The organism is Candidatus Palauibacter scopulicola (assembly GCF_947581915.1).
Taxonomy (GTDB): Bacteria; Gemmatimonadota; Gemmatimonadetes; order Palauibacterales; family Palauibacteraceae; genus Palauibacter; species Palauibacter scopulicola.
This window is the reverse complement of the sequence record NZ_CANPWG010000021.1, coordinates 1-57,671: the sequence shown is the minus strand read 5'-3', so window position 1 is coordinate 57,671 and position 57,671 is coordinate 1. Positions and strand designations below refer to the sequence as shown.

The following is a 57,671-nucleotide window of genomic DNA, read 5'->3' as shown; positions in this document are numbered from 1 at the left end:
ATCTCCTTCCGCTCCTTCGACGGCCTGTACATCCAGGGATTTCTCTACCTGCCGCCGGCGATCCGGGCCGCGCACTCCGCCGGCTCCGACCCGCCCGCTTGCCCCGCTCTCGTCCAGGTACACGGGGGAGGGACGAACTCCTACACCCAGGGGACGAACCTCGTGGAGCAGTACCTCGCGAACGAGGGCTTCGTCGTGCTCGCCATCAACTATCGCGGCGGGTCCGGCTTCGGGCGCGAGTTTCAGGACCTCTCGGTCGAGGACTGGCTGAACGACCAGTCGAAGGATCCGGGCGCCGCGGCGGACTGGCTGCGCCGCCAGCCGTACGTGAACGGGCGCGTGGGCATCTACGGCGGGAGCTACGGAGGCATGCAGTCCATGTCCGCGATCACGCGGACGCCCGACAAGTTCGATGCGGCCGTCCCCATGCGCGGCATCTACTCCGAGTCCCTGACCCTCCCGTACGCGGACCGCGTGGGGAAGATCTTCGCGATCACGGGGCACGGCGGGACGCCGGAGGAGCGGCCCGAGATCTACGCAAAGAGCGAGACGCTCGACCGGCTGGACCGCATCACGGCCCCCGTCCTCATCATGCACGGAGAATTCGACGTGAGGGCGCCGTTCGAGAACTTCGAACTCGCGGTCGAGCGGCTGGAGGCGCTGGGCAAGGAGTTCGAATCGAAGACGTACCCCGAAGGCCACGGCTTCCGGGACCCCGCCAATTCGATCGACATGTACAGTCGGCTCCAGGCCTTCTTCGACCAGCACCTCGGAGGATGCCAAGCCGGCGGCACATCTCTAGATTAGTGTAACCGCGGCCTTTCCCCCCAAAACGACGCAAGGCAAGCCCATGAGGAAGCACACCCGCACCACCCTCGACTCCGACGGTTCAGCTTTCTCTCGCGCCCGTGTCTGGCGTCCCGCGGCGCTCGGCTTTCTCGGTCTGGCCATCCTCTCCTGCGGTGGCGGCGACACTTCGGGACCGCCGCCCGGGCCTCCGCCTCCGCCTCCGACCGCGACCGTGCCGGCGAGAATCACGCTGGAGCCGGAGGAGGTCGCGGTCGTGGCGGGCGACACGGTTCGGGTGCGTGCGCGCGTCCTGAACGACCGGGCGCAGCCCATCTCCGATGCGGTGGTGACATGGACGAGCAGCGATCCGGCTACCGCCACGGTCGATGCCACCGGCCTCGTGACCGGCCTCAAGGAGGGGAACGCGAGCCTGACCGCCACGTCGGGCCCCGTCTCGAACTCCGCCCCGGTCGCCGTTCACAGCCAGGACCGCGCGACGCTCATGGACCTCTACATCGGCACGCGCGGGGGCGAGTGGACGAACAACGGCGGCTGGGGGACCGACGCGCCGGTCGGCAGCTGGTACGGCCTGACGGCGAACGAACAGTCCCGCGTGACGGCGATCGACCTGAGCGAGAACGGCCTCAACGGTCAGCTTCCCGAGGATCTCGGCAGCATGGCCTTCCTCACCGAAGTGGAGGTGGGCGGAAACGGCAACCTCTCCGGTCCCATCCCGTTCTCCCTGTCGGACCTGGGCATCCAGACGCTCAACTACGGCGGCACGATGCTGTGCACGGTGCGCGACGAGGACTTCCAGGCGTGGCTGAACGCGATTCCGACGCGCGCTGGCGAGTTCCTCGCCTGCAACGAGGAACGGTCCGACCTGATGGCGTTGTACGAGGCCATGGGCGGGGAGGCCTGGACGGAATCCGCCAACTGGGGAACCAGCGCCCCGTTGGAGAACTGGTACGGCATCGCCGTCGACGATTCCACGGGACGGGTCACGACGATCAACCTGAATCGAAACAACCTCTCCGGTGAGGTCCCCACCGAGATCCAGTACTTCCCGCACCTGCGCGTCCTGCGCCTGGATTACAACCGGCTCGAGGGCGAGATCCCGGCGGAGATCGGCCTCCTCACCGAACTGCGGCGCATGGACATCGACGGAAACCCGTTCAGGGGCGGCATCCCGCCGGAGCTCGGGAACCTCGCGAGGCTCGAAGTCCTCTGGTTGGGCGGCGGGGACGGCAACCAACTGTCCGGCCCCATCCCGCCCGAACTAGGCAACCTCGACAGCCTGCGGGTGCTCAATCTGTACGAATCGAAGTTCGACGGTTCGATCCCGGCGGAGTTCGGCAACCTGAGCGAGCTGGAGGTTCTCCGCATCACGGGGACGAACATCGGCGGGGGACTGTCCGAGAGCCTGGGAGCGCTCGGGAAGCTCCGCGCGATCCGCCTGTACGACAACGAGTTGTCGGACCCCCTCCCTTCCTGGATTGGGCAACTCGACAGCCTGTTCTCGCTCTGGGTCTCCGACAACGACATCGAGGGACCGCTTCCGGCCGGACTCGGCCAGGCCGACAGCCTGGTGTTCCTCTGGGCGGAGAACAACCGATTGTCCGGACCGCTGCCCGCCGACCTCGGCGACGCCAGCCGGCTCAACACCGTGCGGCTCAATGGCAACCCGGACCTGTCGGGACCGCTGCCGGAGAGCATGACCGCGCTCGAGGAGATCTTCGAACTGCAGGCGGCGGACACCGGGTTGTGCATGCCGCAGACTCCCGCCTTCCGCGCGTGGCTGGAATCCGCGCTCTCGAAGTACCGGATCCGGACCTGCGGGGCCGAAGCCCACGCCGAGGCCTACCTGACGCAGGCGGTACAGTCGCGGGACTATCCCGTTCCCCTGGTGGCCGGGGAAGAAGCGCTCCTGCGCGTCTTCGTGACATCCGAACAGGAGACCGGGGCGATGATGCCGCCCGTCCGGGCCACGTTCTTCGTGGATGGCGCGGAGGTGCACGTGGAGGATATCCCCGCCGGTTCGTCCGTGATTCCAACGGAAGTGCAGGAAGGCGAACTGGACCTCTCGCCCCACGCCATCATCCCCGCCGAGGTGATCCAGCCCGGACTGGAGATGGTGGTGGAGGTCGACCCGGATGGGACGCTCGATCCGAATCTGGGCGTGTCGAAGCGCGTCCCCGAGACTGGACGATCGGCCGTCGATGTGAAGGCCGTGCCTCCGATGTACCTGACCCTGATCCCCTTCGTCTCGACCGTCGACAACGACCAGGACGCGGTGACGCTCGTCAGCAACGCCGACCCGGATGACGAGATCTTCTGGCAGACGAACAACTATCTCCCCGTCGGAGAGCTGGAGATCATCCGCCACGCAAGCGTGAGGGTCGACACGAACGACATGCTCGAGATCCTGAGTCGCGTGGTGACCATCCGGACTGTGGAGAATGGGGTCGGACACTGGTTGGGTCTCCTCCCGAATCCTGCCGGCGGTACCAACGGCGTCGCGTGGCTGCCGTTCGGGCCCGACAGCCTCACGCACCTGGGGAAGACCGCGGCCTCGCGGCTGAGCGCGGAGACGATCGCGCACGAACTCGGACACAACATCAGCCTGTCGCACGCGACGTGCAGAGGAGACGAGGAAGGCCCGGACCTGACCTACCCGTACGAGAACGGAGGGATCGGTGTCTGGGGCTGGGATCCGCGCGACGGCGGCTCGCTCGTGGACCCCACATCCACGGTTCGGGACTTCATGACGTACTGCGACCCGTCGTGGGTGAGCGACTACTACTTCTCGAACGCGCTGCGCTTCCGTCTCCAGGACACGACCGACGTGCGGCGGGAAGCTCCGGCCGCCTCGCGGATGCTCGTGGTCTCCGGCGGCGTCACGGCGGACGGCGATCCCTGGCTCGATCCCGCCTTCGTCGTCGACACGCGACCGGCCGTGCCCACCGCGGGCGGACCGTGGCGGTTGACCGGGCGCCGGGCGGACGGCGGCGAACTGTTCTCTCTGGCTTTCACGATGGCGGGCCTGTGGGATGGCGACGGGCGGTCGGGATTCTCCTTCGCGCTGCCCGTCCAGCCGGCGTGGGCGACGGAGTTGACGAGCCTGGTGCTCTCCGGGCCGGACGGGAGCGTCGAGATGACGGAGGGAAGCGAGCCTCCGGTCGCGATCCTGCGCGACCCGGGAACGGGCCAGGTGCGGGCCATTCTCACCGACCTGCCGCCCGGTCCGCTGGCCCAGACCGCTGCGGAAGACCGCGCGCCGGAGCCGGGGCTCGAAGTGTTGGTGAGCAGCGGACTCCCCGGCGCGTCGGCCTGGCGGCGCTGATTCGAGGCTGAACCTGGCGGCCGGGCGACGGACAGCTCGGCCGCGGGTTCCCCCGTCTTGCGGTGTCGGCGAAACCCGCATTCCGAGGTCGGGATCGCGGGAAACAACGAACGGGAGGGCGCATGCGAACGCAATCGACTGCTCCGCCTTCGGCTTCGCCCCGCCGAGTTCCGTCGTACCTGCCTGTCGTCGCGGCCGTGTTCGGACTCGCTCTGTTGCCCCTTGGCGTGAACGCGCAGTGGACGAACCGGTATCCGAAGGTCGCGGGGTACGGGCACCACGTGTACCTCGAGGGCTACGAGCTTCCGCTGCTCACGGCGGGGCCCATCGACCCGGCCGTGTCGCCGGACGGCGAGCGGGTGGCGTTCGCGTCGCGCGGCTGGATCTGGGTCATGGACCTTGCGAGCGGCGTGACGCGGCGGCTGACCCGCGGCGGGGGGATCGACGCGCGGCCCGCCTGGTCTCCCGACGGGCAACTGGTCGCGTTCGTGCGCGACGACACGGAGGACACGGAGATCGTCTGGGTCGCCGCGGGCAGCGGAGCCGAACTCGGCCGCGTCGACAGCCCCGGACTGGAACTCGACCCCGCGTTTTCCGCTGACGGGACGAAGATCTTCTACTCGTCCGCCGAGTCGGAGGTGCGGGCGCTGGATCTGTGGGCCGTCGACATCGCGACCGGGGTTCGGCGGCCGGTGACCGACGCGCCCGGGCTCGAACTCAAGCCCCAACCCGGCGAACGCGCGCTCGTCTACCTGTGGAAGGGCGGCGGCCGCGACCGCGTCGTCGTGCGCTCCGACGATTCGCCGGAGCCACGGACGCTCATCGAGGGGAACATCGCGTCCATGGCGCGGCCGGCCCTGAGTCCCGACGGGTCCACCGTGGCCGTGAACTGGCCGACCCAGGACGGATGGGATCTGAGACTCCTGAACGTCGCCGACCCGGGGCCGTCGATCCTGCTGGCGTCGGGAGGCCTGCCGCTGACGCCCGCGTGGGGGCCGTCAGGCGAGTGGGTCTACTTCTCCGAAGCCGATGACCGGGAACGGCTGAAGCTCAAGCGCGTGCGGGCCGCGGGTGGCCCCGTCGAGGCCGTGAACGTGACGGCCCGGGATTGGGGAACCGCGACCGCGAGCCTTCGGATACGAACGGTGTTCGAGGGTGGCGGTGCTCCGGTTGCAGCCCGACTCTCCGTTGTGGATGGGGCGGGGCATCCGCTCGTCCCGGACGGTCCCGCGTCGCGGTTCGATGGACAGAGCGGCCGCGTCTTCTTCTATTCGCCCGGCGTCATCGAACTCACCGTACCCGTCGGCGAGGTCACCGTCGCGGCCGTTCAGGGGCTCGCGACGCCCGAATCATCGACGACGCTGCAGCTCGACGAGGCGTCCGGCGTTGCGGAGGTCGAAGTCGTGCTGTCTCCCGTCTGGGACGCGCGGGCCGGCGGCTGGAGTTCGGGCGAACATCACTTTCACCTCAACTACGGCGGCCCCTACGACCTCTCTCCCGACGACCTTCCGCCGATGATGCGGGGCGAGGCGCTCGACTTCGCCACGCCGCTCCTCGCGAACCTCCACAACCGCTTCGAGGACCAGGATCTGTGGACGTGGCGCCACTCGGGCGGCCCGCCCTTCGTCCGCTTCGGCCAGGAGGTCCGGTCCCACTTCCTGGGACACCTGGGCCTGATCGAGATCGACGACCTGTTCTGGCCCTGGGTGTGGGGGCCCGGCTACCAGGTCTACGGGTCGGACGACCGCGCGAACGCCGAGCCGCTGCGCCACGCACGCGCCCAGGGAGGCTTCCAGTACTACGTGCATCCCGTGAGCAACCGGGGCAGGCCGCGCGCGACGCCGTGGGCCGAAGCACCGATCGCCGACCTCCACGGCAGCGTGCCGATCGAACTCGTCACGGATGCCGTGCTGGGAGATCTGGACGCGCTCGAGATCGTCTGTCTCTGGAGCGACGAAGTCCTCACCTCCCAGATCTGGCACCTGCTCCTGAACGCCGGCATCCCGATCGTGCCCTCGGCCGGGACCGATGTGATGAACAACTTCTACCGCACGATGGCCATCGGCGTGTCGCGCGTGTACGCGCAGACGGGGCCGATGGCGAACTGGTCGACCTACATGGACGCGCTCCGGCGCGGCCAGACGTTCGTGACCAACGGACCGTTCCTCGAGTTCAGCGTCGGCGCGGCGGGTCCGGGCGGCGTCGTGCCCGCCGGAGAGGTCTCGTGGTCGCTTGACGTCGCGACCGCCACGGAAGTGGATCGGGTCGAGGTGCTGGTCAACGGCGACGTGGCGTGGAGCGGGGAGGGGCTCGACGGCCCCGGCTCGCGGCGCTTCGAAGGCGACCTGACGCTTCCGGAGGGGGGATGGGTCGCCGCGCGCGCCGTCGGCGGCCCCGCCCGCTGGCCGATGATGGCGAACTATCCGTTCGCGCACACGGCACCCGTCTGGATCGGGAGCGTCGGCAGTTCCGACCCCGAGGCCCGTCAGACGGCGGTCGCCGAACTCCTCGCGATTCTGGGCGTGGCGCGCCTCAGGCTGACCGCGGGCTACGGCGGCGCGGACATCCCCGAACTCCTCGGTCGTTTCGACGCCGCCCGTGAACGGCTGGAGGCGCTGGCCGCGCGGTGACGGGTGGCCGCGGCTCCGGGGCCCGCCCTTCGCGTACCGCGCTGGCCCTCGTGATCGAAGCTCCCGGGCCGGCCGGAGAGACGCGCCGCTGGCTGCTCGTGCGCCGCCCCGATGACGATCCCGATCTGCCCGGCGTGTGGGGCCTGCCCGCGGGCTCGCATGCCGGCGGCGAGACGGACGAGGCGCTCGTCCGGCGCATCGGCCGCGAGAAGCTCGGCGTGGAGGCCGAGGATCTGGGCCGCCTGAGCGAGGGCCACCTCGACCGGCCGGGCTATCGGCTCGAGATGCGCCTGCACGCGGCCCGGGTCGTGGCGGGCGAACCCCGCGTGCCCCAGTCCGTCCCCGGCGTCACCCAGTATTCCGAGTGGGACTGGAAGCTGCCGTCCGAACTCCGGGGCGGGGCGGACCGCGGGTCGCTGTGCTGCCGGCTCGCCCTCGACTTCGCGGCGGCGAGCGGAGCATAGAGCCCGGAGGCCTGCCACACAGGCCGGCTACCGGCTTAGAGCTTGATGTCGAGGCGCCTGGCCGCAGCCAGCGGCGGGGCCGCGAGGCCGCAGCCCACGTAGGCGGCGAGCGAAAGCGCCATCGCGGGGAACACCTCGTGCACGGCCTCGGAGAACGGGACCCAGCGCCAGCACAGCAGCACCGTGAAGCCGGTCAGGAGCGAAGCCACGGCCCCCGCCCCCGTGCCTCGCCGCCAGAGCAGGCCGAGCACCACGGCCGGGAAGAAGCAGGCCGCGTAGAGCCCGCCCGAGAACGCGGTCAGCGTGACGATGCTCCCCGGCGGATTGAGCGCGAGCCAGGCCGTGATGATCGCGAATAGCGCGACCCAGAACCGCGTATGCGCCACCGCGCGCCCCTCATCCGCCTGCGGCCGGAAGAGCGAGATCACATCCCGCTCCCAGGTCGAAGCCATCACGAGCAGTACGCTGTCCAGCGACGACATCGCCGCCGCGAGCATGGCCACGAGGATGAACGCCGCCGGGAGCGCCGGCAGGATCCCCGCGTCGCCGAGCAGCGTCGGCACGACGAGGTCCGATTCCGCGAGCCCGCTGCCGATCACCGCGTGGGCATAGAGCCCGATCGGGAGCAGAAGCGTGTACACGCCGAGGAACGCGATCGTCGACACGACGAGCCCGCGGCGCACCGCCTGCGGATCGGCGAGCGCATAGAAGCGCGAGAGCTGTCTCGGATCGACGATGAACTTGAGCGTCCCCGCCACGATGATCCCGATGAGGACGGGGAAGGGCATGGCCGCGTCCCAGCGGAAGAGGCCGGACGTATCCGGCGCCGCGCGGATCGCGTCGATGGCCCCAAGCCCTCCGGCGCTGTTCAGCGTCCCCCAGAAGAGGAGGATGGCGGCGATGGACATCACGATCCCCTGAACCGCATCCGTCTTCACGACCGAGATGAACCCGCCCACCGCCGTGTAGAGGACGACGACGATGAACACGAATCCGATCGCGCCCCGATAGGGGATGTCGAGGAAGATCTCGAGCAGGTTCCCGATCCCCTTGAACACCGCAATCATGTACAGGAAACTGGCAAAGATCACGATGACCGCCGCCAGGACGCGCGCCGCCCGGCTCTCGAAGCGGAACCCCACGTAGTCGGCGAGCGTGACCGAGTCCACCGCCCCCGTAAAGGCGCGCAGCCGCGGCGCGACCCAGATCCAGGCCGAGAGCGAGAAGACGACGACGGCGGGCGCGAGCAGGAGCCACGGCGCCCCGTACGTATACGCCTGTCCGGAGAAACCGACGAAGCTGTTCGTGCTCGAGTAGGTCGCGAAGAAGGAGAGGCCGAGCACGACCCCGCCCATCGACCGCCCTCCGACGTAGTAATCCGCCCGTCCCTTCGTGCCGCGGCGGCCCTCGATCGCGTGCCGCACGAGCAGGGCGCCGTAGACGGCGAGGAGCGCCACCGCGATCCAGTGTGTCTGCAGCCAGGCCATTCGCCTCTCGGGTCCGGGGTTCGGGGGGCGGTCTCCAGTCCGGTCGCGGGCCGCCGCGGGCGTTCGCCGGGCATTCGGCGGTTCGACCCCGGTATCTGATTGGACCTCGCGTCCTCGGACAAGCCCCGGCTCCAATCCCCCTGCCGGTCCTCGCCCTTTCCGTTGCCTCGCCAATCGCCTGACGCAAGGTTGGATTTCGACGACCGGCAGCGGTCGGTGACGCGGATCGATCCCGGGTCACGCTACCGTACGACGGAGGGCATCGAAGTGGCGCAGGCAACGAGTACCCTGAGTCCCGAAGTCCATACCCGCCAGCGACTTCCCGAGCGGGGAATCGACTGGGAGACGCTCAGGAGCGAACTGCTCGGCCGGAAGGCGGTCGACTACGACTGGAGGAACGGTCGCGTCCCGTACCTCGTCTACTACGTGAACGAGGCGCTGAAGCAGGTGCAGGACGCCTCGCACGCCATCTACTCGGTGGAGAACGCCCTCTCCGGGCAGGGTTCCTTCCCCAGCGTCGGGGCGATGGAGGACGAGGTCATCCAGATGGGCCTGGATCTCTTCAACGCGCCCGAGGGTGCGGGGGGGCAGTTCACCTCCGGGGGCACGGAGAGCATCTTCCAGGCCGTGAAGGTCGCGCGGGACATGAAGCGCGAGGCGCGCCCGGACCTGGGCCGGCTCAACATCGTCGCCGCCTACAGCCGCCACCCCTCCGTGGACAAGGCCGCCCAGATCCTCGACCTCGACATGAAGTACGTGGATTGCCGAGCCGACTTCCGGGCGGACGTGGACGCCATCCGCGAGGCCATCGATGAAGCCTCCGTCTTCATCTACGCCGGGGCTCCCACCATCTACTACGGGCTCATCGACCCGATGCGCGAACTCGGCGAACTCGCCCTCGAGACGGGCGTCCGCCTGCACTCGGATGCCTGCTACGGCGGCTTCATCGCGCCGTTCGCGCGGGAACTGGGCTATCCGGTCCCCGACTTCGATCTCTCCGTGCCGGGCGTGTCCAGCCTGTCCGCCGACCTCCACAAGTTCGGTTTCGCGCAGAAGAGCGCCTCGCTCGTCCTCTTCGCCGATGGCGACGACCTGCGCTACGCGCGGTACGTCATCCGCGACCTCGTTGGCGGCTCCTACGCCTCGGCCACGGCCCAGGGCTCCCGGCCGGGAGGCGCGGTGGCCTGCGCGTGGACCATGCTCCGGCACCTCGGCCGGGAGGGATACCGGGAGATCGTGCGCGGGATCATGGAGACGACGCGCGCGGCGATCGAGGGCGTGAGGGCGATCGACGGCCTCTACGTGTTCGAGCCCGAGGGGGACACGAACCTCTTCCGCTACGATGTCGAGCCCGGCGAACCGTTCAACATCTTCGCGGTCGCGAGGCTCATGAACGAGCGGGGCTGGATGATGGGACAGCACCGCAGGCCGCCCGCCATCCACCAGCCCATCACGTCCGTCCACACGCCCGTGCTCGGCGAGTACCTCTCGGACCTCGAGGCGTGCGTCGCCATCGCCCGGCGCGACCGCCTCGAAGACACCTTCCTCGACGGCACCTACTAACCGATGCCGGCCGGACTGTTATCGGGGCTGATCATCGCGCTCCTGACGCTGCTCGGGGTGGGCGCCCGCTACTACGTGCACGGCGATCTCAACGCCATCCACGGTCTGTTCAGCCTGTTCTTCTCGACGAACCTGCTGATCTGCTACTGGGAGGCGTGCCTCTACCTGCGGCGGGACTACATCGAGGAGCGCCGCGTGTACTGGCGCGACCGGCGGCGCGAGACCGGCCGGACCCCGGCCGTCGAGTTTCTGACCACGCGGGTGCCGCTGAGACGGATTCTGTCCCCGACGGTCTGGGCGGACGCCTGGGCGACCTATTCGATGGTGGATGAATCCTATGCGGATCGCCGCACGTTCGGGTTCACCGCCGATATCGCCAACGGATTCTTCACCCCGGTCCCGACGCTGGTCCTCTACGCGGCCTTCACCTTCGCTTTCCTGCCGGCCGTCGTGGCCGGCATTCTCGCCGCCATGCTGTTCTGGCAGTGGACGTACGTCTCGTCGCTCTACTGGGTCAGCTTCTTCGTTGCGCAGAGGCAGACGCTGATCACGAAAAGCGAGTTCCTCGTCTACGTCGGCGCCCCGACCGCGTTCTGGGTGCTGTGCCCCGCATTCGGACTGTACGTCTCAGTTCGCCTGATCCTCGACGGCCACTACGGCGTGCTGGGATTCTGACCGATGTCGAAGTTGTTTGTCCTGTCATACGAAGGAAGGGCCTGATGAAACGCTTCCCGATCCGGATGATCGCCCTGTTCGCCGCGTCTCTCCTCCTCCTGCCGCCGGAGGCCACGGCCCGTCAGGCGAGCTTCGGCGGGCGTGCCGACCGGCCGGCGCACCGTCCGGCGGTGCCGGGCCCGAACGGGCTGGTGACAGCGGGCCATCCTCTGGCGTCCATTGCGGGTCTCCGCACGCTCATGGCGGGCGGCAACGCCGCAGACGCCGCTGTCGCGACCCTGGCCACGCTTAACATCGTGCGGCCGCAGATGTCCGGGATGGCGGGGAATGGGTTCGTCACCCTCTACGACCGCGTCTCCGATCGCGTGTACTCGCTCGGGGCCACGGGGGCCGCTCCGCTGGCCATCGATCCCGCGAGCCGCACGGCCGACGAGTTGAACAAGGGGATTCACGCGGGCGTCGTCCCCGGCCTGTTCGGGGGATGGATCGCTCTCCTGGACCGCTTCGGCACCATGAGCCTGGCCCAGGTGCTCGCCCCGGCCATCGACTACGCCGAGAACGGCCACCCCATCGAGGCGTCCGTGGTGGCGGCGATCGAGTCTCACCGGGAGCTCTTCGAGAGCTTCCCGTCCAGCCGGCGGATGTTCCTCCCGCGCGGCAGGGTGCCGGAGCCCGGCGAAACGTTCCGCATGCCCGACCTGGCGAACACGCTCCGCAAGGTGGTCGAGGCCGAGCAGGCGGCTCTGGCGGCCGGCAGGACGCGCTCGGAGGCGCTCCAGGCCGCCTTCGACCGGTTCTACCGGGGCGACATCGCCGAGGAGATGGCTCAATTTTATGCGGAGAACGGAGGCGACTTCACCACGGAGGACTTCGCCCGTTACGAGCCCATCTGGGCGGAGCCGATCCACACGACGTACCGGGGATACGACATCTACACCAGCCCGCCGACGTCGCGCGGAGGGTTGGAGGTGACGATGCAGTTGAACCTCGTCGAGGGATTCGATCTGCGGGCCCTCGGCGCCGGGAGCGCGGAGACCATCCACCTGCTGTCGGAGGCGATCAAGGTCGCCAAGGCCGATGTCTATACCTATGCGGCCGACCCCGCCCTGGTCGACGTGCCCCTCGACGCGTTGCTGTCGAAGGAATACGCGGCGGTTCGCCGATCCCTCATCGACCCGTCCCGCGTGATGGCGTACCCGGGCGCCGGGAATCCGGTGCAGGTCGACGAATTCCAGTCGGCGGCAGCGTTGGAGTCGGACGCGCGCGCCCGGGGAGAGGCGGCGGGAGCGACCGCGGCCCCGCTACGGCGGGGACACCTGGCCGAACAGGCGCAGGCGGGGAGCACGACCAGCTTTTCCATCGCGGACCGCTTCGGCAACGTCGTCGCGGCCACGCCCACCCACGGCGGGGCCTTCGGCACAGGCGTGGTGGTCGGCAACACCGGCCTCACCTTCAACAACGGATCGCGCATCGGTTCGACGTCGCCCTACCCCGACCACGTGAACTACGTCCGGGGAGGGCAGATCCCGATCCTCAACAACTCTCCCATCATCGTGCTCAGGGAAGGTCGGTTCCACGCGGCTCTGGGGACGCCGGGCGGCGAGACGATCGGCCAGACACAGTTCCAGGTGCTCGTGAACCTCCTCGACTTCGGGATGCCGATACAGGAGGCGATCGCGACGCCCCGCTTCACTCTGAGCGGGGAGCCCAACTTCTACCGCCCCGGAGCCGAAATCCGTTTCCGCCTGGAGGATCGCCTGCCCGAAGACGTGAAGGCGACGCTCGAAGGGCTCGGATACACCGTGGAACTCGCCCCCGGTTATGCCTTCGGCAGCATCCAGGGCATCACCTACGATGCCGCGACCGGCGCCCTCATGGCCGGCGCCGACCCCCGCCGCGTCGCCTACGCCGTCGGCTGGTAAAGCCCGTCAACGCGAATCAGGCAGCCTCGTCGTCTACAGCGGTCAGTATCCTCCGCCAATCGCCCGACAGGCGCGTCAACTCGTTCGCTTGAACCCACACCTGTCCTCCGGCTCGCTGCACCTGGCCATAGGCCCAGCGAGCGATCTGAAGCGTCGCCCGCCAGTCATGGAGGACCCGGCTCTCCTCGAAGCCGGCCTCCAGTTCGTCCCGGCAAACGCGGTTCCGTTCCGTCCAGCGTTCGAGATGCTCTTCCGCCGCGAGCAGGTCGGACTTGCTCGAGTTACACCCCCGATGGGCCAATACGAAGTTGTGTCCCAGGTCGAGCGAGTATCGTCGCCACGGGATGAAGTGGTCGACATCGCCACCGGACTTGATGTCGCTCTCGCAGTAGAAGCAACGGCCACCTTGCACCGCCCTGAGGAGAGGACGATACGAGTCAAGCGAGGTGCGCTGAGAGCCGAAGAGGAACGACCGCAGATCGACGACCTGGCCGAGAAGCTGAGGGTTGAGCCGCTGAACGAAGTGGGACCAGGCTCCCTCGATCACGTCGGTGACCAGCGGATAGAACACCCGAAAGCAGTAGGCGACGCCGGATTGTAGCCGAACCGACCCGCCTCTATCGACGTTCTCGTACAGGAACTCGAGGCGTTCCGACCCGACCGTCTGCAACTTCCAGAGCGGCATCTTCCTTACCGTCTGCTCCACCCTCCGCCGGAGGTTGTCCCAATCCGGGCGGCTTCTCTCAAGCTCGGCCAGGGAGCCTTGGTAGCGGTTGTGGCGCTCGGCCAACTCGCGGACAACCAGTGCCTGTCGGCCCGTGTTCTGGTGCAGGATCCCCGCGTTGTCGCCGGCGGGGTACGGCATTGCCTGGGGCCAGTACAGCCGCACGAACTGCTCGGCAATGTCGGCGGTGGACAGTTCAAGTTCGTCCCCACTGTCGTCACCCTTGACGAGGCACAGGTCGGCGATGGCATGGAGCAGCGCGAACTTGTAACTGGACGTGAAGCTGCCCTCGTCGAGCAGGCGCTGGAGCGACCGGAGAAACTCGAGCTGCCCTTCGGCCGTCGGCGGCCGCGGCGCGTTCATGAGTCCCAGTACGCGGCGTGCTCGGGCAGGACCCAGCGAATCCCGCCTCTCGGGTCTGCCACATCTCCCTTGAAGCGGGGGATCACATGTATGTGGGCGTGCCCCACGGTCTGGCCGCCCGCCCGCCCCTCGTTGATCCCCACGTTGAAGCCGTCGGGATTGAGTTCCGCTTGAAGCCTTGCCCTCACGCCGGAGACGAGGCTCCATATGTCCGCCTGGACCTCGTCACTTCGGGCGAAGAAGGTCTCCGTGTGCTCTCTGGGGACTACGAGCGTGTGGCCGCGGCTCACCGGATACCGGTCCTCGACCGCGAGAGCATGCCGCGACTCGGCAACCACGGATTCCCTGGGCACATCGCAGAAGGGGCAGTCGGCCTTTTGGACGGCGGCACCACGCGAACTGGCGGTAGCCTCCCGGGTTTCTCGAGGCCACCAGATCATCCCTTCCATCAACTTCGTTTCATCTCGAGCTGCGGTCAGAGCGGAGATATCGTCCACGTGGCGGCCCATGACCACGGCGGACACCGCTGCGTCGAAGGCGTCCTCGGACGACATGGCCTTGCACGCGAGTGAGCCCTCTATTTCTGGCAGTCCCTGATCCAGATACGCCTGCCGCGCATCGAAATCGGACTTGTTCACCGGGCCCGTGAGCAGTCGCGGGTAGATCTCGATCACCAGTGGCATCCGGACTTCATGAAACGGCCAGATCGAGAAGCCCGCCGCGCGGAGCGTGGCCAGGTGAGGCATTCCTCGGATCGAGCCGGTGCCCACCGCACCGCCGCCGCCGATCTGGAACACGCTTTTGGGATTCGAACCCGTCTCCCCGGACACCTCTCGTTCGGTGTGCCGAAAATGGTGGCGCAGCTTCGGCTTCCCCTTTCCCGGTCTTCCCCAGAACGGGGGCGGGCAGCTGCTTAGCCATCCTTCTCCCTGGGTGGAGACGATGTCCCAAAGTTCTTCTATCGACGTCGCGCCCAGGTGCTCGGCGAACCAGAGGGGGAAGGAGAACCCGAAATCCAGGCCAACCACGACATCGGAGTCCGCCGCCGCGTCGTCGATCAGATGGCGGATCCATTCGCCGCGGTCGCGGCCGGACTCCAGGCGAGCCAGGCGTCCGTCCCGTACCTCGGCGAGCCAGATCTTCGACGACGCCCCCGATTTCGCGCCGGACCAGTCGACGGCGATGGCGCGGGTCATCGCCGTCCCGCGCCAGGAATGTTGGGGCCTCGGGCGTTCGGAGGAGGTCCGGCGCGGAGGATGTTGATGGGGGCGAGGTCGGGGTGGCGGCAGGCGGCCAGGCGGAGGATGAAGGTGTCGACGAGGGCGTGCTGGCCGGACAGGCTCGCGTGGCTGACCATGTCGGTGAGGACCATCCAGGCGGAGAAGGGCGGGAAGCGGACCTCCCGCCACGTCTCGTCCTGCTCCTGGAAGGACGGCGTGTCCTTCATGTAGTTGTGGAAGCGCCGCATGAGACGGTCGTACGGGCTGGAGTCCGCGAGCACCGCCTCACCCAGCCCCGCCTTCGCGATCCCCCGCAGCAGACGTCCGCGGAGACGGTCCACGGGGCCCCGCGCGAGCGAGCCGCCGTCCGCCACACCCGCCTCCGTCCCATAGAGGGCGAACACGTCGGGGAACGTCCCCTTCGTACACCACACGCGGTCCTCGTCCGGGTTCACGTTGACGAAGAAACGAAGAATCCGGTCCCCGTCGGTCGCCCCGTAGGCGCCGGCGTCGAAGTGGATGAGTTCGTTGCTCGCGTGCGGGGAGAGGCCGCGGCCCCGCTCCTGAATCGGGCGGAAGCTTGTCGTCCCCACCGTCCAGCCCTCGGTGAGCGCGGGCAGGCACTCCCGGAGGAAGGCGCGAACCCGGGCGCCGTGCGCAGTGAGGGTGTCGAGAACGGCATCCCGCAGCCCTCCGCGCGCCGCCACGCCGCGAAGGCGCCCGCTCTCCGGGTGGTAGCTGACGTTTTTTGCACGCAACTGGCGCGGGAGTTCCGTCCGCAGCCGCTCGAGATCCTCATCCGGCGGGAGTTCGAGCGGGCAGACGGGGAAGAGGACGATCTCCCCCCGCTCCAGCGCGTCGGCGAGATCGGGCCGCGGGCCGCGGACGGGCCCTGCCTCGGTGACCGGACCCCGCCCCGGGTTCAGGTGCCCCCGCTCAGTTGTGGGCGCGGATCAGTTGCGCGAGCCGATCGCCATCACTTCGAACCGCGCCCCGAACAGGAGGGGCCCGGAGCCGAGGAAGGCGCGCGCCGGGAAGTTCTCCGTGAAGTAGGTCCGGTAGACCTCGTTGAACACGTCGTAGAGAGCGACATCCGAGCAGAACACCTGCACCGAGACGAGGTCGTCCATCGTAATCCCGGCCTCTTCCACCGTGTTCTTGATCGCCTCCATGACGAGCCGGGCCTCCTCCTCCGCGTCGTTGGGCGGACGCCCGTCCACGAGTCCCAGCGACCCGGACACGAAGAGCAGGTCGCCCACCCAGACGGCGCCGCTGAAGGGAAGAACGCCCTCCTCGCTCGCGTGCCGCGGGTTGATGTACTCACGCTGGGCCGAAAGATCGGAAGCCATGGCCGCGAAACCTCCGGTGGCAAGAAGTGAGACCAGGATGAAGCGCTTCATGAGTCGGTTCCTCTTGTTGGGGTTCAGTGGTCGCCGGTTCAGTGGTCGCCATCTGCCGGCGTCTCGGCCGCCTCCGCGAGCGTCTCCCTCGCCTGCGACACGATGTAGGCCTGGATCGCCCGAACCTGCTCGGAATCGAGCAATCCCTCGTACGACGGCATCCCCTGCGCTTCGCGACTTCCTCCGAGCACGATGTCCTCGAAGTTGCGGTGCACGATGTCGGTCGACCGCTGCAGGTTCGGCATCGCGCCCTCCGAGCCGCCTCCGCCGCCATGACAGATGCCGCAGTACTGCCCGTACACGTCCGCCCCGCGCGCCAGCGACTCGGCGTCCGTGGGCAGGTCGAGGTCGGGCACGTTCGCGGGCCGCTTCCGCTGCGGCGTCGGCATGGGCTCCGTCCCGCCCAGCACGAAGGTGAAGACCCGCCCCCGCTGCTCGTAGTTCGCCGCGTCGCCGTAGGGAGATCCGCTGCGTCCGCGCGCGCCGCCCCAGCCGGCCGCCACGGACACGTGCTGCCGCCCGTCGACGAGGTAGGTCACCGGGCCGCCGAGGATGCCGAGGCCGGTGGAGACGTCCCACAACTGGTCTCCCGTCTCGGCGTCGTAGGCGACGAAGCGGCCGTCCCCGCCGCCCTGGAACACGAGGCCCGTCGTCGTCGTCATCGTGCCGCCGTTCCAGTAGCCGAGCTGGGGGACGGTCCAGCGCGCCTCCTGCGCCTTGGGGTCCCAGGCGACGAGGAACCCGGCGTCATCGCGGGCGCCGTAGCGGCTCCGGAGCCCGAGGTTGCTCACCGCGGGCCCGTAGCCGTGGTCCTCGATTTCGAGGTCCGTGAACACCCAGTCGGGCGGCTCGCTGCGCTCGACCCACCCCTCCTGGATCGGCAGGTACATGAGCCCCGTCTCCGGGTTGAACGACTGCGGCTGCCAGTTGTGGCCTCCGAGGGCGGCCGGCGTGATCAGCGTCCAGACCTCCGCGTGCACGGCTTCCGGCCGCTCGGTGGGGCGGCCGGTCTCGAGGTCGAGTCCCTCCGCCCAGTTCTGCACGATGTATTCCTGGCCCGACAGGAACTCGCCCGTCTCGGCGTCCAGGACGTAGAAGAAGCCGTTCTTCGGCGCCTGCATGATCACGCGGCGCATGCGGCCGTCGAACTCGAGATCGGCGAGCGTCATCGGCTGGACCGCCGTGTAGTCCCAGTGGTCGCCGGGCGTTGTCTGGAAGTGCCACACGTACTCGCCCGTCTGCGGGCGCAGCGCGAGGATCGAGGCGAGGAACAGGTTGTCGCCGCCCCCCGGGCTCCGGTGGCTGCGCGACCACGGGGACCCGTTGCCGGTTCCGATGTAGAGGAGGTCGAGCTCCGGGTCGTAGATGATGGAGTCCCAGGCCGTGCCGCCGCCGCCCGCGATCCACCACTCGCCGCTCCACGTCTCCGCCGCCATCTCCATGGTTTCGGACTCAAAGCCGTCCGCCGGGTTGCCGGGCACCGTGTAGGTGCGCCACACGAGTTCGCCGTCGTCCGCGTCGTACGCGGAGACGTAGCCGCGGACGCCGTACTCGGCTCCCCCGTTGCCGATGATCGCGAGCCCCTGCACCACGCGGACCGCGCCCGTGATCGTGTAGGCCTCGTTCGGGTCGATGGTGAGCGTCTCCCACACGACGTCGCCGGTCTCCGCGTCGAGGGCGACGAGGCGGCCGTCGATCGTGCCCACGATCACCTTGCCCTCGTAGAGCGCGACGCCCCGGTTCACCACGTCGCAGCAGGCGAGGCGCCCGCGGATGCGCGGGACGCCGGGGTCGTGGCGCCACAGCCGCTCCCCGGTGCGCGTGTCGATCGCGTGCACGACGCTCCACGGGGAACTGATGTACATGACGCCGCCCACGACGAGCGGCGTGGCCTCGACCCCGCCCCGCAGCTCGATGTCGTACGTCCACGCGAGGCCGAGACCGTCGACGTTGTCCCGCGTGACCTCATCCAGCGTGCTGAAGCGGTCCTCCGCGTAGTTGCCGCCGTAGGTGAGCCAGTTGCCATCCGGCCGCGCCGCCTCGAGCACGGCGTCCGTCACGTCGGCGGCGCTCCGCACGGCCGACGGCTCGGGCGGTGGCGCGTCCGCGGTGCAGGCGGCGACGGGAGCGAGGAGCAGCAGGGCATGGAGTCGCGTGCGCATGGTCTCTCCCGGTCACGGGGGTGGGGTACGGACCTCAACCGAACAGTGTACGATCTAACACTGTCCGATGTCCTCAGTCACGACCCGTTCAAAGGACCCTGAACCCCTCCCGCCTTGCCGCGTTGGAGAGGCGGTGGTCGCTGCTGACCAGCTCGAGCCGCTGCGGATCTTCGGCTGCAGCGGCAAGGGCTGCCGCCAACTGCAGCGCGTCCGCCCCCCGCAGCGGGTGAAGCCGAAGCAGTCTGATCGCACGGTTGCGAACCTGTTCGAGAGGCTCGACCTCTATCCAACCGGCGGCCAACCGCCGAAGCCGCTCCAGGGACCGGTCGAGCCCGCCGGGTTCGAAATGCTGCTCCCGGTGGAGACGGTTCAGGGCCGACGCGCATTCGACGCGGCTTCCCCACCACGTAACGATCGCCGGATCGTCCCGGATCGTGGCACGGCGCTCGGCGCTGCCCGCCTCGTCCACGAGAAGTGTCACGAGAGCCGACGAATCCCAGTATTTCAACGGCCCTCGGCGCGCTCGGCCACGATCATGTCGCTGGCGCTCACCCCTTCGGCGAGCCGCGGGGCGGGGACACTCAGGAAGCGTTCGACATCGAAGGGAGTGCGGGGAGGAGTCGCCACGCCCCGGCGTACGAGGTCCGCGACTTCATGGTCGCCGCCCAGATCGTCCGGGCGGCAAGGTTCGATTCGCGCCACGGGCTCTCCGCGATGCGTGATCAACACGGCTTCCCCGCGACGGACGTCGCCCAGGAGCCCGCTGAGGGCGTTCTTCGCTTCGCTGACGCTGGCTCGTCTCATCTGGCCATTCTGGCCATGTCGATATCGCCTGTCAAGCGTTCAGGCTCGCCCGCTCGAACGCAGCGGGGCTTTTGCCACGGGCTGCTAGTTCGCGGAGTTCCCGGGCCGGAGGATGACCTCGCCGGGGAGTTCGTCGGTGAACTCGCCCGCGTCCACCGTGAACACGCCGTTGACCATCACGTAGTCGACACCCTCGCTGAACCGGTCCGGCTCCAGCACGGTGGCCCGGTCCCGGAGCCGCTCGAGGTCGAAGACGACGAGGTCGGCCCGGTACCCTTCGCGGACGAAGCCGCGATCCTCCAGCCCGATGATCCGCGCTGGCAGCCCCGTCATCGAGCGGACCGCGAACGGAAGCGTGATCGCCTGCAGGTCCTTCACGTAGCGGGCGATCTTGCGCGTGAAGGCGCCGAAATGGCGGGGGTGCGCGCCGGGCCGCGAGGCGAACTCGGGCACGCCTTCGACCCCGCTCACGGCCGCGTCCGACGCCGTCGCCGTGTAGTCCTGCCGGTAGTAGTTGATGACGTCCGAGTCGTGGATTCCGTAGCCGCGCGTCCAGGCTCCGCCGAGCACCTCCGGGTACCCGTTGAGCGCCATGTGGACGACGACCTCCTGGTACGTGATGTCCAAGGTGCGCCCCAGTTCCTCCAGCGTGCGGCCCACCCAGGTCGAGTCGGGGTAGCCCACCACGACCACCCGGTCCGGCCCCCCGTTGTGGTCCACGATCCACTCGATGTCGCGGGCGATGAGGCCCCGGAGTTCCGGGTCGGCCCACCGGCGCTCCAGGTGCGCCCGGGCATCGTCGAACACCCCCGGGCGGTTGTAGACCGGGCTGTCCCTCCCGCCGCTCGTGTCCACGGTGTCGTGCACCAGGCTCCAGCGCGGGATCATGGGGCGCGCGCCCCCGCCGAACGTCTCGTAGGGGTAGACGTCGAGGTAGACTTCCAGCCCCTCCGCGCGCGCCCGGTTCACGACCAGCGTGTCCTGCCCGGAGCGGCCGAAGCTGGCGCGGCCCCGCGCCTTGTGGTGGCTCGCCACGACGCGGATCCCCGTTTCACGGGCGATGTTCACGGTCTCCGCCAGCCCCTCGTTCCCGTCCACGGGCCCCTCCGTCGCGGTGCTCGGCAGTTCCCACAGCGGCATGGCCGCCTCGCTGCGCTGGTGCGCGACGTAGAAGCCGTCGTAGGGGGCCACGGCCCCGGCGAGGGCGATGACCTCCTCCGGCGTGCTGTAGCGGGCGGGGCGGTACTCGACGCCGGCGCCCAGCCCCCACGCCCCCGACTCCATTCCCTCGCGCACGAGCGCCTGCATGCGGGCGATCTCGTCCTCCGTCGCCGCACGCCAGTAGTCGTTGCCCATCACTTCGGCGCGCACCGTGCTGTGGCCGACCATGGGGACGAAGTTCATCGCGTGTCCCAGCTCGCGGAGAGCCGCGATCTCCGCGCTGAGCGGCCATGACTGATTGCGGCCGTCCGGCCCGCCGATGACCGTCGTGAGCCCCTGGCTGTTCAGGCTCTTCGCCCGCCGGGCCTCCAGGTGCTCGGAGGTCATGGCGCGGTCGGCGTGCGAGTGCAGGTCGATGAACCCCGGCACGACGTACATCCCTGTCGCGTCCACGACCCGCCGCGCCGTCGCGTCGCCGAGCCTCCCGATCCGCACGATCCGGTCGCCGGCGACGGCAATGTCCGCCTCGAACCACGGGTCCCCCGTGCCGTCGATCACGCGCCCGTTCCGGATGAGGATGTCGTATTCCTGGCCGGAAAGCGGGAGGGGGAGGGCGCCCGCCGCGAGGGCGGCGCTCGTAACCAGGAAGGCGGCGCACGGTGCGGTAAGCCGAATCATGTCAATCACCCCGGGGAAGCAACGCGGCACTGTCGGACGACCCTGACCAGCCGGACGATAACGCGACGGTTGCCCGCGGGTCGAATCGGGGAGATATGTTTCGGGCCCTGTCCCCTGTCCGATCCCGGGAGCCGACGATGCGCGAGACGAGCGAGAAGAGCGAGAAGAGCCTTCACAAGATCCGAATGACGAAGTTCGCCCTGGTCCTGTTCGCCTTGGTCCTGCTCGCCGTGTCAGGCACGCTGAGCGCGGGTCCCCTGGCCGGGCAGGGCCGGTTCGAGCCGATGGATGTGTTCCAGATCGAATACGCCGCGGACCCGCGGATTTCGCCCGACGGCAGTCAGGTGATCTACGTCCGCACGTCCATGGACATCATGCGGGACGCGAAGAAGTCCGAGCTGTGGATCATGAATGCCGACGGGTCGGATCACCGGCGCGTGGGGGTGGGCGGGTCCCCGCGCTGGTCGCCCGACGGGATCCGGATCGCCTACACGGACGACGGCCAGATCCATGTGCGCTGGATGGATACAGGCGAGGAAGCCACGCTCACGCAGCTCATCGAATCGCCGCGCGGGCTCCGCTGGTCGCCGGACGGGCGCTACCTCGCGTTCAACAAGCTCGTTCCCTATCCGCCGCCGAGCCTCGCCCCGCCGCCCAGGCCCCCCGCCGGGGCGGAGTGGGCCGATCCCCCCATCATGGAGGACCGCTTCAAGAACCGGCAGGACGGCGTCGGATATCTCGATTTCGGCTTCGATCATCTCTTCATCGTCCCGGTCGAGGGTGGGACGCCCACGCAGGTCACATCGGGCGACTTCCAGCACCAGAGCCCGGCCGCCTGGACCCCGGACGGCGCGAGCCTCGTCTTCTCGTCGAACCGGAACGACGACTGGATCCACGACTACCGCAATTCCGAACTCTACATCGTCTCCGTCGCCACCGGCGAGGTGCGCGCCCTCACCGACCGCCCCGGACCCGACCGGAGTCCGGCGGTATCTCCCGACGGGCGGCAGATCGCCTTCGTGGGCTACGAGGACCGCACGCGCACCTACCAGGTGAGCCGGCTCCAGGTGATGAACCTGGACGGAAGCGGGCGGCGCGTCCTCACGGGCGGTCTCGACCGCAGCGTCTCCAGCCCGGTGTGGGCCTCCGACGGGAGCGGCATTTACTTCCAGTACGACGACGAGGGGAACTCGAAGGTCGGCTTCGCCACGCTCGACGGTGACCTCGAAGTGCTGGCGGAGGACCTGGGGGGCACGTCCTACGGCCGTCCGTACGGCGGCGGGTCCTTCAGTGTCGCCGACGACGGGAGCTTCGCGCTCAATCAGACCCGTCCCGAATCGCCGGGAGAGGTCGCCGTGGGCGCGAGGGGCCGCGGCGTGCGCCGCATCACCTCGCTGAACGAAGACCTGCTCGCGAACCGTCAACTCGGCGAGGTCGAGGAGATCTGGTGGGATTCCTCGTTCGACGGGCGTCCCATCCACGGGTGGATCGTGAAGCCGCCCGACTTCGATCCGGCCCGGCGCTATCCCCTCATCCTCGAGATCCACGGCGGGCCCGTCTCGAACTACGGAGACCGCTTCTCCGCCGAGATGCAACTGCTCGCCGCCGCCGGCTACGTCGTCCTCTACGCGAACCCGCGCGGCAGCACGAGCTACGGCGAGGAGTTCGCGGACCTCCTCTATCACAACTACCCCGGGCAGGACTACGACGACCTCATTTCCGGCGTCGATGCCGTCATCGAGCGGGGGTACATCGACGAGGACAACCTCTTCGTCACCGGAGGGAGCGCCGGCGGCATCATGACGGCCTGGATCGTCGGCAAGACGGACCGCTTCCGGGCCGCGGTCGCCCAGAAACCCGTGGTCAACTGGATCAGCAAGACGCTCACGGCGGACAACTGGTACGGCTACTACCACAGCCGCTACGAGGGGCTGCCGTGGGAGAACCCGGACGCGTACTGGGAGTTCTCTCCCATCTCGCTCGTGGGCGACGTGAACACGCCCACGATGATCATCACGGGGGAGGAAGACCTGCGGACGCCGCTCTCGGAGTCGTACCAGATGTTCCACGCGCTCAAGCTGCGCGGGATCGACACGGCCGTGATCCGCCTGCCCGGCGCGTCGCACGACATGAGCCGCCGCCCGAGCCAACTGATGGCCAAGATCGCGAACATCGTCGCCTGGTTCGACAAGTACCGGACGCCGCCCGCCACGAGTTGACGCCCTCGGACCTGTCGTCGAACGCCGCCCCCGAACCCGGGAGATCACGCATGAGCGACGCCGGCCGGCCGCTGGCGGGAGTGCGCGTCCTTGCCCTCGAACAGTACATGTCCGCCCCCTACTGCTCGCTCCTGCTCGCGGACGCGGGGGCCGAGGTCATCAAGATCGAGCGTCCGGGCCTGGGGGACCCGCGCCGGTCCATCCCTCCCTTCGTGGAGCGGAACGGCGTCCGCATGGGCGTCGGATTCATGGCCTACAACCGGAACAAGAAATCCCTCGCGCTCAACCTCAAGAGCGACGAGGGACGCGATCTCTACCGTTCCCTCGTGGCGAAGTCCGATGTCGTCGTGGAGAACCTGCGGCCGGGGTCCGTCGACCGGATGGGCCTCGGCTACGAGGCGCTGGCCGAGCTGAACCCGGGGCTCGTGTACGCCGCCGTGTCCGGGTTCGGGAGGCTGCCCGGGCGCGAGGGCCCGTACGGCGACTGGCCCTCGTTCGACGTCGTGGCGGAGGCGATGGGGGGCGTCATGCACATGATCGGCTTCGCCGACAAGCCGCCCTCGCCCTCGATCTACGGGATGCCGGACCTCTACGCGGGGATGGCCGCGGCGCACGGCGTCTCGATGGCGCTCTACCGGCGCACCATGACGGGGAAGGGTCAGTTCATCGACTCCGCCATGTACGACGGCGTGCTGTCGCTGAACGAGCGCATGGTCTCGCTCGCCGCCAACACCGGGGCGCGGCCGAGGCGGGGCGATCCGCCCGGTTTCTACCCGCGCGGGCCGATGCCGGTGAGCGACGGATACGTCGCCTTTACGATCCCCGATGACATCATGTGGCGCCGCTTCTGCCGCATGCTGGAACGCCCCGACCTGCTGGAGGATCCCCGCCTGGATTCCCCCGACGCGCGCACCGAGAACCGCGCGCTCCTCGACGAGGTCGTCCGACCGGTGTTCGCCGAACTGACCCGCGACGAGGCGGTGCGGCGGCTTCAGGATGTGGGCGTCCCCGCGGGGCCCGTGCAGACCTCCGACGACCTGCTCGAGTGTCCGCAACTCGAGGCGCGCGGCGTGCGGGTCACCGTGGACTACGACGGACTCGGAGAACTCCAGTTCGTCCGCACCCCGCTCCTCACCTCCGACGCTCCCGACGTCCCCGTGAACCCCGCGCCCACCCTCGGCCGCGACACCCGCCAGATCCTCACCGAAATCCTCGACCTCCCCGACGCCGAGGTCTCCCGCCTCGCGGAGGAGTCCGTGATCGGGGCAGCGGCGGAATAGCCGAACCAGCGCCGGGGACGTTCCCGCGGGAACGTCCGGATTCGCGCCCGGCGCGTCGCTACCGGATCAGGTGCAACTCGGTCTGCCGGCGGAGCATCCAGCGGATCTCGCCGTCTAGTGTGATCTCCGCTTCCTCTTCCTGGGCCATGCGGACAGGCTGGCCGTCCCACTCGGGTACCGGCGTCGTGACCTGGAGTTCGGTCGAGAACCACATGCCGGGGATCACCGGCGGGTCGCCGCGGCCGGGCACGCCCGTCTGGTAGTCCCACAGTCCGATGAGCGGTCCCGCGCCGTGGCCGTGGTCGCCGATCGGGTGCGTGTACATCGTCCCGTTGAGTCCCTCCGCCCTCATCTTCTCCAGCACCGAAGCCAGGATCTCGTTTCCGGTGCGGCCGACCTTCGTCTCCTCGAGCAGGATGTCCTGGAGGCGGTTCGAGTTCGCGAGCGCCTGCCTGAGCCCGGCCGGCGCTTCCGTCTCGCCCTCCCGGAGGACGTAGGCCATGTGCTGCGTGTCCGTCGCGAGCCCGAACGCGACGAGCCCGAAGTCGCAGTGGAGGACGTCGCCCCGCTCGATCACCGGCGCCGTCACGCCGCTCATGTCCGCGCCGCGCCGCTGCACCGAGACCGAGGGCTGGAACCAGGAGTCGAGGCCCAGATCGTGCACGCGCTGCCGCATCCACCATACGACATCGGCGGTCGTGGTCCGGCCGGGGACGATGACGACCTCCGAGAAGGCGGTGCCGATGATCTCGTGCACAACCGCCTGTACCCGCCGGTAGACGGGGGTCATGGCGGGAACGCGCATGGCGAGGTACTCGATCGCCAGCAGGGGCTCGCGGACCACGCGGCTCGCGAGATCGGCGCCGAGCGCGGCCTCCATCTGCTCCCATTCACCGGCCGAAAGCCCGTCGGCGAAGTTGTGTTCGTGCGAGATGTTGACGGCGATCCGCCCCGGGTCGCGCTCCCGCACCATGTCGGCGAACAGGTCCCACTGGTCGGAGCCCCAGAGCTCCGCCTGCCTCCCGTCCGGCGCCGTGGCCGTCGCGCGCACGGCCTCGTACACGCCTCCCTGCGAGCTCCCGCCGAGCGCCAGACGTTCCACGCCGTGCTGCGGCCCCCGGTCATGGAAGATGTAGATGGTCCGCCGGCGCGCCGCGAAGGTGGTCGGGGAGACGAGAGCCCGGAAGACGGGGTCCTCGTTGTATTCCCGCATTGCCACGACCCACATGTCCACGCCGTGCTTCCGCATTAGCATGGGCAGGTTCGTCTCGAGCCGCTCCGCCAGCCACGCCTGCTGCGTCCGCGCCTGCTCCCGAAGCGTCCCGAAGGGCCGCTCCGGCAGGTAGTCCCGCGCCTGCGCCTCCAGCGCGGTCACCGAAGCTTGCAGCATCCCGCCCAGCGACAGCACTACCGCCGCGAGGATCCTTCCTCTCGGTGGAGTGGCTCTGCGGTGACTGCGGGAGACATGGTGCCCTTGCTCGTAATCGGTGCTTGTGCCCCAAGCGGATCCAGCGGCGTGCGGTGCGATCATCGGCATCGTCTGTCCTCGCATCGTGGAGTCAGGAATCGGTATCCCGTTGCTCTCCCTGGGTCGGAGCCGTCACTCTTGCGGCCCGGCGGACGGTGACATCCAGAACCAAGGTGCGCGGATGAGAGTGTTCAGTATAGGGACGGACGACAGCTTTACGGAGTACGAAACCAGGCAGTTCGAAGCAGCACACGAAGAGGCGGTGCTCCAGAAGTGGCTGGAAGCGAACCCCGACGGAATCCTGGACGATGGCAAGCTTCTGATCATCGGGCGGGAAGTCCTGACCGACCTCGGCGGGTTCATCGACCTGCTCGGCCTGGATCGTCAAGGGAACGTCGTGGTCGTGGAACTCAAACGCGACCGGACACCGAGGGACACGATCGCGCAGGCTCTCGAGTACGCGGCCTACGCGGAGCGATTGGACGCCGATGCGCTGGAGCGGATCCTTCACGCCTATGAACAAGATCATTCGCTCAGCCTCGCCGACCAGCACCGGAAGTGCTTTGATCTCGATGAGGCGGAGGCGGTGGCCTTCAACAAGGACCAGAGGCTCGTCATCGTCGGACAGACGGTAACTCCTCAGATCCGACAAACAGCAGCGTTCCTGGGGTCGAAAGGCATCCGCGCCACATGCGTCGAGTTCACTTTCTTCCAAGCCGATGGCGGTCGCCGTCTGCTGTCCCAGGAGATCGTCGTCAGAGAAGGGGGTGCGAAACCCGATCCGGTTTCCGGTTCTCGCCCTATCGTGACGGAGCCCATGTTTCTCGAGTCCTGTGACGACCACGGCAGAGCAGTCTTTTCTCGCATTCTGGAGTGGGCGAGAAGCCATGACATGCCGATCCGGTGGGGAACGCGGGGTTTCTCCGTGGGTGTGGATGTCGACGGAAGCCGAGTTGTAGTCTGCTACGCGTACCCGCCCGCCGCCGTATACCGGCAAACGCTCTATACGAACTTTCACCACGGTTCCGGCTTCCCGAAAACTGCAGTCCCCGGGGAGCAGGTCGACTCTCTTCGCCAGGGAGCAGAGGCAACGGATCTATTCGTCGAGGCGGGCCGGGAGCTCAAGTGCCACATCGACCGCGCGTTCTCAGACGACGAAGTGTCCCGACTCATGCAATGGCTGGAGTCCGTGCGACGGGCGATCGTTACGTGGGGTCCTGAGACGCCGACTCAATCGAGCGACGTTTCCGGCGATGGGTTGACACCGCTCGGCGCGCGTCCGGGGAAGGACAGATGATCCAGAGGCCGGCACCGTCCCTAGCGTGCCCCGCCAGTCGACAATTCCCGCTGGCGCCACGGTTTCCCGCTTGGCGGAGGAGGCCGTGATCGGCATTGCGGCGGAATAGCCGAACAGGCGCTGGAGACGTTCCCGCGGGACGTCTCGCTCGCTCAAACCGCCGCGGACCAGACACGTCACAGCGACGGAGACGTTACATGCACGACGAAGGCACTCAGATCCCGATGATCTGCGGGCTCAGCTTCGACTCCGATGTCCGAGACACCAATCCCAATGCCACGCATCACCGACGTGTTCGCTTCAAGGTAGGCTGGAAGAGAGCAGTGAACGGTGCTGACTATGGCAAACAGGCGCTCAGGGAGCTCACGTGGGAGAACCTCGGCTGGCGTCTCGGCAGACTCCTGGGCTCGACTTCCGAAGAAACCATCAACGACATGTACGACCTGTGCGTGAGACAGCAGGCGGGCGATTAGTCGGGGTCGATGCGAGTATACCTGCCGGATGGGCTGACGTCGATTACGATGACGCCGACCTTCGCCCGCTGGCTGGGTTCAAGTTGCGCCTCAAGGCGCTCCCGAAGCTCGGCCGGTGTGCGCGGCAAGAGTCCACACGGCGGCATTACTCTGGTATAGTCCGGTCCGAACCACAGCACCAGATAGATGCCGTAGCCCTCCGATTCCGGCGCCCTCGCGTACTTGGCCACGAGTTGTTCGTCCGCTGCTCGCCAGACATCGCGGTGCGAGTTCTTCTTGATCTCCACCGGAATAGCGATTCGCGAGCCGCACGCGATCCGAATGTCCGCCCGAGTTTCATCGGCGTACTGTGCTTCGGATTGCACATCCGCGCCGTGCGGTTGAAGCCGCAACGCCAGGTCGGAGAGAAGCGCATCCCGACAATCGTTCTCGTGCTGCGGTTTCACTAGCCGACGCGTCTCCGGATCGCGATGCCAGTACTGTCGCCAGTCGTTCGTTGAATCGTCTCGGATTCGCCGGGCGAGTTCCTCCAGCGTGTCGAGCACGAGGGCGGCGAGGTCCGCCGCGCTCGCTGGCCGTCCGCCTCGGAGCGTCTCCTGAATCGAGGCCAGCGCGGGCATCCGGTGTTTCGCCGCTCGGAGTCTCTCGGCCTGCGTCTCCCGAGCCTGAGCCAGTTCCCAGCGCCAGCCATCGAGGGTCGGATCTTCGGCGAGGGATTCCAACGCGGCGGCGGCCTCGTCGTCGCCGCGCGCGGCGAGCGTACCGATCAGACGGCTGAGCAGCGGCTCGGCCCGGAGCCGCGCCACCTGCTTGTCGCTGAGGAAACCCACGCCGCCGGGTGGATCGAAGCGTCGCGTGCGCCGACCGATCGTCCGAAGCAAGTGGGCCAACTCCTCTGCCTTCCATTTGTCGAGCGGGAGGGAGCCCCGAAACCGGTTGCTGGGCGACACGAAGAAATCGACCACGTGGTGTATGCGCGGGTCCCGCCCGTCGGTTGCGTAGTCGACGAGTTCGGGCAGGATCTCTTCTCGGGCCACGAACAGCCCCGCGCACAGCCACTGAATCCGCTGCGCCACATCCATACTTCGGCGCCGCAGCCGCTTGCGGACGACGTCGGCGAATTCCGCGGGTGGCATGTTCCGCGGGTCGAGGGCGGCCCAAAGCACCAGACGCAGAGTCTCGACTTGCGGTTCCGTGCAGCGGCTGGGGAAAACGCCGAACATCCTCGGCACGGCGAGCGGCGCGACTTCCGCATAGGCCGGATCCCGGCTAAGGTCGCGGATCTGCCGGTCCGGCCCTGCCTTCTTCCGCACCTGGGCGCGGTGTACGGCGATGATCGCGTCCGCCACCGCCTCGGGATTCGATTCGAGGGCACTACGGTACCAGCGAGGCCCCCCGGGCCCGTCGCGATCATCCGATGAGTCACCAACGGTGCGGCGCGAGAACAACGAAACGTGTTGCCCCCAAGTGAGGTAGTAGCCAAGCGCTCGCCTCAACCCCGCTTCGTCGAGGAGCAGCAACGGATCGTGCCCCGCGCGCTCCTCCTCTGCCAAGCCCGCGAGAAAAGGCAGGGCGAAAAAGGAAAACCGTCCATCACCGTACGTGCGGGCGGCCTCGGGTAGATCATGCAGGTCATGGCGCGACAACAGTTTGCGAAACCCGGTCAGCGCTGCGCGCAAGAGCGCGTCGTCGCCATCGAGTCGTTGGCGTAGCGGAGCCAGTGGATCGGTACTGGCTCCGGCGTCGTCCAGCCCATCGAAGTAGACCTGCGCGAGTTCATTCAAGAGGGCCGGGCGACAGCGTCCCTCCGCCAGTTCCACCGCGTGCTCCCGCACCGCGGTCACGTATTCCCTGCGCCGCTCCCGGACGAGGCTCGCGACGGTCGAATCCCGCTCCTCCCTCTCGGCTTCCTCCCGTTCCCAATCCGCCTTGGCGATCATCCGCCTGGTGTTCCACTCCCGGAGGGTTGGGTTGATCCGCACGGCTCGGGCTACTTCTTCGTCGGACATCGGCGGTCCCCAGCCGCTTCTCGAACGAATCGCCCACCAAGCGAGCTCCTCCGCGATTCTTGGTCGCCTGCCCGCCAGCTCAATGGCCCGCCCGAGGCACCACTGCCGAAACCTCGGCTGAGCTTCGTCTCCCACGAATTTTCGGCCGATCGATTGGTCGAGCGCCCTGCGCCCAACATCGTCCTCCCTCTCCCCCAGGCCGCGTTCGATGAGCTTGTACTGGACGGCTTGGTGTGTACTCAGCCACGTATGGATCCGCTCAGAGAGTTCGGGGAAGAAGTCGACCGCCAATACGTTGTGGCAGTGGGCCGGGACTAGTCCCGTGCGGTTCGGAGCGGCGTTCACGAGCGCAAACCAACGGTGAAGTTCCGCCACGGTCATGGATTCGCCGAACAGTTCCAGCCCCCGCGCGAGCAGTTCAAGCACGATGGAACCGAGCCCGTCGTCCGCCAGCCTCGGAAGCACCTCCTGGGCGCGGTCGCAAAGCGAGTCGAGCAACAGCCGGATCTGCTCCGGATCCGACTCATCGACGAGGGTGCTCCAGAACATGCTGTAGGACGTGGCACCCGGGACACGGGGTCGCGTGGCCAAGTGCTCCCAGATCTCGGTGGGGCGTAGGGCCTGCGGATACAGCAGCCCGAGCAGAGTCCCGAGCAGTTCAAGATCCTGGTCCGGCAGGCGATCCGATTCAATGTCGGACAGAATTCCCCGCAGCGCGGAAGACCGGTCCGGCCCGGTGAGAAGGCGGTCGAGGGCATCGAGGGCCTTGCACCGAACGTGGCCACGCCAACTATCGTCGCGAACGATTCGGAGCAGTGCGCGGCGCTCCAGGTCGTAGTCCGTTGCCGAGGTCCGACCAGGACCGGCAGTCGACGAATGAAGTTTGTGCCTGTAACCGGCGAGCAGTCGAGCGACGAGGTTCTGCCTGGCGTCGGTTCGAACCGGAGAGGAGGTCAGTTCCCATAGCGGCGACCGGTCCGGGCTCCCGGCGAGGGCGCCGAGCGCGATGGACGATGGCCACACAATGGGTAGGCTGGGGCTGTTTTCGAGCTGAGCCAACAATTCCTGCCGCTCGCCCGGCGTGAAGTCGGTCGTGTCGCCGCCAAACGCCACGGCGACCGGATCCGCGGGGATCAGAAGAGTTCGCGCGTCTGCATTCAGAGACGCGAGCCACGCTGAAAGACCTCGGAGGTCCGGAACCGGGATGCCGTCGTGCCCCAACAAGAGCGACAGCACTCGCCGTAGAGTAGTTCCGCGAGGCGCACGGATCCGTCCGTCCAGGTATCTGGCAGCCAGGAACTCCGCCACGAGCCGATGGACGGGCGTTCGACACGTGGCCGAGCCCGCGAACAACCCCGATTCCAGGGCAGCGAGTAGCTCGTCCCGGCCCCCGCCGTCCTCGACATCGCGCAACGAGAGGAGGTCGGGATCGTCCGTGTCCGTTGTCGTCCAGCCCTCCTTACCGGTGAGCAGGAGGAGAGCAGAAAGCAGTCCGGCGGCGCGCAAGACGGCGTCCCGACCCGGCTGTCCCACCGCGCGGCGGGCGTCCTGATGTTCGGGATTCCGCTCCGTCGAGAGTTCGCGGCACGCGTTCTCGAATGCGGCTCGGGGGCTGTCGGGCCAGCCATCCGCCTCCACTGCGTCCAGTAGGACCGCGAGCAACTGCGGATTCCACAGGAAGGCGTCCAGCCCGTGTTCCAACGCCTCGAACATGAACTCGTCGGCATCATCTCTTCGGTTGGAAACGAGACAGCGAACGTTGTTGCGAGACAGACGGTTCAGTTCCAGGATCCGAAGCGACGCAGCCCCTGGGAGGGAGGAGAGTTCCCTCCGGTCTCCCCGCTCGAGCCAACTACCGGAGCGGCACGACAGGCGGAACGGTGGATTCCCCAGCGCCTCCAGCCGGGCCACGATCCTGTCGAGTGGCGATCTGGGATCCGCGCTGCTCGCGCGCACTTCATCCAGTCCGTCGATGAAGAGGGGTCCCGCTTGCCATTCGGGATGGCGCTCCGGATCCCGGTTGATGAACCGCCGAGCCGGAATCGGGTCGGGAGCTTGCACATGCCGAGCTTCCGTCTCGAATTCCGTGCTCTTGCCCAGACCCGGCTCTCCCAGGAGGACGTAGCTGTGGTCCGAGCGGAAGTCGCTCAGCGAGAGGCCCTCACGGCCGAGCCGCTTGTCAGCGTGCGGCTCGATCAGGCTGACGGTGCGCGTCACGGGCGAGTTCACAACTCCTCCAGCCATTCCTCGGCGCTCAGCGACAGGAACTCGTTGAGCGGAACTCCGCCCGTGCCCACGAGCAGTGTGCGAGCGTCGCGGAAGCGTTCCCGGAAGGCTTTCAGCCCGGACGCGCCTCCCGGCCGGCCGCTCTTCACCTCTATCCCAAGCACGTGGCGACCGCGCTCAACGACGAAGTCCACCTCATTCGCCCGCTTGGCTCGATCCCGCCAGTAGTGAATCCGCGTGCCTGCGTCCCGCGTGTTCCACAGGTGGGCGCCCACCGCGCTCTCGACGACGCGCCCCCAGTAGTCGGAGACCGCCATCGCTTCCTCAAGAGAATAGCCCGACGCCGCCGTCATCAGCGCCGTGTTCAGGACGTTGAGCTTCGGAGAGGCGGCTCTGCTCCGGTGCGGGGACGGCGCGTACCTGGACAGTCCGGTGACGAGGCCCGCGTCAGATAGCTCTTCCAGATACTGCGCCACGGTCGTCACGTTTCCCGCGTCTCGTAGCTGCCCAAGCAGCTTGTTGAAAGACATGATCTGGCCGGAATGGCGCGGAGCCAGGTCCATCAACTGGCGCATGAGGGCCGGCTTCCGCACTCGAGTCAACTGGACGATGTCCCGGTCGATCGCCGGCGTCGTGATCGCGTGCGCAATGTGCCGCCGCCACGCATCCAGCTGCCAGGCGCCGGGTCGACCCTGAATGGAGCCCGGATAGCCGCCGAGGAACACGTACTCGTCCAGCGTAAGGTCGAAGGCCCGCGCCATCTCCAGGAGCGACCAGTGGGCCACGGGCAGGGGATCGAAACGACCCGCGAGACTCTCGTTCAGCCCGGTCAGCAGGGACCACGGCGCCGACCCGAGGATTGCGATCCGCAGCGGGCGTTCCGACCGCCGGTCCCCGTCCCAGAGTCCCTTGACGACGTTCGACCAGCGCGGGATGCTCTGAATCTCATCGAGGATCAGCACCAGACCCTGCTCCACCCGCTCCGCCGCCCGGCGGGCGCTCTCCCAGATCTCGACCAGCCACCGCGCATCGAGCGAGCCACCCGCCGGGATCGTGTCCACGCCGTCCAGTAGACCCGGTGCGTGGAATTCCTCGGGCGTGGGATCGTCGAGCGGGACGTACCAGCACAGTCGCCCGGACGCCTCCAGCCGCCGGCGCGCCTGGAGGGCGATGGTCGTCTTGCCGGTCTGGCGGGGCCCTGTGATCGCGACGATCCGCATGGCATCGTCGTTTTCCAGCATCCGCACAAGCCGCGCCACATGGGGGCGTTCGAAGCCATTCATGACGACCATGATACGTTACTGAGTAAATCTAATCAATCACGTATCTTTCTGGTTCGAGGGCGGAATCTAGAGGGCGGTGCCGGCCAGGTGGGCGGCGATCAGGGCGCCGTGCTCGCGGCCGTTCTCGATGAAGATCTTGTTGGCGTTGAAGCCGGCGGCAATCACGCCGGCGATGTAGACGCCCGGGATCGACGTTGCCATGGTGGCCGGGTCGTGAGCGGGGATTCCCGTGCCGGGATCCGCGGCGACGCCCAGGCTCGTGAGCAGGGCGGCGTCCGGCCGCCAACCCGTCATCGCCAGCACCCAGTGGTTCGCGACCTCGGTCTCTTCGCCTGTCTCCTCGTCGACGATCGTGGCCGTGCCCGGTCCGAGCGCGGCGACCCGGGAGTTCCAGTGCATCGGGATCTCCGCGGCGGCGATCCGGTTTTCGATGTCCGGGCGCACCCATGGCTTCACGCCCCGGTCCAGCGTGTCGGCGAAGTGGACCATCCGTACGCGAACGCCGTTGCGGTACATGTCGAGCGCCGCCTCGACGGCGGAGTTCCCACCCCCCACGACGATGACGTCCTGGTCGAAGAAGGGATACGGTTCCCTGTAGTAGTGGACGACACGGTCGTGCGGGCCGTCTCCCTCGAACTCCAGCCGGTTCGGCGCTCCGAAGCCTCCCGTGGCGATGACCACCGCCCGCGAGGCGATCCGCCGCTCGCGTCCGTCCCGCGTTCGGGTGTCGAGCGTGAAGGCGCCCGCCTCCCGATGGATGGCCGTGACCTCCTCGTACTGGCGGACGTCGATGCCGTGGTGAGAGACGACCTTCCGGTAGTAGGCGAGCGCGTCGCGGCGGGTGGGTTTCGGCTCGGGAATCGTGAACGGCACGCCGCCGATCTCCAGCAACTCCGCCGTCGAGAAGAAGGTCATGTAGGAGGGATAGCGGGTCAGCGACTCCGTGATGCACCCCCGGTCGAGAATCGCGTAGCTCAATCCGCGCTCCTTCACGGCGACCGCCACGGCGAGCCCGCAGGGGCCGGCGCCGACGATGATCACGTCAAGCGGTTCGGTCTCGGCGATGGAATCCGGCATGGTCGGCGCTGTCACCCGCACTTTCCCGGGAGGCTTCGTGAGCGCGGGATGGTAATCGCTGGACCGGGAACGGGGAACCGGGAGAGCGTCGCTCTGCTTGATCCGGCATGTGGAGCTTGAGAAGTTGGTCGAGGTTCAGGTCCGTTCTTCAGGAGGCAGGCGATGAGCACGGTCGAGACCGCATTCGCTCCCATTCCGTCCCCGTCCGGGGAATCTGTCGACGAAGCCGCGATCCGGCAGGCGCGCGTCGACTTCGCGGCGGTGCACCGGATCATCGTGCACGAGAACATGCACGAGGGCACGTGGAACCACTTCAGTTGCAAGGTGCCGGGGAGGCCCGGACACCTGCTCATCACGCCCGGGCAGACGCACTTCTCGCGCGTGACGGCCAGCAATCTGGTCGAGGTGGGCCCGGACGGCCGCCCGGTGGGCGGCGACGGGCGGCTCAACGTGAGCGCGTGGGCGATTCACGAGCCCGTCCAGCGCGCGCGGCCCGACATCATGTGCGCGCTCCACATCCATGCCCCGTACAGCACCGCGCTCGCCTCCATCGACGGGTGGAGACTGGATGAGCGCGGCAGCCAGAACGCGGCGGTGTTCTTCGGGAACTGCGCCTACTTCGGATACGAGGGCATCGTCACGGAGGCGGACGAGGGCGAGCGCATGGTCGAGGCGCTGGGGGACAAGCGGGTGCTTTTCCTCGCGAACCACGGGGTGCTGATGGTCGGCGACACGATCGAGAAGACGATGCTGTGGCTCTACCAGCTCGAGCGCGCCTGCATGAACGAGATGCTCGCGCTCCAGACGAGCCGGAAGATCCGCCCGATCCCGGTCGAGGCGGCGCAGCACAACGCCGACATGTCCGTCGAATCGGCCGGCGAGGCCGGCTATCTCGAGGGCATGAAAGAAATGCTCGACGCCGAAGGCCACGACTACGCCACCTGACCTGCCGCGCCTGAGGGATCCGGGCGTGTCCGAGCCTTGCGCAACGAAGGTAAGGCGGCCACCTTACCACAATGCGAACCACTATCTCCACCAAGGGGCAACTCGTACTCCCGGCTGAACTTCGGCGGCGGGACGACGTCGTTCCCGGCCAGGAATTCGAGATCAAGCGGCTTGGGCGGGGGGTCTACCGCCTCGCGCGCACGCCGGCGGCCGTGAACGAGGGCCTCGTCGACCATCTTCTGACCTGCCCCGAGAAGGGTTGGTTCATGCCGGTCCCCTCCGACTCGACGGCCGACCTGCCGCTCCCGGTAGTCGGGGAGCCGGACGATTAGATACCTCGTCGATGCCAATGTCCTTTCCGAGGCGACCAGGACGAGACCCGATCCGCGCGTCGTCGCGTGGTTGCGCGACCATGAACTGCAGATCGTCGTCAATCCCGTTGTACTCGGAGAGATCTGGTACGGAATACGATCAATGACCCCCGGGAAGGGTCGCGACGCGCTCGAGTCATGGTTCGAAGAGGTGGTGCGCAGAATCCGATGTGTGCCGCTGGATGCGAATACGGGGCTCCGCTGGGCGGAACTCTTGGCACACCTCCGCTCGCGCGGGCGGCCGATGCCTGTCAAGGACAGCCTGATTGCGGCCACGGCCCTTGCCCGCGGGCTCGTCGTCGTCACACGCAACCGAAAGGACTTCGAGCCCTCGGGGGTCGAGATCTTCGATCCGTTCGGAACGGCCGACTAGTTCGCCCGAAGCCGGTCAGAGTTGCTGGAGGGCGCGCTCCGCGATGTGGCGTCCGATGGCCAGGCAGGCGGTGGCGGCGGGGGAGGGGGCGTTGAGCACGTTCACGACGCCCGGCCCTTCCCGGATCACGAAGTCGTGGACCAGGGCGCCCTCCGTGTCCACGGCCTGCGCGCGGATGCCGGAGCGCCACGTCTCGAGGTCGCGCACTTCGAGTTCGGGCAGCATGGCGCGCGCCTTCCGCACGACGGAGCGCCGGTCCAGGGAGCGCCACTGCTCCTCGACGGCGGTCCGCCAGTGGGCCTGCGCCAGACGACGGAAGCCGCGGTAGCTCAACGCTTCGAGGGCGTCGGGCAGGCGGCCCGACAGGCGGCCGTAGGCCTCCCGGCCCCAGGCCCAGACCGCGTTCGGCCCGAGTTCCACACGTCCGGCCGCGTTCCGTGTGAAGTGGACCCCGAGATGCGGGAGCCGCGGATCCGGAACCGGGTAGATGTGGCCCCGCACGAGCCCGGCGGCGCTTTCGGAGAGGCCCCGGTACTCGCCCCGGAAAGGCAGCACCTTGAGATCGGGTTCGTGCCCGAGGATCCCCATCACGCGGTCGACGTGCAGCCCGGCGCAGTTGACGACGACGCGGGCCGCGATGTCGCCCGGGGGGCCGGCGAGCACGGTGCGGCGCCCGGAGCGGCGGGCTTCCCGCACCTCGAAGCCGGTGCGGATCGGGTGGCCGTCGCGGGACAGATCCGCTGCGAAGGCCCGCGCCACGTCACCGAAGTCGACCGCCCCGGTGGCGGGTACGTGGAGCGCCTCGACGCCGCGCGCGTGCGGTTCGATCTCCGCGATTCCGCCGGGGCCGATCCGCTGCATGGCCACGCCGTTCGCCGTCCCGCGCCGCTCGAGTTCGGCGAGCGCCGTGAGCTGATCGCGAGAGGTGGCGATGACGATCTTGCCGGTGCGCGTGGTCGGAATGCCCCGCTCGGCGCAGTAGCGAAACAGCCGCTCGGCCCCCTCGGCGCACAGCCGCGCCTTGAGCGACCCCGGCGCGTAGTACAGCCCGGCGTGGATGACGCCGCTGTTGCGACCCGTCTGGTGCGCCGCGACCTCCGGCTCCTTCTCCAGCACGGTGAGCGAGAAGTCCGGCCGCGCCCGCCGGATCGCGTCGGCCGTGGCGAGCCCGACGATGCCGCCCCCGATGACGGCGATGTCGAGAGGCTTCGTCATCCGGGCTCGGCCCGGCCGGTCGGCGGCATGGTGATGTCGGTCGCGCCGAGGAAACCGGCGAGGTCCGCGACGGCGTCGCTCAGCCCGGCGTCGAACCGCGCGCTCGGGGTGAAGTCCGGTTCGAGGTGCAACGCCCGGATTTCGAGCGCGCCGCGGTCGCGGTGGAGTTTCGGGTCGAGCCGGCCCACGAGCCGGCCCTCGTGCAGGATGGGCAGGACGTAGTAGCCGTACTTCCGCTTCTTCGCCGGGACGTAGATTTCGACCGTGTAGTGGAAGTCCAGGAGTTCGGCGGCCCGCTTCCGCTGCCAGAGCAGAGAGTCGAACGGGCAGATGAGCGTCGTCCCCGCGGGCTCCGGGAGTCGGTCGATGCCGTCCAGGTGTTCGGGCAGGGCATAGCAGGGCCCGCGCAGGCCTTCCACCTCGACCTCGACGATCCGCTTCTTCCGCAGGTTGCGGGCGATGGTCCGCCGCCGCTCCGCCGCGTTGAGTTCCGGCCCGGTGAAGTAGTTGACGAGGTGCCGCTCCGGGGCGATGCCGCAGCCCGAAAGCCCGATGAGGAGCCAGCTGTCGTGGTACTCCGCCAGCGTCGCGGCCGGCCCGTCGGGGTAGACGCGTTCCGCCAGGCCATAGACGCAGCGGAAGTGGCGCCGCCCCGCCACGGCAACCCGGCCATCGTGCCAAAGGAGTTTGAGTGACCGCTTGTCTTCGCGCAGACGCCAGCCGAGCGAATCGGTCTTCTCATCCAGTTCCGCGGGCTGTGGCGCGAAGTCGGCGCTCTCCAGCGGGCCTTCGGCGCGCAACCGCCGCAGGACACGCCGCTTCGATGCGGTCGACGTCGAGTAACGGTCCCACCACTTGCGGCCCGACCAGCTCGGGGGTGGAAAGCGCCGCATGCGCCGTCGTCCGAGGGGGAGATGAGAGATGGGAAGGATCGAGGCTTCGTGCCCCCAGTACTCGTAGGCGAGGCGGTCCCCGTACACCCACCGGTCCACATCGGCGCGGTCGTACGAACCGAACCGGCTCCACAGGGTCAGGTAGTGGGCCCGGTCAACGACGTTCACGCTGTCGAGTTGGAGTGCACCCGTCCGTTCGAGATGGTCGACGAAGGCTGCGGGGTCGAGCGGCGTCGACCCGCGGGGCCGACCGAACCCCTGGCGGTGCAGCCACAGTCGGAGGGCCGCCTCCCGGGTGAAGCTCGGGAGTCTCCGGCGGGCCGTCATCACGCGTGCTCCCGTCGCACTTCCGGTTTCCCGCGCCCCTCGGGCTTCCCGCGCCCCTTCTTCGGCGTGCGCGCCGACGCCGGATCGACGAGCCGGAGCTGGTCGAGGGGCACGTAGTAGCGGGCGTAGCGGCGCCCGTCGGACCAGCGCGGAGCCCGCGAGTCCTCCACGAGCACCGTGGCGCGCTTGGTGATCCGGTTTACGCGTCCCGTCAGGGGCCGGCCGCGAAAGGCGAAGATGACGCGGGAGCCCACCACGATGCCGCCCCGGGCGGCGCGCTCGGGGCGAGTGATGAGTTGGTGCGTGTGGGCTCGATGCAGGAAGATCCGTCTTGCGATCCCCTGGAAGCGCGACCTCCCGCAGTGGCTCTCGCTCCAGCACAGGTACTCTGCGAGGTGCACGAGTTCGTGCTCGAAGATCCGCTGGAGCGCCTCCAGCCGGTTCGCGCACGGGAGACCGCACGCGGTCACCTCGCGAGCATCCTCCCCGAACCCATCGAACAGGATCGTCGTCGCGACCGCGATCTCGAATCGTGGAGCGCCCTGCGGAGTCTCGATGCGCGTCGTCTTGCCCCCGGCGCGGGTCATGCGCCGGGAAAGGCGAAATCTCAGCCGGTCCGGCCCGAGGATGCGCCCGCAGAGACCGTCCAGGAAGCGCCCGTCGTAGGCGGCGAACAGGCGGTCCAGGTCGGCCGTGTGGATCCGCGTGAAGTTCGGCTCACGAACGTGCGGGGAGTCGGCGAGGAGGCCCTCGCCAATGCGGCGCGTCCAGTCGGCGATGAGGACGGCCCCGGGATCCCGCTCGAGCAGGACCCGGGACAGCGTCCGCCTCAGCAAGCCACGGCCGGCGACCCGCCTCCGGGCGCGACCATCCCCCGGACCCGCGTCAGCGGCCCGCGCCTGCGGCCGTAACCGCCTCCGACCCTAGATGCTTCCGGAACCAGGTCAGGATCCTCTCGGAGACATCCATCGTGAACTTGGGTTCGCGCGGCCCGTGCGGCGTGCGCGGGTACACAACCATCTCCGTCGGCACGCCGCGGCGGTCGAGGGCGCGGTAGAACTCCTGCCCCTGCGTGAAGGGGACGCGCAGATCCTCGGCCCCGTGAATCACCTGCGTCGGCGTGACCACGTTCGCGATGTGGTACATCGCCGAGTGCCGCTCGTAGCGCTCGTAGTCTTCCCAGAACTCGACGCCCATGTGGCCCGCGAGATAGTCCTGGATGTCCGTCGTCGTCGTCATCGAGATCAGGTTCGGGAGTCCGGCTCCCATGCTCGCCGCCACGAAGCGGTCCGTCTGCGTGACGGCCCACGACGTCATGTAGCCGCCGTAGCTCCAGCCCATGAGGAGGAGGCGATCCGGGTCCGCCACCCCCATGTCGATCACGTGGTCGACCCCCGACATGAGGTCACGGAAGTCGCCGTAGCCCCAGTCCTGGAAGTTGGCGTAGCGGAAGTCCTTCCCGTAGCCGGTGGAGCCGCGGGGGTTCGGGCGCAGGATCGCGAAGCCCTGCTGCGCGAAGTACTGGAGCATGTAGATGGCGGGCGAGCCCGTGAAGTTCTGGCTGTACACGCCGGCCGGCCCGCCGTGCACGTTCAGGATGAGCGGCACGCGCTCGCCTTCCTCGTAGCCCACGGGGTAGGTGAGGAGCCCTTCGATCTCGAACCCCTCGGTGGAAGTCCACGAGACGAGTTGCGTGCGTCCCATCTCCGGGCGCGGCACGCCGGCATGGAGATCCGTCACCTGCTGTGGGGAGTACCCGTTCGTGGGCGACACGAAGACGTCCCACGGTTCGTCGGGGGTCTGCCACGTGAAGGCCATGCGGCTCGCGTCGTCGTTGAGCGCGACGGAGCCCACCACGCCGTCCCCGTAGGAGATGAAGCGCATCTCGCCGCCAGCGGCCGGAACGGCCAGCACGTGCCGGCGCGTGCCGAGCGTTTCGAGCAGCAGCAGTTCGGAGGAGTCGCCCGACCAGCCGAGGACGAAGGCGCTCCGGTTCGGCGTCTCGAGCCGGCGGGCCTCGCCGCCCTCGGCCGGCATCACGTATACGTCGCCGAGGCCGATCGGCTCCGGCTGATTTCCGGTCGACACGTAAGCGATCCAGGAGCCGTCCGGCGACCAGTGCGGACTCCCTTCGATCCCTGCCCCGCCCACGAGGAGCGCGACCTCCCCGACCGCGGCCGGATCGGCGTCGGCGCCCTCGGCCGGGTCTTCGTCCTCATCCGCCTCGGCTTCCCGCGCGGCCAGGATTTCACCGATCTCGGCGGCGTCCGGAACGGTGGTCGTGGAGAGGTCTCCGCTCAGCCGCCCCGTATTGATGCGGGGATCGACCTGGTGCGCGAACACGATCCGTCCCCCCTCCGGAGCCCAGCTGAAGCCGGTGATGTGGAAGTCGCCCGCCGTGAGCCGAACGGGAGTTGCGGGCTCGTCCGAGTCCGCGTCGATGGCGGCCACGTACAGGTGCGAGAACTTGTAGTTCCGGTCCACGAGGATCACGTCCCGCTTCTCCTCCCGCGCCTTCTTCTCCTCCGCGGTCGGCGGATCCCGCATGAGGAAGGCGATCCGCGTCCCGTCCGGCGACCAGCGGTACCCCGCCACGGACCCCTCCGCCTTCGTGAGCTGCCGCGCCTCGCCGCCCGTCATCGGCAGCGCCCACACCTGGCTGCCCGCCTCGCCCTCTCCGTCGCGGCCGGAGGTGAAGCTCAGCCACGCGCCGTCGGGCGAGAACTGCGGCGACCCCGCCGACGCCTCCCCACGCGTCCACTGCGCGGCCGGTGTCCCGTCCGCGTCCGTCATCCAGATGTGACTCAGGTACTCCGACTGCGGTCCTTCCATCAGCGGCTCGCGCACGACGAAGGCGATGCGGGAGCCGTCGGGGGAGATCGCGGTGCCGGAGACCGCGCGGTACTGCATGCTCAGCGCCGGGGTCCAGGCGTCGTCTGCCTGGGCGCGGGCTTCGGGCGCCCCGAAGGAGGCGGCCAGTACGAAGACCGCGGTCAGCTGGAGGATCCGCCGCGGCGTGCGGCGGAGGAAGGCTTGAGACAGAATGTTCATGGACCCGGACATGTTTACACCTCTCGGTTCACTCGGCGTCGTTGCGTGCTCGCGCAGCGCACCACGCGTCCAACATAGCGAACAGGCCACAAGCGAACAGGCAACAGATGTCCGAGACTCTGCCGGCCAGTCACGCTCCCGCGCCCGTGTCGGGATCCGAGCGCATCCATGCGATCGATGTGCTCCGCGGCGTCGCGGTGCTGGGCATCCTCATCGTCAACATCTGGAGCTTCGCCTGGGTCTCCGCCGCGTACCGGAATCCGTCCGTAGCCCCCGGCGGCGGCCTCGCAGGCGCCGACTTCTGGATCTGGGCCGCGGTCAACGTATTCGCGGACACGAAGTTCATCTCGATCTTCTCCCTGTTGTTCGGCGCGGGGATCGCGATGATGAGCGAGCGCATGGACCGTCGCGGCGTCCGTGGAGATCGGCTGCACTATCGCCGCCAGTCCTGGCTCCTCGCGATCGGACTTCTTCACGCCTACGGCATCTGGCACGGCGACATCCTCGTCCCCTACGCCCTCTGCGGCTTCATCCTGTACGGGTTCCGCGACTGGGCGCCCCGCCGCCTGCTGTGGACCGGCGGGTGTGCGGTCGGGATCGTCGTACTCGTCATGGGTCTCGCCCACTGGTCGGTTCCGTACTGGCCGGCCGGGGAGCGGGCCGAGGTCGCGGCTCAGTGGGCGCCCCCGGCGGCGGAGGTCGGCGCGGAGATCGAAGCCATGCGCGGGGGCTGGGCACAGCACATGCCGGTCCGTGCCTACTACGCCATCCTCGTCGAGACCGTCGCTTTCGCGGGATACCTCGTGTGGCGGGCGGGTGGGCTCATGCTCGTCGGGATGGCCCTCTACAAGCTGGGCGTGCTCTCGGCGGCCCGGCCGGCCTCGTTCTACCGCCGGCTCGCCCTCTGGGGGCTCGGGCCGGGCCTGCCGCTCGCCGCCGCCGGGGTCTGGTACAACGTGGAGGCCGGGTTCGCGTGGGAGCAGTCGAAGCTGGGAGGGACCCTCTTCAACTACGTCGGCTCCGTCGGTGTCTTTCTGGGCTACGTGGGCCTGGTGATGCTCGCGGCCCGGAGCGGGCGCCTGACTCGCGCCCGGGCGCGCCTGGCCGCCGTCGGTCGCATGGCGTTCACGAACTACATTGCCCAGAGCGTGCTGTGTTCACTCATCTTCTACGGCCACGGGCTGGGCCTGTTCGAGCGGGTGGGGGGCGCGGCGTGCGTCGGCATCGTCGTGGCGATCTGGGCACTCCAGCTGGCGTGGTCGCCGTGGTGGCTCGCGCGGTTCCGCTTCGGACCTCTGGAGTGGCTCTGGCGTACGCTCTCCTACGGGCGGCGTCAACCGATGAGGATCGCGTGAGCGAACGGACAATGAACGTGGCGACGGACCCAATACCGCAGAGGGAGGTTCGATGAAGGCAACCGGCCCGGGGCCGCGCACATGCTCCGCAACCGTGCTTGCCGTGCTTGCCGCTCTGGCGCTGCCGCTGCCGGCCGACTGGTCCTCGTGCGGCGGGCTGGCGGCGCAGGAAGCTGAACGGGAAGCGCGGGAGGCGGCGGAGGCGGCCGAACTCGCGCGCCGCGACTCCCTGCGCAGGATCTTCGATCCGGCGGGCGCCTTCGAGCCCATCGACCTTCCCGAACCCGGCGAATTTCGGGATGCCGCGGGCGCCCCCGGCGCGGCCTACTGGCAGCAGCGGGCCGACTACCACATCCGGGCGACGCTCGACGACGACCGCATCGAGGGCACCGAGCGCATCACCTACACGAACAACAGCCCCGATTCGCTCACGAGCATCTGGGTCCAGCTCGATCAGAACCTCTTTCGCGAAACCAGCTACGGGGCGCTGCGAGCGGAGGAACTCGGTGGGGACGTCCGCCACGGCGGCTTCTTCAGGGACGGCGGTTTCGTGATCTCGGGGGTGCGCGCCGACCTCGGGGGCGAGATGACGGTCCCCGAGTACCGGACCGAGGACACGATGATGGAGATCCTCCTCGGCGAACCCCTCCCTCCGGGCGGGAGCCAGGTCGAGGTCGAGATCGATTTCGCGTTCGAGATCCCCGAGACAGGCGGCGACCGCATGGGGCAACTCGACATCCGGGGCGGGATCATCTATCAGCTCGCGCAGTGGTATCCCCGCGTCTTCACCTACGACGACGTGAACGGATGGAACCAGTCTCCCTTCCTGGGGCAGGGCGAATGGTACCTCGAGTACGGCGACTTCGATGTCGAACTCACCGTCCCGCGCGAGTTCATCGTCGTCGCCACCGGAGAACTCCTCAATCCGGAGGAGGTCCTCACGCCGATGCAGCGCGAGCGGCTCGCGGAGGCCCGCCTCTCGGAGGAGGCGGTCCACATCATCCGACCGGATGAAGCCGGCGAGGATCACACGCGGCCGCCGGGCGAGGCGCCGCTCACCTGGCGCTTCCGCGCGGAGAACGTGCGCGACTTCGCGTGGGCCACGTCCGACCGCTTCGTCTGGGACGCCGCCGGCTGGGAGGACGTCCTCATCATGTCCGCCTACCCGCAGGAGAGCATCGGCGGACCGGTGGGCAGCGGCTGGGAGCGCTCCACGGAATATCTCCGGCACAGCGTCCGGCACTATTCGGAAAAGTGGTTCCGCTATCCATATCCCGTCGCAATCAACGTGGCCGGCCTCGCGCTCGGGATGGAATATCCCATGATCGTCTTCTGTTCGTGGCGGTCGCGCGGCGCCTTCCTCTTCTCCGTCACGGACCACGAGATCGGACATACGTGGTTCCCGATGATCGTGGGCTCCGACGAGCGGCGGTACGCCTGGATGGACGAGGGGTTCACCACCTTCATCAACTACTATTCCGGCATCGAGTTCGCGGGCGGGGAGCCGATCCTGGGCGAACTCATGTCCCCCGCCCAGATCGCGACGGACACGCGCCTCCCGAGCTACGCCGTGTACACGCCGGCCGACAGCATTCCGGAAGCGGACATCGGGGTTCTCGCCTACAACAAGCCGGCCGCTGTGCTCGTCCTCCTGCGGGAGGAGATCCTCGGGCCCGAGGTGTTCGACGAAGGCTTCCGGGAGTACATCCGGCGCTGGGCGTACAAGCACCCGCAGCCGGCCGACTTCATCCGCACGATGGAGGACGTGTCGGGGCGGGATCTCGACTGGTTCTTCCGGGGCTGGATCTACGATGACGCGATGCTCGACCAGGCGATCGCTTCCGTCACCCGTGTGGGGGACACGACGCGGGTCGTGTTCGAGAATCGTGGAGGCATCCCGATGCCGCTCGAGGCGCGGATCCTCTTCCAGGACGGAGAAGAGCAGCGATACGAGGTGCCGGTCGACGCGTGGCAGGCGGACGGCACCTATGTGCTGGCGGTGTCCGGCGGACCCGTGCGCAACGTCCAGATCGACCCGGACGGCGTGATGCCCGACGTGAACCGCGGGAACAACGTGTGGGGCCGGGGCATTCTCGGCCGCCGGCCTCCGCGATAGCGCCGCCGATCCGCGAGCGGCCCCGGACGGGGCTCCGGCGCGGCCCGGGAAGGGCCGCCCGTCCCGGCGCGGCGAAACCACGCGGCGAAACCACCGCGCCACGCCTTCCGTTCTTATGCCGGATGAAGCGCATGCGCAGGGGTGAGACATGGAAGAGATGATCATCGCCATCGTCGCGATCTTCTTCACGATCGGCATCCCGGTCCTCGCGATGGCGACGCACTTCGCCCTGCGGCCGCTGGTGCGGGACCTGGCGGAAGCGCTCGGGCCGATGAAGCGGGACCGGGAGACGGTCGCCCGGCTTACGGAACGGATCGAGCGGCTCGAAGGCGAGAACCGGGAGCGGGGCGAACTACTGGATCAGCTCGCGGAGGCGGAACTGTTCCGGCGGCAACTCGAAGAGCGCGCCGGCGGCGAACGGCCACGGGAACTCACATGACGATCATCGAAACCGAAGGACTGTCCAAGCGGTACGCGGCGCTGCGCGGCGACGGGACGCTCGCCGTGGACCAGCTCTCCGTGCAGGTGGAGGCCGGGCAGGTGTACGGTTTCCTGGGGCCGAACGGGAGCGGCAAGACGACGACGATCGGGATGCTGCTCGGGATCATCAACCCGACCGGCGGCTCCTTCCGGCTGTTCGGCGGGGAGACACCCGCCGAGTTGCACGCCGCGCGCCAGCGGATCGGCGCCACGCTCGAATACCCCAACTTCTACCCCTACCTGAGCTGCCGGGACAACCTGCGGGTCGTGGCCCGGGTGAAGGGGAGCGACGAGGCGGACATCGCCGAGGTGCTCGACATCGTCGGGCTCGCCTCGCGCCGGAAGACGAAGTTCAAGGCGTGCTCGCTGGGCATGAAGCAGCGCCTCGCGCTCGCGGCCACGATGATCGGCGACCCGGAACTCATCATCCTCGACGAGCCGGCCAACGGGCTCGATCCGGCGGGGCAGCGCGAGATCCGCGACATCATCCGCGAACTCGCCAGCCGCGGGAAGACGATCTTCCTCTCGAGCCATATGCTGCACGAGGTCGAGCGCACCTGCACGCACGTCGCGATCATCGAGACCGGCCGCCTCGTCCGCGAGGGGAGCGTCGACGACCTCACCTCCGCCCGAACGGTGGCCGCCGTGGGTGCCGATGGGGACATCGAGACGCTTCGGCAGGCCGTGTCGGAGTTCGAGGGCGCGGGACATACGCGGGTCGAGGATGGCCGCGTCCTGGTGCAGATCGGGGGCGCCGGGCTCTCCGAGTTGAACCGCTTCCTCGCCGGCCGGGGGATCTACGCCTCGCACCTGTCGCTGGAACGGCAATCGCTGGAGGACGCCTTCATGGAGATCACGGGCACGCCCGACGGGTTTGGAGAGATCCAATGAGGGGCGCGCGGGCGTTCGGCGTGCTGCTGCGCAACGAGTGGTTCAAGGCGAGGAAACGGCTCGCCTTCTGGATCGCGCTCGGCTTCTACGCGTTCTTCACGGTGATGAACCACGCCCAGCCCTTCCTCGACAGCAGCGAGGGCTTCCGGCTCCCCGACATCTGGGCCGCCGTGTTCGGGGACGAATCCACCATGGTGGTGATCTTCGCCGCCCTCACGCTCGTGCTGCTGTCGGCGACGGAGTTCGGCTGGCGGACCGCCCGGCAGAATGTGATCGACGGCCTCTCGAAGTCCCAGTGGTTCTGGGGCAAATCGCTCCTGCTACCGCTGGTGGGGCTCGCCTTCATCGGCGTACACGTGCTGATCCCGACGGCGCTCGCGCTGATTCGGACCGACTTCGGGGCCGCCGAGGGACCGCTCGTTCCGCTGTCCGTCCTCCAGGCGGCCGGGGGACTCGGGCTGGCCTTCCTGAGCGTGGCCGCGCTCGCCTTCCTTCTGTCGCTCGTAATCCGCAGGACGGGAGCGGCGCTGGCGGTGTGGTTCCTGTGGATCGGCCCGATCGAGTCGGGGATGCTGCCCGTGCTCGTCCGCCGCTTCCTGCCGGACTACACCCGCTGGCTCGACTACCTGCCGTTCTCGAACACCTTCCCGCTCCTGGAATTCCGCAACTACGACGCGGCGACCTACGAGCGCTACGCCACCGCCGTCGAAGCCGCGGGCCGAACACCGCCACCCGCCGTCGACCCCGCGTGGCACCTGATCACCGCCGCCGCCTGGACCGCGCTCCTCGTCGGGATCGCCTTCATCTCGTTCCGCCGCCGCGACCTGTAGCAGGGCCCTTGCGCCCGCCGCACCACGGTTCCAGCGTGGCGTCTCCAGCATACGGGACGGATCGGGGATCGAGGTCGAGGTTGGATGATGGGTGACACGCGGGCGGGGCTGCATCGGCGGGTGTCGCTGGAGACGCCGGAGCACGTCAAGCTCGAATACCAGCTTGCGGACCTGGGGTCGCGCGCAGCCGCGCTTGCCCTCGACCTGGCCATCATCGTGGCGGCCCTCCTGCTGGTGGCGCTCGTCTTTCGTTACGCGGGCGCGCTCGGCCAGGCCGTGCTCTACATCGCCATCTTCTTCGCGATGTGGGGATATTTCCTCTTCTTTGAAGCCGTGTGGGACGGACGCACGCCGGGGAAACGCGCGCTGGGGCTGCGGGTGCTGCACGACGGCGGGGAGCCGCTCTCCTTCCAGGGGTCGGTGCTCCGCAACCTGATCCGGATCGTGGATCTGCAGCCGGGGGTGACGGGGATGGCCGGTGCCGCGTCGATCCTGTTCAACCGCCGCGCGCAGCGCCTCGGAGACCTCGTCGCCGGCACGATCGTGGTCCGGGACGCGGGCGGCGGCGAGATGTTCGGGGACGAGGCGCCGACGGACGGCCGCGCGGGTCGCCCGCGACTCTCCGCCGAACAGTTCGCGCTGGTGTCGGGTTACGTCGCGCGCCGGGCCGGGCTCGAACCGGATGTCCGGAGCCGCGTGGCGGCCTCGGTGTGGGATGCGGTGCGAGCGGCGGTGGGCGGGGACGGCCTGGGCGGCCTGGACTCCGAGGCGGCTCCCGACACGCGCCTCGTCCGGTTGCACGACGACGAAGCCCCGAGACACGCGGCGCGCCAGGGCGGGGCGAGCCTGCAGGCCGCGGCGATGGCGCGCGAGCGTCGCGAGGCGTGGGCCGCCTACACCGACCTCGTGGAGAAGGGGCGCGCCGGCGGGCTGGACCGGTTCAGCGAGGCGGAGGTGCGCGCGTTTGGCCGCCTGTACCGCGGCGTGACCGCGGACCTGGCGCGCGCGCGCACCTATGGCGCGTCGCCGGGGCTGCTGGAGGCGGTGGAACGATGGGCGGGAGCCGGCCACAACCTCCTGTACCGAGCGAAGGGCAGGGCGACGGTCCCCCTCGGAGGCTGGATCGCGCGCGAACTGCCGCGGGCGGTGCGGCGCCACCGCCGGCCGGTGCTCCTCGCGGCCCTGCTGCTCTTCGGGCCCATGCTGGCCTCGTACGCGGCCGTCCGCGACTGGCCGGCGAGGGCGCGTGCGATCATGCCGGCGGAGATGCTGGCGAGAGCCGAGAGCACCGCCCGTGGCGACATCAACGCCTCCTACATCGATGTCGACGGCGCCGCGCGGCCGGTCCTCTCCTCCGCCCTCATGACGAACAACGTGCGCGTGAGTTTTTTCGCCTTCGCGGGCGGGGTGCTCGCCGGCGCGGGCACGGTGCTGATCCTCGTCTTGAACGGCGTCATGCTCGGGGCCGGGTTCGGTCTGTATGCGAACAACGAGGTTCTGGGGGTGATTCTCGCCTTCGTCTTCCCGCACGGCGTGATGGAACTCACCGCCATCTGCCTGGCCGGCGGGGCCGGCCTGGGGCTCGGGTCGGCGCTGCTCGTGCCCGGACGGCGCACGCGCCGGGAGGCGCTGCGGGAGCGGGGCCGCGCCTTCCTCTCGCTCGTCGGCGGGTCGGTGCTCCTGCTGATCGTGGCGGGTCTGGTCGAGGGGTTCTATTCCCCGTCCGGACTTCCGGCCGTGGCGAAGTTCGCCTTCGGAGGCGCCACCGCGCTCCTGCTCGCGGCGTACTTCGGTTTCGCGGGCCGCGGCTCGGACGACGAGCCGCGCGCGGAGGTCAGAGCAGCCCCCGCTCCTTGATCTCGACGTACTTGTCGAGCGTGCGCACGAGCGCGTCGCCGGGCGGCGTGTCCACGACGAGGATCCCCGACTGGCGCATGACCTGAAGCGTCGTGGCGCGCGACTGCACGAGTTCCTCGGCGGCGGCGCGATGGAAAACCGCGGCCTCATCCACCGCGGGCCGCGTCGCGGCCGCTTCGAGCGCCGGGTTGCGGATGGCGACGGCCAGCGGCAGGTGCGCGCGCCCGATCCGGGCGAGCGAGGTCACGAGCGCCTGCGAGACGGCCTCGTCGATCACATCGCAGAAGAGGATGACGAGCGACCGCTTGCGGAACGTCCGGCCCAGCGTGGCGAGCGCGAGCGGATAGTTGGGCTCGACCGGCCGGGTCTCCACGCCCGCGAAGACCCGGGCCAGCGAGGCCGGATCGGATCGGCGCGGCGGCGACAGGTGCCGGATCTCGTCGTCGAACACGACGGTTCCGACGCGGTCCCCGTAGCTGCGCGCGCGGTTGGCCAGCATCATGCCCGCCGCCAGCGCAAAGTCCACTCGCTCCCGCTCCTCGATCCGCTCGCGCATGTGGCGGCCCGCGTCGATCGCGAGAACGACGTTCTGGCTGCGTTCCGCCTCGTAGTTGCGGACGACGAAACGCTGGCGCCTGGCTGACGCCTTCCAGTCGACGATGCGCGGATCATCCCCCTCGGCGTAGTCGCGCAGGCTCTCGAACTCGCGGCCGTCGCCCCACTGCCGGCTGCGGCGCGAACCGGCCGTGCGCAGGCCGCGCCGGAGCGCGTGGCCGCTGCGGTCGCGCAGCAGGCTCCGGATCCCGGGCTGCACCTGCAGCGTGTGCGCCGCGTCGACGGTGGAACGCCGCCAGGCGAATCCCCACGGCGAGCGGGTCCGCAGGTGGATCGCGCCCATCGCGAGAAACCCGCGCGTGCGCGGCCGCATCCTGTAGCCGATTCGCATGACCGAAGCGGGCGGGATGTCTAGCGGCACGCCCGCCTCCCACGCTTCATTCCCGTCACGTCCGGGGAGGCGGCGGAGGGAGGGATCGAGGTCGTCCGTTAGCCGGATGGAAAGCCGACGCTTCGTCGGGTTGACCAACTCGATCGCGACCCCGGCGATCTCCCCGAGCGCGGCGATGCGCGGCGCGGTGCGGGAGGCCGACGGAGGCCGCGTCCGTCGGCCGTCGATCCAGACCAGGAGGAGGATGATGGCGTCCGCCGCCAGGGCGCCGGATGCCGAGAACAGGAAGACGAACGAGGTCAGCCCCAGCAGCCACAGCGCCCGCCCGCTCGGGACCACCGCAATGCGGACTATCGGGGCGCCTCCAGCGTCTCGAGGAGCGCCCGCAGTTCGTCGTCCGAAGAACGTCCTTCGACCTCCGCCTCGGCGGTCAGCACGACGCGATGCCGAAGCACCGGGAACGAGAGCGACTTCACGTCGTCCGGGGTGACGAAGTCCCGGCCGTGCAGAAACGCCTCCGCCCTCGCGGCCTGGAAGAGCGCCACGCCCGCGCGGGGGCTCGCCCCGAGCGCGAACGCCTGATCGTCCCGCGTCGCCCTCACGATCCCGGTCACGTAGCGCCGAACCCGCTCGTCCATGTGGACGCCGTCCACCGCGCCGCGCGCCGCGAGCAGCGCCTCTCGCGTCAGCGGTTCGCCCATCGGATACGTCGCCTCGTCGTCCGCCCGGAACCCCGCCTCATGGCGGTCGAGGATCGCCCGCTCCGCCTCCTCCGGCGGATAGTCGATGACGACCTTCATCAGGAAGCGGTCGACCTGCGCTTCGGGGAGGGGATAGGTCCCCTCGTACTCGACCGGATTCTGGGTCGCGAACACCGTGAACGGCGCGGGCAGGGCGCGCGTCGCGCCGTCGACGGTGACCTGGCGCTCCTCCATCGCCTCCAGCAGCGCCGCCTGGGTCTTGGGCGGCGCCCGGTTGATCTCGTCGGCGAGGAGGAGGTCGGTGAACACGGGACCGGGCCGATAGCGGAAGTTCCGCTGCGTCTCGTCCAGCACGCTCACGCCGACGAGATCGGTGGGCATGAGATCGGGGGTGAACTGGACGCGGCCGAAGTCGAGCCCCAGCCCGCGGGCGAGCGCACGGACGGCGAGCGTCTTGGCCGTCCCCGGCACGCCCTCGAGGAGCGCGTGGCCGCGGGCGAGGAGCGTGATCATGAGCTGCCTGAGGACAGTCTCCTGGCCCAGGATCACCTTCTCGATGTCGCCCAGCAGACGCAGTGCCGCGTCGTGCGTGGTCATGGCTCCGCCCTTCGTCCGAGGTGGTCGTCGATGCCGGCGGCGACCATCGTCAGGTCCACCGGATCGGCGCGCAAGCCGCGTCGGATCCGGGCCAGCGCGGACTGTTCTCCCCGCCGGGCCTCCAGCTCACGGATCAGCGCCCGGGCCTCGGCGACGTCCCTGGGCGGAGGGCGCCGAGCGCCGCGCGCCAGCCGCGCCAGAAGGAGGAGAGCGGCCGTCTGCCGGGCCCGCGCCTTCTCGTACAGGTCGCCGAGGGCGGAGACGTGTTCCAGCGGAGACCTTCGTTCGAGGTCCGGCGGAGCGACGGCTGTCGTCGGGGCGCCGAAGCGCAGCCCCGCGCACGCGAGCGCCAGGAACGCGGCGAGGAGGAGTTGAAGGAGCGTGCGCCCCTCGGCCGAGCCGAAGACGAAACCCGCCCAGCGCCGCGCCGTGCTCTCGTAGCCGCGGATGCCCTGGTGGAACTCGGCGAAGAAGATCGTGTCGGCGGGCGTCGTGTGGGTCAGCACGGCCCGCATGACGACGAGCGCGAGAGGGTCGTCGGCGACGCGCCCGTTCGAGAGCGGCTCCGCATCGCTGAGGACCACGATGTGCCCATCCCCGAAGGGCATGAGGGCGGCGCCCGTCAACCTCCGATCCTCGTCGCTTCCCACGGTGAGCAGCGTTTGCAGGGGAGGGACGGACCGGGTGTCTTCGCCGAGTTCGCGGGACGTCATCCGCCGGAGCGCGCGGCGCGGAGCGCTCGGTGCCGGCAGGCCGTCGGTCAGCGAGTGGGCTGCCCACTCCGCCCCCTCCAGATCGCCCGGCCGGGGGACGCGGAACGCGATGCCGAGGGAATCCATCAGCGGCGTGATCCTCAACGCGCTGGAGATGGCCGGAAACAGTTGCGGCGCGTACACGAGGGTGCCCCCGCGGCGCACGCGCTCCAGGAGGGCATGGACCTCGACGGGGCTCGGTACGACGGCGGGCGAGAGCAGCACGAGCGTCCCCGGGACCGGATCCGCGTCGGCCAGCGGCGTGAGCCGGGGCGCGGTCGGGCGGCCGAACCGTTCGAGCCCGCGGGCGAACGCGGCCACGCCGTCCGGCGTCGTACGGAAGGAACTCCGCCTCACGTCGGTGGCAGTGCGTCCCGCCGGCCGGGCGAAGTAGGCGGCGAGTCCCGCCACCAGGGCGATCACGCCGACCCACGCGAACGTCCTGAACCTGCCGTCGCTCACGATGAAGCGGTCTCCCCCTTCGACCCGGATGTCGGGCACCCCGCGTCCCGCGCCAGATCCTCGAGGGCCGCGTAGCCTGCGGAGGTGGGCGCCTCCTGACCGAAGGAAAGTCCCTGGAAACGACGGATGAAGTGGCGGCCGGCGGCGGTTTCCATCTCGACGGCGTAATCCCCGGGCGTCTTGGACGGGTGGAACGCGACCGTGCCCTTCCCGTCGAGCGTGAGGAGGAACCCCTGGTAGAGCGCGCTCGCCGCCGGCCGGAACTCCCCATCGCCCGCCCGCGTCCGGGCGAGGCCAAGCCACTCGCGTGCCGAGCCGGGCGCGCCATCGTCCTCCAGACCCTCGTCCCGCCTCTCCCGCGCGCCCTGCACCCACTGGGGCCCGTGACGCAGCGCTACCGTCCCCAGCGCGATGAGCGCGGCCAGGACGACGAGGATGGCCAGCACTTCCATGAGCCCGCCGCCCTCATCGAACAGGAAACGTCGCAGCCAATCCCACGCATCGGAGAGCGTGTTCGCGATCCAATCGAGGATCCGCTGCCGGGCAGGCAGGGGCGGAGAAACGAAATCCGGCTGGGCGAGGATCTCCCGCAGCGCGTCGGACATCTCGCCCGGCGAGGGGAGGGGTTCGGCGGCGGGGGACGGCTCCTGCCCGGCCGGGAGAGCGGCGGGACCCGGGAGTCGGATCACCGATCGTCCGTCGCCATCGCGGTCGCGGCCGTCTCCAGGTCGGCGGCCTCCAGGCGCACGCGCCGATCGTGGTGGATGAGGAACAGCGTGGCCACCGCGAACGGCGTGACCAGCGACCCGAACAGCAGATCGAGCGTGTTTTGCAGCGCCATGACGCCCGCGCTGACGGTGCCCGCCGTTGCGGGCGACGTGAACATCTCGAAGCCTCCGAAGAGAGCGAAGATCCCCAGCGAGGGACCGTCGCGGATGATCAGCACGACGAGCATGATCCCGAGGATCCGGAGGCGGGCTCCCTTGCTGAGCTTCAGCGAGCGGCGTACCGCCTGCGTTGCCGTCCGCCCCTCCAGCAGGACGGCCGGAAAGATCGCGAAGGTGGTCCAGAACCAGAGTGCCAGGACCGCGAGCGCGGCCGAGAGCCCGACGATTCCGAAGAAAACCGCCGCTCCGGTGGCGCTGTCCGACACGGCGATCCCGATCCCCCCCAGGACGATGACCGGGATCATGGCGAGCCCGCCCGCCAGGAGGACAGCGAGCAGGGCGAGCAGGTGCCCTCCGGCGGCGCTCGGGAAGGGCCGGAGCACCCCCCGGTACGCCTTCTCCAGCGACGCCGGGCGACCCTCCATCCGTGCGCAGATGGCGACGGCGACGGCCAGCGTCGCGATCCACGAGATGGCCGCAGCCGGCAGCAGGATCGCCAACTCGAGTCCGATCTCGCCGAAGGCGGGGTTCCCCGACGGATCGACGCCCGTGCTGGGCACGCCGATCGCGAGGCCCATGGCATAGCCGGGGAGCGAGCCCACGAGCGAGATGAGGAAGTACAGTCCGAAGTCGCGCCGGTAGAACTGGATCGCACCGTCCAGTATCTCGCCGAACCCCAGGGGTCTCTGTGGTATCACGGGCTACTCCAGAATCCGGTCCTCGATGATGTGGGTGGCCGTCTCCCATTCGTCCAGCGGCGCGGACCACTCGCGGTCGCGGATGCGGCGCAGGTAGGTGATCTGCGCCAGATGGTAGAGATAGTGCTGGGCGATATGGAGGACGGTCGCCCCCATCCGCAAGGTCCTTTCTCCGTCCGGAGACGTACGCTCGGCCGCCAGATCCTCGTCGCTGCCGCAGGCGTTCACCTCGGCGATGATCTGTTCCTGAATCATGCGCATGCGGGCGGCGATCTCCTCCGCCGGACCGGGGGCATCTTCGTCGATCACGGGGACGATGCCGAGTTGCTTCAGGAACCAGACGTCCACCCGGTACATGTGGCGGCAGATCTTCCCGATCCCGCGCATCCCGTCCGCGGGCTGCCAGTCCAGGTCCTCGCGCGAGATCCCGTCGAGCACGGTGAACAGGGGTTGGCGCGCGGCTTCGAAGACCTCAATGGTGCGGGCGATCCGGGTCCTCATCCTTACGGGTTTCCTTTCGGTTGCAGGGCCTCGGCGATGAACTCGACCGCGCGGGGGATGGCGCCGTCCAGGGAGAGGAAGTCGTGCCCGCCTCCCTCGTAGATGAACGCCTCGAAATCGGGAGGGGTGCGGCCGAGCGCCTCCATCGTTCGCATCAGCGACTCCGCCTGGCTCACGGGCACGACGAAGTCCGCCGTGCCGTGATGTACCTGGACCGCGGGGAGATCGTCCGCGAAGAGGACGGATGAGCGGCGCACGAGTTCGAGGCGCGCCTCGGAAGTGGACAGCGTGCCCCGGACCAGTGGCTGCACGACGGTGGAATCGAGATGGATGAGGCCTGGCAGGTCCCAGGGGCCGTCGAGCGCGGTCTTCCGCGCGATGATCTTGATCCAGCCGTCGAAGAAGTCCGTCGGTCCGTAGAACGCCGCGATGCGTTCCACCCGCTCGTCCCGCGCGCCCGCGAGCAGGGCGACGCCGGCCCCCCGGCTGCCGCCGACGATGTGGATGGCGTTCGGCCGGGCCTCCGGCGTCGTCTCGAAGACGACGTTCGCGAGCGCGAGCGCATCGTCGACATCGTAGTCCCAGTGGCCCGAGGGCCCCTCGGACACCCAGCTCCGGTCCCCGTAGCGGAGCGGCTCGCTGCGGAATGAGGGGATCGCGTAGACGAACCGGCGGCTCCGCTCGCCGAGGGCCAGCGTCACGATATCGATCGCGTCGACCGATACGCCCCCGTCGCCCCCGTGAGTGTACATCAGCAGGGGCAGGGTCTCGGGAGCCGCGCCGTCCGGCACGATGATGGCGCCGAAGTGGCGGACGCCCGCCACCACATGGGAGACGATGCGGAGCGTGGCGGTCGACTCGCCGAGCGCCACTTCCTCGGTCAGTTCGACGGACACTCCCTCCGCGGAAACGTCGCGGCGGGCCCAGTCGGTCCGCACCGCCTCCACCTCGGTCGCCGAGGCGGGGGCGAACAGCGCATCGAGTTCCGCTTCCAGGTCGATCGCCTCGGCGCGGACCGTGGCGCCCGCCCGCCCGGCGGACGCCTCGAGGCGCTGCGGACCGGGGGTGGCCCCGAGCGTCCACGATGTCGCCGCCTCGCCGCCGGCGTCCGTGATCGTCGAAGTCGGATCCGCGATCCCGTGGCCGGCACCGGGCTCAAACGTGACGGCCGCGCCGGGCACGGGGCGTCCGCCGCCGTCGAGGACGCGGACCGCGATCGCTTCGGCCGGCGGGCGCCCCGGGACGCCGCGCTGGTCCGCCCCCGCCAGGACGACGATGGATGCCGGGCCGGTCTCGGCGGGCGCGACGGTGTCGGCTTCTCCGCACGCGGCGGCCATGGCGACGACGAGCGGGACCGCCCACCGCGGGCGCCGTGCGGAGCGCCCGTCTCCCGTCATCCCGCGCCTCCGGCGGTGTCGGGACCGCTCTCGGGACTCAGGCAGACGCGGGCACTCCCGGCCGCGGCCGGCCACGCGAGTTCGACGAGTTCACCCTGGTCGATCTCCTCGAAGCCGCGCTCGGACCGCGCCACCGTGACGATCCGCGCGCGCGACTCCCGCGATTCGCCGGCCCCCTCGGTCTCGACCCTCATTGGGTGCGCGAGCGGCAGCCGGGTGACGATGCGGCTGTCCGCGGGGAGGTCGCCCGCGCTCCAGTCGAGTCTCGCTTCGACCCCGCCGTCGCCTCGAATCTCCAGCGTCTTCTCGAGGCGGGGCAGGCCCGGCTCGGACTCGAGGCGGAGACAGACCCGACCGGACCCCGAGCCGGACTCGAGATCCGGGACGTCGGCGAGCCGGAACGGGTGCCGTCGCCAGTCCGCGATCACGGAGCGTCGCCGCGTGCCCGGACCGTCGGGCGGTGCGGCCGCGATCTCCTGCAGCAGCGCCAGAGGGGCACTGTCCGGGGCGGGCGCGGCCGGGGCCTCGGACTCACGGTCGTGGACCGAGGCGACCCCATCGTTCCGGGCTTGCGCCTCGCGCGAGAGGCCTGCGTCTCCCTCGCGCGTCGCGCCGGACTCCGAGGGATCCCGGTGGTAGGCTTCGAGCCGGCGGGAGAGGACGTCGGCGTAGTTCACGCCGTCCCGGAAGACGGTGAGGATCTCGATCGCGCCGCCGCGTTGGGGGCTGATCACGATGGAGCTCCGGGCCGAGTGGATCCAGATCTCGTCATGGCCGTCCAAATCGAAGTCGAGAATCTCGAACGCGATGCCTTCGTCCTCGCGCAGCCGCCGCTCGGCGGCGGAGAGTTCGCGCCAGACCGCCCGGCGCAGGTGGGGAAGGTAGACCCCGCCGAACACCCCGTGCCAATACGCGTCGTTGCACTGCGCCCGCCCGATGGCGCGCCTCGCCTCCGGCGGGTCGCCCCGCTCCCGACACAGACGGGAGAGCCGAAGCGCGGTCTTGTGCATGCGGTTCGACTCCGGGTATCGGCGCAGGAAGCCCTTCCAGTGCCCGCCGCGGATCAGCGGGCCGGGATCGGCATCGGTGCGGGCGGCGCCCGATGCCGTTCCGGTGAGCCGGCTGAGGCGCCGCGCGGCGGGGCGGGGGAGCGTCCACTCCTCCATCTCGCGGTACGCGCCCATCGCGGGGTAGACGAGCCCGCGGCTCGGGCCGGAGGCCGCCTCGCCCGTCGTGACCAGCTCCAGTTCGCCCCGCCCGCGGGCCGCGTTCAGCGACTCGAGGAACGCCTCCAGCCAGCCGCCGCCGT

45 protein-coding genes (1 of these 45 running past the window's edge) are annotated in these 57,671 nt (G+C 69.1%); 20 read left to right on the top strand and 25 right to left on the bottom strand.

All coding sequences use genetic code 11. The annotated features are described in order from the left end of the window. From RN743_RS04250 to RN743_RS04235, 4 genes are all read left to right on the top strand, one after another. Positions 1–807: the 3' end of a prolyl oligopeptidase family serine peptidase gene (locus RN743_RS04250; protein ID WP_310776584.1), read on the top strand. 1,185 nt of this gene lie to the left of the window's left edge; 807 of the gene's 1,992 nt are visible here — the last part of the coding sequence; its start codon lies beyond the left edge, outside the window; its stop codon occupies positions 805–807. Positions 808–850: 43 nt separating this feature from the next. Next, a complete protein-coding gene (locus RN743_RS04245) occupies positions 851–4,132 on the top strand; it encodes an Ig-like domain-containing protein (RefSeq protein ID WP_310776582.1) in 3,282 nt (1,093 codons plus the stop codon). A gap of 122 nt (positions 4,133–4,254) precedes the next feature. Continuing rightward, positions 4,255–6,762, top strand: a complete 2,508-nt coding sequence (locus RN743_RS04240) for a CehA/McbA family metallohydrolase (protein WP_310776580.1) — start codon at positions 4,255–4,257, stop codon at positions 6,760–6,762. Next, entirely contained in the window at positions 6,759–7,226 is a 468-nt protein-coding gene (locus RN743_RS04235) for an NUDIX domain-containing protein (RefSeq protein ID WP_310776578.1), read from the top strand. The genes RN743_RS04240 and RN743_RS04235 overlap by 4 nt, the downstream gene beginning before the upstream one ends. 35 nt (positions 7,227–7,261) lie before the next feature. Here RN743_RS04235 and RN743_RS04230 read toward each other — a convergent pair whose 3' ends face one another. Then, positions 7,262–8,713: a sodium/solute symporter gene (locus RN743_RS04230; protein ID WP_310776576.1), complete on the bottom strand. Its 1,452-nt coding sequence runs from the start codon at positions 8,711–8,713 to the stop codon at positions 7,262–7,264. Positions 8,714–8,902: 189 nt separating this feature from the next. On the opposite strand from RN743_RS04230, the gene RN743_RS04225 reads away from it, so the two are divergent. From RN743_RS04225 to RN743_RS04215, 3 genes are read left to right on the top strand one after another with little or no spacing between them, the layout of a single operon-like run. Further along, positions 8,903–10,276 (top strand): pyridoxal-dependent decarboxylase, encoded by a 1,374-nt coding sequence (locus RN743_RS04225; RefSeq protein ID WP_310776574.1) that lies wholly within the window; start codon positions 8,903–8,905, stop codon positions 10,274–10,276. Positions 10,277–10,279: 3 nt separating this feature from the next. Then, the gene (locus tag RN743_RS04220) at positions 10,280–10,951 is read left to right on the top strand and encodes a hypothetical protein (protein ID WP_310776573.1); all 672 of its coding nucleotides are present in this window, start codon (positions 10,280–10,282) and stop codon (positions 10,949–10,951) included. Positions 10,952–10,995: 44 nt separating this feature from the next. Next, on the top strand, positions 10,996–12,873 hold the full coding sequence (locus RN743_RS04215) for a gamma-glutamyltransferase family protein (protein WP_310776571.1): 1,878 nt from the start codon (positions 10,996–10,998) through the stop codon (positions 12,871–12,873). Positions 12,874–12,889: 16 nt separating this feature from the next. Here RN743_RS04215 and RN743_RS04210 read toward each other — a convergent pair whose 3' ends face one another. From RN743_RS04210 to RN743_RS04175, 8 genes are all read right to left on the bottom strand, one after another. Beyond that, positions 12,890–13,960: an HNH endonuclease gene (locus tag RN743_RS04210; RefSeq protein ID WP_310776569.1), complete on the bottom strand. Its 1,071-nt coding sequence runs from the start codon at positions 13,958–13,960 to the stop codon at positions 12,890–12,892. Next, positions 13,957–15,156 carry an HIT domain-containing protein gene (locus tag RN743_RS04205; RefSeq protein ID WP_310776567.1) on the bottom strand — a complete coding sequence of 400 codons (1,200 nt, stop codon included), beginning with the start codon at positions 15,154–15,156 and terminating at the stop codon, positions 13,957–13,959. Before RN743_RS04205 ends, RN743_RS04210 begins: the two co-directional genes overlap by 4 nt. Next, positions 15,153–16,106: a Kdo hydroxylase family protein gene (locus tag RN743_RS04200; protein WP_310776878.1), complete on the bottom strand. Its 954-nt coding sequence runs from the start codon at positions 16,104–16,106 to the stop codon at positions 15,153–15,155. The genes RN743_RS04205 and RN743_RS04200 overlap by 4 nt, the downstream gene beginning before the upstream one ends. Before the next feature lie 27 nt (positions 16,107–16,133). Next, a complete protein-coding gene (locus tag RN743_RS04195; protein ID WP_310776565.1) occupies positions 16,134–16,580 on the bottom strand; it encodes a RidA family protein in 447 nt (148 codons plus the stop codon). 38 nt (positions 16,581–16,618) lie between these two features. After that, a complete protein-coding gene (locus tag RN743_RS04190) occupies positions 16,619–18,742 on the bottom strand; it encodes a PQQ-dependent dehydrogenase, methanol/ethanol family (protein WP_310776563.1) in 2,124 nt (707 codons plus the stop codon). A gap of 88 nt (positions 18,743–18,830) precedes the next feature. Then, positions 18,831–19,250, bottom strand: a complete 420-nt coding sequence (locus RN743_RS04185; protein WP_310776561.1) for a type II toxin-antitoxin system VapC family toxin — start codon at positions 19,248–19,250, stop codon at positions 18,831–18,833. Next, positions 19,247–19,546 (bottom strand): type II toxin-antitoxin system prevent-host-death family antitoxin, encoded by a 300-nt coding sequence (locus RN743_RS04180; RefSeq protein WP_310776559.1) that lies wholly within the window; start codon positions 19,544–19,546, stop codon positions 19,247–19,249. Before RN743_RS04180 ends, RN743_RS04185 begins: the two co-directional genes overlap by 4 nt. Before the next feature lie 84 nt (positions 19,547–19,630). Further along, positions 19,631–21,385, bottom strand: a complete 1,755-nt coding sequence (locus RN743_RS04175) for an amidohydrolase family protein (protein WP_310776557.1) — start codon at positions 21,383–21,385, stop codon at positions 19,631–19,633. A 137-nt stretch (positions 21,386–21,522) separates the two neighbouring features. Between RN743_RS04175 and RN743_RS04170 the strand changes: the two genes are divergently transcribed. After that, positions 21,523–23,604 (top strand): S9 family peptidase, encoded by a 2,082-nt coding sequence (locus RN743_RS04170; RefSeq protein WP_310776555.1) that lies wholly within the window; start codon positions 21,523–21,525, stop codon positions 23,602–23,604. 50 nt (positions 23,605–23,654) lie between these two features. Then, positions 23,655–24,884, top strand: coding sequence for a CoA transferase (locus RN743_RS04165; protein WP_310776553.1), 1,230 nt, complete (start codon positions 23,655–23,657; stop codon positions 24,882–24,884). A gap of 58 nt (positions 24,885–24,942) precedes the next feature. Here RN743_RS04165 and RN743_RS04160 read toward each other — a convergent pair whose 3' ends face one another. Then, positions 24,943–26,292, bottom strand: a complete 1,350-nt coding sequence (locus tag RN743_RS04160; RefSeq protein WP_310776552.1) for a M24 family metallopeptidase — start codon at positions 26,290–26,292, stop codon at positions 24,943–24,945. 241 nt (positions 26,293–26,533) lie between these two features. Between RN743_RS04160 and RN743_RS04155 the strand changes: the two genes are divergently transcribed. Both RN743_RS04155 and RN743_RS04150 read left to right on the top strand, forming a co-directional pair. Beyond that, on the top strand, positions 26,534–27,649 hold the full coding sequence (locus tag RN743_RS04155; protein ID WP_310776550.1) for an endonuclease NucS domain-containing protein: 1,116 nt from the start codon (positions 26,534–26,536) through the stop codon (positions 27,647–27,649). Between the two features lie 197 nt (positions 27,650–27,846). After that, positions 27,847–28,122, top strand: a complete 276-nt coding sequence (locus tag RN743_RS04150) for a hypothetical protein (RefSeq protein WP_310776548.1) — start codon at positions 27,847–27,849, stop codon at positions 28,120–28,122. Here RN743_RS04150 and RN743_RS04145 read toward each other — a convergent pair. From RN743_RS04145 to RN743_RS04135, 3 genes are read right to left on the bottom strand one after another with little or no spacing between them, the layout of a single operon-like run. Then, entirely contained in the window at positions 28,119–32,360 is a 4,242-nt protein-coding gene (locus RN743_RS04145; protein ID WP_310776546.1) for a hypothetical protein, read from the bottom strand. The genes RN743_RS04150 and RN743_RS04145 overlap by 4 nt on opposite strands. Further along, on the bottom strand, positions 32,357–33,649 hold the full coding sequence (locus RN743_RS04140; protein WP_310776544.1) for an ATP-binding protein: 1,293 nt from the start codon (positions 33,647–33,649) through the stop codon (positions 32,357–32,359). Before RN743_RS04140 ends, RN743_RS04145 begins: the two co-directional genes overlap by 4 nt. Positions 33,650–33,706: 57 nt before the next feature. Continuing rightward, entirely contained in the window at positions 33,707–34,732 is a 1,026-nt protein-coding gene (locus RN743_RS04135; protein WP_310776542.1) for a YpdA family putative bacillithiol disulfide reductase, read from the bottom strand. A gap of 147 nt (positions 34,733–34,879) precedes the next feature. Here RN743_RS04135 and RN743_RS04130 point away from each other — a divergent pair, with 147 nt between their 5' ends. The 3 genes from RN743_RS04130 to RN743_RS04120 all read left to right on the top strand — a co-directional run bounded on the left by RN743_RS04130 (position 34,880) and on the right by RN743_RS04120 (position 36,406). After that, positions 34,880–35,662, top strand: coding sequence for a class II aldolase/adducin family protein (locus tag RN743_RS04130; protein WP_310776540.1), 783 nt, complete (start codon positions 34,880–34,882; stop codon positions 35,660–35,662). Positions 35,663–35,733: 71 nt separating this feature from the next. Further along, on the top strand, positions 35,734–35,994 hold the full coding sequence (locus RN743_RS04125) for an AbrB/MazE/SpoVT family DNA-binding domain-containing protein (RefSeq protein ID WP_310776538.1): 261 nt from the start codon (positions 35,734–35,736) through the stop codon (positions 35,992–35,994). Next, the gene (locus RN743_RS04120; RefSeq protein ID WP_310776877.1) at positions 35,990–36,406 is read left to right on the top strand and encodes a type II toxin-antitoxin system VapC family toxin; all 417 of its coding nucleotides are present in this window, start codon (positions 35,990–35,992) and stop codon (positions 36,404–36,406) included. Before RN743_RS04125 ends, RN743_RS04120 begins: the two co-directional genes overlap by 5 nt. Positions 36,407–36,421: 15 nt before the next feature. Here the strand turns inward: RN743_RS04120 and lhgO are convergent, their stop codons facing one another. The 4 genes from lhgO to RN743_RS04100 are packed head-to-tail and all read right to left on the bottom strand — an operon-like array spanning position 36,422 to position 41,904. Then, the gene (lhgO, locus tag RN743_RS04115; RefSeq protein ID WP_310776536.1) at positions 36,422–37,621 is read right to left on the bottom strand and encodes an L-2-hydroxyglutarate oxidase; all 1,200 of its coding nucleotides are present in this window, start codon (positions 37,619–37,621) and stop codon (positions 36,422–36,424) included. After that, positions 37,618–38,841 carry a crosslink repair DNA glycosylase YcaQ family protein gene (locus tag RN743_RS04110; protein WP_310776534.1) on the bottom strand — a complete coding sequence of 408 codons (1,224 nt, stop codon included), beginning with the start codon at positions 38,839–38,841 and terminating at the stop codon, positions 37,618–37,620. The genes lhgO and RN743_RS04110 overlap by 4 nt, the downstream gene beginning before the upstream one ends. Continuing rightward, positions 38,841–39,677, bottom strand: coding sequence for a hypothetical protein (locus RN743_RS04105; RefSeq protein ID WP_310776532.1), 837 nt, complete (start codon positions 39,675–39,677; stop codon positions 38,841–38,843). The genes RN743_RS04110 and RN743_RS04105 overlap by 1 nt, the downstream gene beginning before the upstream one ends. Before the next feature lie 49 nt (positions 39,678–39,726). Continuing rightward, the gene (locus tag RN743_RS04100; protein ID WP_310776530.1) at positions 39,727–41,904 is read right to left on the bottom strand and encodes a S9 family peptidase; all 2,178 of its coding nucleotides are present in this window, start codon (positions 41,902–41,904) and stop codon (positions 39,727–39,729) included. 95 nt (positions 41,905–41,999) lie between these two features. Between RN743_RS04100 and RN743_RS04095 the strand changes: the two genes are divergently transcribed. From RN743_RS04095 to RN743_RS04070, 6 genes are all read left to right on the top strand, one after another. Beyond that, entirely contained in the window at positions 42,000–43,247 is a 1,248-nt protein-coding gene (locus RN743_RS04095) for a DUF418 domain-containing protein (RefSeq protein WP_310776528.1), read from the top strand. Positions 43,248–43,299: 52 nt separating this feature from the next. Continuing rightward, complete coding sequence (locus RN743_RS04090) at positions 43,300–45,363, top strand: M1 family metallopeptidase (protein WP_310776527.1); 2,064 nt, start codon at positions 43,300–43,302, stop codon at positions 45,361–45,363. Positions 45,364–45,511: 148 nt separating this feature from the next. Further along, on the top strand, positions 45,512–45,802 hold the full coding sequence (locus RN743_RS04085; RefSeq protein WP_310776525.1) for a hypothetical protein: 291 nt from the start codon (positions 45,512–45,514) through the stop codon (positions 45,800–45,802). Further along, a complete protein-coding gene (locus tag RN743_RS04080) occupies positions 45,799–46,734 on the top strand; it encodes an ABC transporter ATP-binding protein (RefSeq protein WP_310776523.1) in 936 nt (311 codons plus the stop codon). Before RN743_RS04085 ends, RN743_RS04080 begins: the two co-directional genes overlap by 4 nt. Further along, entirely contained in the window at positions 46,731–47,564 is an 834-nt protein-coding gene (locus tag RN743_RS04075) for a hypothetical protein (protein ID WP_310776522.1), read from the top strand. The genes RN743_RS04080 and RN743_RS04075 overlap by 4 nt, the downstream gene beginning before the upstream one ends. An 84-nt stretch (positions 47,565–47,648) precedes the next feature. Next, positions 47,649–49,421, top strand: a complete 1,773-nt coding sequence (locus tag RN743_RS04070) for a stage II sporulation protein M (RefSeq protein ID WP_310776519.1) — start codon at positions 47,649–47,651, stop codon at positions 49,419–49,421. Here the strand turns inward: RN743_RS04070 and RN743_RS04065 are convergent. The 8 genes from RN743_RS04065 to RN743_RS04030 form a co-directional block, all read right to left on the bottom strand. Next, positions 49,399–50,706, bottom strand: a complete 1,308-nt coding sequence (locus RN743_RS04065) for a DUF58 domain-containing protein (protein WP_310776518.1) — start codon at positions 50,704–50,706, stop codon at positions 49,399–49,401. The genes RN743_RS04070 and RN743_RS04065 overlap by 23 nt on opposite strands. An 11-nt stretch (positions 50,707–50,717) precedes the next feature. After that, complete coding sequence (locus RN743_RS04060; protein ID WP_310776516.1) at positions 50,718–51,665, bottom strand: MoxR family ATPase; 948 nt, start codon at positions 51,663–51,665, stop codon at positions 50,718–50,720. Beyond that, positions 51,662–52,918 (bottom strand): DUF4350 domain-containing protein, encoded by a 1,257-nt coding sequence (locus tag RN743_RS04055; RefSeq protein WP_310776514.1) that lies wholly within the window; start codon positions 52,916–52,918, stop codon positions 51,662–51,664. The genes RN743_RS04060 and RN743_RS04055 overlap by 4 nt, the downstream gene beginning before the upstream one ends. After that, entirely contained in the window at positions 52,876–53,568 is a 693-nt protein-coding gene (locus RN743_RS04050) for a hypothetical protein (protein WP_310776512.1), read from the bottom strand. Before RN743_RS04050 ends, RN743_RS04055 begins: the two co-directional genes overlap by 43 nt. Beyond that, the gene (locus RN743_RS04045) at positions 53,565–54,464 is read right to left on the bottom strand and encodes a hypothetical protein (RefSeq protein WP_310776510.1); all 900 of its coding nucleotides are present in this window, start codon (positions 54,462–54,464) and stop codon (positions 53,565–53,567) included. Before RN743_RS04045 ends, RN743_RS04050 begins: the two co-directional genes overlap by 4 nt. Before the next feature lie 3 nt (positions 54,465–54,467). Then, positions 54,468–54,965: a DinB family protein gene (locus RN743_RS04040; RefSeq protein ID WP_310776508.1), complete on the bottom strand. Its 498-nt coding sequence runs from the start codon at positions 54,963–54,965 to the stop codon at positions 54,468–54,470. Positions 54,966–54,967: 2 nt separating this feature from the next. After that, positions 54,968–56,362 (bottom strand): hypothetical protein, encoded by a 1,395-nt coding sequence (locus tag RN743_RS04035; protein WP_310776506.1) that lies wholly within the window; start codon positions 56,360–56,362, stop codon positions 54,968–54,970. Next, positions 56,359–57,671, bottom strand: a 1,313-nt coding sequence (locus tag RN743_RS04030; protein WP_310776504.1) for an alpha-amylase/4-alpha-glucanotransferase domain-containing protein, incomplete at its 5' end; no start/stop codon positions are given. The genes RN743_RS04035 and RN743_RS04030, both read right to left, overlap by 4 nt.

Bases quoted from the DNA above. Each gene is read 5' to 3' on its own strand.
- RN743_RS04245 (WP_310776582.1), top strand. From the start codon at position 851: ATGAGGAAGCACACCCGCACCACCCTCGACTCCGACGGTTCAGCTTTC.
- RN743_RS04240 (WP_310776580.1), top strand. From the start codon at position 4,255: ATGCGAACGCAATCGACTGCTCCGCCTTCGGCTTCGCCCCGCCGAGTT.
- RN743_RS04230 (WP_310776576.1), bottom strand. From the start codon at position 8,713: ATGGCCTGGCTGCAGACACACTGGATCGCGGTGGCGCTCCTCGCCGTC.
- RN743_RS04220 (WP_310776573.1), top strand. From the start codon at position 10,280: ATGCCGGCCGGACTGTTATCGGGGCTGATCATCGCGCTCCTGACGCTG.
- RN743_RS04215 (WP_310776571.1), top strand. From the start codon at position 10,996: ATGAAACGCTTCCCGATCCGGATGATCGCCCTGTTCGCCGCGTCTCTC.
- RN743_RS04210 (WP_310776569.1), bottom strand. From the start codon at position 13,960: ATGAACGCGCCGCGGCCGCCGACGGCCGAAGGGCAGCTCGAGTTTCTC.
- RN743_RS04205 (WP_310776567.1), bottom strand. From the start codon at position 15,156: ATGACCCGCGCCATCGCCGTCGACTGGTCCGGCGCGAAATCGGGGGCG.
- RN743_RS04195 (WP_310776565.1), bottom strand. From the start codon at position 16,580: ATGAAGCGCTTCATCCTGGTCTCACTTCTTGCCACCGGAGGTTTCGCG.
- RN743_RS04190 (WP_310776563.1), bottom strand. From the start codon at position 18,742: ATGCGCACGCGACTCCATGCCCTGCTGCTCCTCGCTCCCGTCGCCGCC.
- RN743_RS04180 (WP_310776559.1), bottom strand. From the start codon at position 19,546: ATGAGACGAGCCAGCGTCAGCGAAGCGAAGAACGCCCTCAGCGGGCTC.
- RN743_RS04175 (WP_310776557.1), bottom strand. From the start codon at position 21,385: ATGATTCGGCTTACCGCACCGTGCGCCGCCTTCCTGGTTACGAGCGCC.
- RN743_RS04170 (WP_310776555.1), top strand. From the start codon at position 21,523: ATGCGCGAGACGAGCGAGAAGAGCGAGAAGAGCCTTCACAAGATCCGA.
- RN743_RS04165 (WP_310776553.1), top strand. From the start codon at position 23,655: ATGAGCGACGCCGGCCGGCCGCTGGCGGGAGTGCGCGTCCTTGCCCTC.
- RN743_RS04155 (WP_310776550.1), top strand. From the start codon at position 26,534: ATGAGAGTGTTCAGTATAGGGACGGACGACAGCTTTACGGAGTACGAA.
- RN743_RS04150 (WP_310776548.1), top strand. From the start codon at position 27,847: ATGCACGACGAAGGCACTCAGATCCCGATGATCTGCGGGCTCAGCTTC.
- RN743_RS04140 (WP_310776544.1), bottom strand. From the start codon at position 33,649: ATGGTCGTCATGAATGGCTTCGAACGCCCCCATGTGGCGCGGCTTGTG.
- RN743_RS04130 (WP_310776540.1), top strand. From the start codon at position 34,880: ATGAGCACGGTCGAGACCGCATTCGCTCCCATTCCGTCCCCGTCCGGG.
- RN743_RS04125 (WP_310776538.1), top strand. From the start codon at position 35,734: ATGCGAACCACTATCTCCACCAAGGGGCAACTCGTACTCCCGGCTGAA.
- lhgO (WP_310776536.1), bottom strand. From the start codon at position 37,621: ATGACGAAGCCTCTCGACATCGCCGTCATCGGGGGCGGCATCGTCGGG.
- RN743_RS04110 (WP_310776534.1), bottom strand. From the start codon at position 38,841: ATGACGGCCCGCCGGAGACTCCCGAGCTTCACCCGGGAGGCGGCCCTC.
- RN743_RS04100 (WP_310776530.1), bottom strand. From the start codon at position 41,904: ATGTCCGGGTCCATGAACATTCTGTCTCAAGCCTTCCTCCGCCGCACG.
- RN743_RS04095 (WP_310776528.1), top strand. From the start codon at position 42,000: ATGTCCGAGACTCTGCCGGCCAGTCACGCTCCCGCGCCCGTGTCGGGA.
- RN743_RS04090 (WP_310776527.1), top strand. From the start codon at position 43,300: ATGAAGGCAACCGGCCCGGGGCCGCGCACATGCTCCGCAACCGTGCTT.
- RN743_RS04085 (WP_310776525.1), top strand. From the start codon at position 45,512: ATGGAAGAGATGATCATCGCCATCGTCGCGATCTTCTTCACGATCGGC.
- RN743_RS04080 (WP_310776523.1), top strand. From the start codon at position 45,799: ATGACGATCATCGAAACCGAAGGACTGTCCAAGCGGTACGCGGCGCTG.
- RN743_RS04075 (WP_310776522.1), top strand. From the start codon at position 46,731: ATGAGGGGCGCGCGGGCGTTCGGCGTGCTGCTGCGCAACGAGTGGTTC.
- RN743_RS04070 (WP_310776519.1), top strand. From the start codon at position 47,649: ATGATGGGTGACACGCGGGCGGGGCTGCATCGGCGGGTGTCGCTGGAG.
- RN743_RS04060 (WP_310776516.1), bottom strand. From the start codon at position 51,665: ATGACCACGCACGACGCGGCACTGCGTCTGCTGGGCGACATCGAGAAG.
- RN743_RS04040 (WP_310776508.1), bottom strand. From the start codon at position 54,965: ATGAGGACCCGGATCGCCCGCACCATTGAGGTCTTCGAAGCCGCGCGC.
- RN743_RS04035 (WP_310776506.1), bottom strand. From the start codon at position 56,362: ATGACGGGAGACGGGCGCTCCGCACGGCGCCCGCGGTGGGCGGTCCCG.